Source organism: Cytobacillus firmus, from assembly GCF_023715565.1.
GTDB classification, from domain to species: domain Bacteria; phylum Bacillota; class Bacilli; order Bacillales; family Cytobacillaceae; genus Cytobacillus; species Cytobacillus firmus_C.
In genome coordinates this window covers 1-56739 of record NZ_JAMBOJ010000017.1, presented here as the reverse complement: position 1 = coordinate 56739, position 56739 = coordinate 1, and the positions used below count along the sequence as shown (strand labels likewise).

At 40.6% G+C, this 56739-nt stretch carries 64 protein-coding genes, 1 tRNA gene and 1 riboswitch (1 of these 66 only partly in view); of the genes, 51 read left to right on the top strand and 14 right to left on the bottom strand.

Annotated elements, in window-relative coordinates; all coding sequences use genetic code 11:
- The 9 genes from M3205_RS08975 to M3205_RS08935 all read left to right on the top strand — a co-directional run.
- A protein-coding gene (locus M3205_RS08975) for a (Fe-S)-binding protein (protein WP_251169577.1) crosses the window boundary here: on the top strand, positions 1-181 show its 3' portion. The gene continues 536 nt to the left of window position 1, outside the view; 181 of the gene's 717 nt are visible here — the last part of the coding sequence; the start codon falls outside the window, past its left edge; its stop codon occupies positions 179-181.
- Positions 182-219: 38 nt separating this feature from the next.
- Positions 220-1650 carry a LutB/LldF family L-lactate oxidation iron-sulfur protein gene (locus tag M3205_RS08970; RefSeq protein ID WP_251169576.1) on the top strand — a complete coding sequence of 477 codons (1431 nt, stop codon included), beginning with the start codon at positions 220-222 and terminating at the stop codon, positions 1648-1650.
- The gene (locus M3205_RS08965) at positions 1647-2366 is read left to right on the top strand and encodes a LutC/YkgG family protein (protein WP_251169575.1); all 720 of its coding nucleotides are present in this window, start codon (positions 1647-1649) and stop codon (positions 2364-2366) included. The genes M3205_RS08970 and M3205_RS08965 overlap by 4 nt, the downstream gene beginning before the upstream one ends.
- Before the next feature lie 818 nt (positions 2367-3184).
- Complete coding sequence (locus tag M3205_RS08960; RefSeq protein ID WP_251169574.1) at positions 3185-3961, top strand: class I SAM-dependent methyltransferase; 777 nt, start codon at positions 3185-3187, stop codon at positions 3959-3961.
- Between the two features lie 1090 nt (positions 3962-5051).
- Complete coding sequence (locus tag M3205_RS08955) at positions 5052-5651, top strand: hypothetical protein (protein WP_251169573.1); 600 nt, start codon at positions 5052-5054, stop codon at positions 5649-5651.
- Positions 5652-5739: 88 nt separating this feature from the next.
- Positions 5740-5970 carry a helix-turn-helix transcriptional regulator gene (locus M3205_RS08950; RefSeq protein ID WP_251169572.1) on the top strand — a complete coding sequence of 77 codons (231 nt, stop codon included), beginning with the start codon at positions 5740-5742 and terminating at the stop codon, positions 5968-5970.
- 158 nt (positions 5971-6128) lie between these two features.
- Positions 6129-6317, top strand: coding sequence for a hypothetical protein (locus M3205_RS08945; protein WP_251169571.1), 189 nt, complete (start codon positions 6129-6131; stop codon positions 6315-6317).
- On the top strand, positions 6314-7438 hold the full coding sequence (locus M3205_RS08940) for an FtsK/SpoIIIE domain-containing protein (RefSeq protein ID WP_251169570.1): 1125 nt from the start codon (positions 6314-6316) through the stop codon (positions 7436-7438). The genes M3205_RS08945 and M3205_RS08940 overlap by 4 nt, the downstream gene beginning before the upstream one ends.
- On the top strand, positions 7428-8069 hold the full coding sequence (locus tag M3205_RS08935; RefSeq protein WP_251169569.1) for a hypothetical protein: 642 nt from the start codon (positions 7428-7430) through the stop codon (positions 8067-8069). The genes M3205_RS08940 and M3205_RS08935 overlap by 11 nt, the downstream gene beginning before the upstream one ends.
- 15 nt (positions 8070-8084) lie before the next feature.
- Here the strand turns inward: M3205_RS08935 and M3205_RS08930 are convergent, their stop codons facing one another.
- On the bottom strand, positions 8085-8303 hold the full coding sequence (locus M3205_RS08930) for a helix-turn-helix domain-containing protein (protein ID WP_251169568.1): 219 nt from the start codon (positions 8301-8303) through the stop codon (positions 8085-8087).
- Positions 8304-8442: 139 nt separating this feature from the next.
- On the opposite strand from M3205_RS08930, the gene M3205_RS08925 reads away from it, so the two are divergent.
- The 13 genes from M3205_RS08925 (at position 8443) to M3205_RS08865 (ending at position 14719) form a co-directional block, all read left to right on the top strand.
- Complete coding sequence (locus M3205_RS08925; protein ID WP_251169567.1) at positions 8443-8691, top strand: hypothetical protein; 249 nt, start codon at positions 8443-8445, stop codon at positions 8689-8691.
- A 160-nt stretch (positions 8692-8851) separates the two neighbouring features.
- Positions 8852-9208, top strand: coding sequence for a hypothetical protein (locus tag M3205_RS08920; protein ID WP_251169566.1), 357 nt, complete (start codon positions 8852-8854; stop codon positions 9206-9208).
- A 542-nt stretch (positions 9209-9750) separates the two neighbouring features.
- A complete protein-coding gene (locus M3205_RS08915) occupies positions 9751-10131 on the top strand; it encodes a hypothetical protein (RefSeq protein ID WP_251169565.1) in 381 nt (126 codons plus the stop codon).
- A 205-nt stretch (positions 10132-10336) separates the two neighbouring features.
- On the top strand, positions 10337-11116 hold the full coding sequence (locus M3205_RS08910; protein WP_251169564.1) for a hypothetical protein: 780 nt from the start codon (positions 10337-10339) through the stop codon (positions 11114-11116).
- A 72-nt stretch (positions 11117-11188) separates the two neighbouring features.
- Positions 11189-11416, top strand: coding sequence for a helix-turn-helix transcriptional regulator (locus M3205_RS08905; protein ID WP_251169563.1), 228 nt, complete (start codon positions 11189-11191; stop codon positions 11414-11416).
- Positions 11417-11686: 270 nt separating this feature from the next.
- Complete coding sequence (locus M3205_RS08900) at positions 11687-12028, top strand: hypothetical protein (protein ID WP_251169562.1); 342 nt, start codon at positions 11687-11689, stop codon at positions 12026-12028.
- Between the two features lie 106 nt (positions 12029-12134).
- Positions 12135-12371 (top strand): hypothetical protein, encoded by a 237-nt coding sequence (locus tag M3205_RS08895; protein ID WP_251169561.1) that lies wholly within the window; start codon positions 12135-12137, stop codon positions 12369-12371.
- Positions 12349-12924, top strand: coding sequence for a hypothetical protein (locus tag M3205_RS08890; protein WP_251169560.1), 576 nt, complete (start codon positions 12349-12351; stop codon positions 12922-12924). Before M3205_RS08895 ends, M3205_RS08890 begins: the two co-directional genes overlap by 23 nt.
- Entirely contained in the window at positions 12921-13124 is a 204-nt protein-coding gene (locus tag M3205_RS08885; protein ID WP_251169559.1) for a hypothetical protein, read from the top strand. Before M3205_RS08890 ends, M3205_RS08885 begins: the two co-directional genes overlap by 4 nt.
- A complete protein-coding gene (locus M3205_RS08880; protein WP_251169558.1) occupies positions 13124-13801 on the top strand; it encodes a hypothetical protein in 678 nt (225 codons plus the stop codon). Before M3205_RS08885 ends, M3205_RS08880 begins: the two co-directional genes overlap by 1 nt.
- Positions 13801-13989 (top strand): hypothetical protein, encoded by a 189-nt coding sequence (locus M3205_RS08875; protein WP_251169557.1) that lies wholly within the window; start codon positions 13801-13803, stop codon positions 13987-13989. Before M3205_RS08880 ends, M3205_RS08875 begins: the two co-directional genes overlap by 1 nt.
- 51 nt (positions 13990-14040) lie before the next feature.
- Positions 14041-14361 carry a hypothetical protein gene (locus M3205_RS08870; RefSeq protein ID WP_251169556.1) on the top strand — a complete coding sequence of 107 codons (321 nt, stop codon included), beginning with the start codon at positions 14041-14043 and terminating at the stop codon, positions 14359-14361.
- 58 nt (positions 14362-14419) lie between these two features.
- Positions 14420-14719, top strand: a complete 300-nt coding sequence (locus M3205_RS08865) for a hypothetical protein (protein WP_251169555.1) — start codon at positions 14420-14422, stop codon at positions 14717-14719.
- Between the two features lie 353 nt (positions 14720-15072).
- Here the strand turns inward: M3205_RS08865 and M3205_RS08860 are convergent, their stop codons facing one another.
- The 4 genes from M3205_RS08860 to M3205_RS08845 form a co-directional block, all read right to left on the bottom strand.
- On the bottom strand, positions 15073-15717 hold the full coding sequence (locus M3205_RS08860) for a hypothetical protein (protein WP_251169554.1): 645 nt from the start codon (positions 15715-15717) through the stop codon (positions 15073-15075).
- Between the two features lie 412 nt (positions 15718-16129).
- A complete protein-coding gene (locus M3205_RS08855; protein WP_251169553.1) occupies positions 16130-17167 on the bottom strand; it encodes a tyrosine-type recombinase/integrase in 1038 nt (345 codons plus the stop codon).
- A gap of 145 nt (positions 17168-17312) precedes the next feature.
- Positions 17313-17386: transfer RNA gene (locus tag M3205_RS08850), tRNA-Arg, on the bottom strand.
- A 268-nt stretch (positions 17387-17654) separates the two neighbouring features.
- On the bottom strand, positions 17655-18695 hold the full coding sequence (locus M3205_RS08845; protein ID WP_251169552.1) for an acyltransferase family protein: 1041 nt from the start codon (positions 18693-18695) through the stop codon (positions 17655-17657).
- A 495-nt stretch (positions 18696-19190) separates the two neighbouring features.
- Here M3205_RS08845 and M3205_RS08840 point away from each other — a divergent pair, with 495 nt between their 5' ends.
- The 4 genes from M3205_RS08840 to M3205_RS08825 all read left to right on the top strand — a co-directional run bounded on the left by M3205_RS08840 (position 19191) and on the right by M3205_RS08825 (position 24182).
- Complete coding sequence (locus tag M3205_RS08840) at positions 19191-20993, top strand: methyl-accepting chemotaxis protein (RefSeq protein WP_251169551.1); 1803 nt, start codon at positions 19191-19193, stop codon at positions 20991-20993.
- A gap of 164 nt (positions 20994-21157) precedes the next feature.
- Positions 21158-22969 carry a PAS domain-containing sensor histidine kinase gene (locus M3205_RS08835; protein ID WP_251169595.1) on the top strand — a complete coding sequence of 604 codons (1812 nt, stop codon included), beginning with the start codon at positions 21158-21160 and terminating at the stop codon, positions 22967-22969.
- A 16-nt stretch (positions 22970-22985) separates the two neighbouring features.
- Complete coding sequence (locus tag M3205_RS08830; RefSeq protein ID WP_251169550.1) at positions 22986-23486, top strand: methylated-DNA--[protein]-cysteine S-methyltransferase; 501 nt, start codon at positions 22986-22988, stop codon at positions 23484-23486.
- Between the two features lie 114 nt (positions 23487-23600).
- Entirely contained in the window at positions 23601-24182 is a 582-nt protein-coding gene (locus tag M3205_RS08825) for a DUF2087 domain-containing protein (RefSeq protein ID WP_251169549.1), read from the top strand.
- A 33-nt stretch (positions 24183-24215) separates the two neighbouring features.
- On the opposite strand, the gene M3205_RS08820 is transcribed toward M3205_RS08825, so the two are convergent.
- Positions 24216-25001, bottom strand: coding sequence for a carbon-nitrogen family hydrolase (locus M3205_RS08820; RefSeq protein WP_251169548.1), 786 nt, complete (start codon positions 24999-25001; stop codon positions 24216-24218).
- 143 nt (positions 25002-25144) lie between these two features.
- On the opposite strand from M3205_RS08820, the gene M3205_RS08815 reads away from it, so the two are divergent.
- The 10 genes from M3205_RS08815 to M3205_RS08770 all read left to right on the top strand — a co-directional run bounded on the left by M3205_RS08815 (position 25145) and on the right by M3205_RS08770 (position 33880).
- Positions 25145-26317 carry a pyridoxal phosphate-dependent aminotransferase gene (locus M3205_RS08815; RefSeq protein ID WP_285886223.1) on the top strand — a complete coding sequence of 391 codons (1173 nt, stop codon included), beginning with the start codon at positions 25145-25147 and terminating at the stop codon, positions 26315-26317.
- Between the two features lie 88 nt (positions 26318-26405).
- Positions 26406-26509: riboswitch (SAM riboswitch) on the top strand.
- Between the two features lie 84 nt (positions 26510-26593).
- Positions 26594-27826, top strand: coding sequence for a 2,3-diketo-5-methylthiopentyl-1-phosphate enolase (locus M3205_RS08810; protein ID WP_251169547.1), 1233 nt, complete (start codon positions 26594-26596; stop codon positions 27824-27826).
- Positions 27819-28481, top strand: a complete 663-nt coding sequence (locus M3205_RS08805) for a 2-hydroxy-3-keto-5-methylthiopentenyl-1-phosphate phosphatase (RefSeq protein WP_251169546.1) — start codon at positions 27819-27821, stop codon at positions 28479-28481. Before M3205_RS08810 ends, M3205_RS08805 begins: the two co-directional genes overlap by 8 nt.
- On the top strand, positions 28478-29113 hold the full coding sequence (locus M3205_RS08800) for a methylthioribulose 1-phosphate dehydratase (protein ID WP_251169545.1): 636 nt from the start codon (positions 28478-28480) through the stop codon (positions 29111-29113). Before M3205_RS08805 ends, M3205_RS08800 begins: the two co-directional genes overlap by 4 nt.
- 54 nt (positions 29114-29167) lie before the next feature.
- Complete coding sequence (locus M3205_RS08795) at positions 29168-29701, top strand: 1,2-dihydroxy-3-keto-5-methylthiopentene dioxygenase (protein WP_251169544.1); 534 nt, start codon at positions 29168-29170, stop codon at positions 29699-29701.
- Between the two features lie 298 nt (positions 29702-29999).
- Entirely contained in the window at positions 30000-30233 is a 234-nt protein-coding gene (locus tag M3205_RS08790; RefSeq protein ID WP_251169543.1) for an aspartyl-phosphate phosphatase Spo0E family protein, read from the top strand.
- Positions 30234-30443: 210 nt separating this feature from the next.
- Positions 30444-31271, top strand: coding sequence for an electron transfer flavoprotein subunit beta/FixA family protein (locus tag M3205_RS08785; RefSeq protein WP_251169542.1), 828 nt, complete (start codon positions 30444-30446; stop codon positions 31269-31271).
- Positions 31272-31282: 11 nt separating this feature from the next.
- Positions 31283-32308: an electron transfer flavoprotein subunit alpha/FixB family protein gene (locus M3205_RS08780; RefSeq protein WP_251169541.1), complete on the top strand. Its 1026-nt coding sequence runs from the start codon at positions 31283-31285 to the stop codon at positions 32306-32308.
- Entirely contained in the window at positions 32301-33596 is a 1296-nt protein-coding gene (locus tag M3205_RS08775) for an FAD-dependent oxidoreductase (protein ID WP_251169540.1), read from the top strand. The genes M3205_RS08780 and M3205_RS08775 overlap by 8 nt, the downstream gene beginning before the upstream one ends.
- Entirely contained in the window at positions 33596-33880 is a 285-nt protein-coding gene (locus M3205_RS08770) for a ferredoxin family protein (RefSeq protein ID WP_019381639.1), read from the top strand. The genes M3205_RS08775 and M3205_RS08770 overlap by 1 nt, the downstream gene beginning before the upstream one ends.
- A gap of 422 nt (positions 33881-34302) precedes the next feature.
- Here the strand turns inward: M3205_RS08770 and M3205_RS08765 are convergent, their stop codons facing one another.
- Positions 34303-34623, bottom strand: a complete 321-nt coding sequence (locus M3205_RS08765; RefSeq protein ID WP_251169539.1) for a hypothetical protein — start codon at positions 34621-34623, stop codon at positions 34303-34305.
- A 299-nt stretch (positions 34624-34922) separates the two neighbouring features.
- Between M3205_RS08765 and M3205_RS08760 the strand changes: the two genes are divergently transcribed.
- Positions 34923-35348, top strand: a complete 426-nt coding sequence (locus tag M3205_RS08760; protein ID WP_251169593.1) for a hemerythrin domain-containing protein — start codon at positions 34923-34925, stop codon at positions 35346-35348.
- A 362-nt stretch (positions 35349-35710) separates the two neighbouring features.
- Here the strand turns inward: M3205_RS08760 and M3205_RS08755 are convergent, their stop codons facing one another.
- Complete coding sequence (locus M3205_RS08755) at positions 35711-36946, bottom strand: MFS transporter (protein WP_251169538.1); 1236 nt, start codon at positions 36944-36946, stop codon at positions 35711-35713.
- A gap of 146 nt (positions 36947-37092) precedes the next feature.
- Here M3205_RS08755 and M3205_RS08750 point away from each other — a divergent pair, with 146 nt between their 5' ends.
- Positions 37093-38088, top strand: coding sequence for a phosphotransferase enzyme family protein (locus M3205_RS08750; RefSeq protein ID WP_251169537.1), 996 nt, complete (start codon positions 37093-37095; stop codon positions 38086-38088).
- A 38-nt stretch (positions 38089-38126) separates the two neighbouring features.
- On the opposite strand, the gene M3205_RS08745 is transcribed toward M3205_RS08750, so the two are convergent.
- On the bottom strand, positions 38127-39626 hold the full coding sequence (locus tag M3205_RS08745; protein ID WP_251169536.1) for a PAS domain-containing sensor histidine kinase: 1500 nt from the start codon (positions 39624-39626) through the stop codon (positions 38127-38129).
- A gap of 130 nt (positions 39627-39756) precedes the next feature.
- Here M3205_RS08745 and M3205_RS08740 point away from each other — a divergent pair, with 130 nt between their 5' ends.
- The 3 genes from M3205_RS08740 (at position 39757) to M3205_RS08730 (ending at position 43725) form a co-directional block, all read left to right on the top strand.
- Positions 39757-41340, top strand: coding sequence for a bifunctional metallophosphatase/5'-nucleotidase (locus M3205_RS08740; RefSeq protein WP_251169535.1), 1584 nt, complete (start codon positions 39757-39759; stop codon positions 41338-41340).
- A gap of 100 nt (positions 41341-41440) precedes the next feature.
- Positions 41441-41896: a MarR family winged helix-turn-helix transcriptional regulator gene (locus tag M3205_RS08735; RefSeq protein ID WP_251169534.1), complete on the top strand. Its 456-nt coding sequence runs from the start codon at positions 41441-41443 to the stop codon at positions 41894-41896.
- A gap of 134 nt (positions 41897-42030) precedes the next feature.
- A complete protein-coding gene (locus M3205_RS08730; protein ID WP_251169533.1) occupies positions 42031-43725 on the top strand; it encodes a M3 family oligoendopeptidase in 1695 nt (564 codons plus the stop codon).
- 46 nt (positions 43726-43771) lie between these two features.
- Here the strand turns inward: M3205_RS08730 and M3205_RS08725 are convergent, their stop codons facing one another.
- Positions 43772-45925: an ATP-dependent Clp protease ATP-binding subunit gene (locus M3205_RS08725; protein WP_251169532.1), complete on the bottom strand. Its 2154-nt coding sequence runs from the start codon at positions 45923-45925 to the stop codon at positions 43772-43774.
- A gap of 197 nt (positions 45926-46122) precedes the next feature.
- Here M3205_RS08725 and M3205_RS08720 point away from each other — a divergent pair, with 197 nt between their 5' ends.
- The gene (locus M3205_RS08720) at positions 46123-47187 is read left to right on the top strand and encodes a YkvI family membrane protein (RefSeq protein WP_251169531.1); all 1065 of its coding nucleotides are present in this window, start codon (positions 46123-46125) and stop codon (positions 47185-47187) included.
- A gap of 38 nt (positions 47188-47225) precedes the next feature.
- Here M3205_RS08720 and M3205_RS08715 read toward each other — a convergent pair whose 3' ends face one another.
- Positions 47226-47909 (bottom strand): hypothetical protein, encoded by a 684-nt coding sequence (locus M3205_RS08715; RefSeq protein WP_251169592.1) that lies wholly within the window; start codon positions 47907-47909, stop codon positions 47226-47228.
- A gap of 193 nt (positions 47910-48102) precedes the next feature.
- Positions 48103-48714 carry a CPBP family intramembrane glutamic endopeptidase gene (locus tag M3205_RS08710; protein WP_251169530.1) on the bottom strand — a complete coding sequence of 204 codons (612 nt, stop codon included), beginning with the start codon at positions 48712-48714 and terminating at the stop codon, positions 48103-48105.
- 151 nt (positions 48715-48865) lie between these two features.
- On the opposite strand from M3205_RS08710, the gene M3205_RS08705 reads away from it, so the two are divergent.
- A complete protein-coding gene (locus M3205_RS08705; protein WP_019381647.1) occupies positions 48866-48976 on the top strand; it encodes a DUF6254 family protein in 111 nt (36 codons plus the stop codon).
- Between the two features lie 204 nt (positions 48977-49180).
- Here the strand turns inward: M3205_RS08705 and M3205_RS08700 are convergent, their stop codons facing one another.
- On the bottom strand, positions 49181-49369 hold the full coding sequence (locus M3205_RS08700; RefSeq protein ID WP_009331029.1) for a YkvS family protein: 189 nt from the start codon (positions 49367-49369) through the stop codon (positions 49181-49183).
- Between the two features lie 274 nt (positions 49370-49643).
- Between M3205_RS08700 and M3205_RS08695 the strand changes: the two genes are divergently transcribed.
- The 8 genes from M3205_RS08695 to M3205_RS08660 all read left to right on the top strand — a co-directional run bounded on the left by M3205_RS08695 (position 49644) and on the right by M3205_RS08660 (position 56492).
- Positions 49644-49838, top strand: a complete 195-nt coding sequence (locus M3205_RS08695) for a hypothetical protein (RefSeq protein WP_251169529.1) — start codon at positions 49644-49646, stop codon at positions 49836-49838.
- A 437-nt stretch (positions 49839-50275) separates the two neighbouring features.
- A complete protein-coding gene (locus M3205_RS08690) occupies positions 50276-51019 on the top strand; it encodes an SDR family NAD(P)-dependent oxidoreductase (protein WP_251169528.1) in 744 nt (247 codons plus the stop codon).
- A 494-nt stretch (positions 51020-51513) separates the two neighbouring features.
- The gene (locus M3205_RS08685) at positions 51514-51804 is read left to right on the top strand and encodes a hypothetical protein (protein WP_251169527.1); all 291 of its coding nucleotides are present in this window, start codon (positions 51514-51516) and stop codon (positions 51802-51804) included.
- Between the two features lie 443 nt (positions 51805-52247).
- On the top strand, positions 52248-52514 hold the full coding sequence (locus M3205_RS08680) for a phosphocarrier protein HPr (RefSeq protein ID WP_251169526.1): 267 nt from the start codon (positions 52248-52250) through the stop codon (positions 52512-52514).
- Positions 52514-54229 carry a phosphoenolpyruvate--protein phosphotransferase gene (ptsP, locus tag M3205_RS08675; protein ID WP_251169525.1) on the top strand — a complete coding sequence of 572 codons (1716 nt, stop codon included), beginning with the start codon at positions 52514-52516 and terminating at the stop codon, positions 54227-54229. Before M3205_RS08680 ends, ptsP begins: the two co-directional genes overlap by 1 nt.
- 495 nt (positions 54230-54724) lie before the next feature.
- Positions 54725-55186, top strand: coding sequence for a hypothetical protein (locus M3205_RS08670; protein WP_251169524.1), 462 nt, complete (start codon positions 54725-54727; stop codon positions 55184-55186).
- A 173-nt stretch (positions 55187-55359) separates the two neighbouring features.
- A complete protein-coding gene (locus M3205_RS08665) occupies positions 55360-56238 on the top strand; it encodes an NAD(P)-dependent oxidoreductase (protein ID WP_251169523.1) in 879 nt (292 codons plus the stop codon).
- A 74-nt stretch (positions 56239-56312) separates the two neighbouring features.
- Positions 56313-56492, top strand: a complete 180-nt coding sequence (locus tag M3205_RS08660) for a hypothetical protein (protein WP_061793969.1) — start codon at positions 56313-56315, stop codon at positions 56490-56492.
- A 96-nt stretch (positions 56493-56588) separates the two neighbouring features.
- Here the strand turns inward: M3205_RS08660 and M3205_RS25905 are convergent.
- On the bottom strand, positions 56589-56739 hold a 151-nt coding region (locus M3205_RS25905), incomplete at its 5' end, for an IS3 family transposase (protein ID WP_396105442.1).

The window sequence follows — 56739 nt, the reverse complement described above, 5'->3', positions numbered from 1 at the left end:
GAAAATGGCTCAAATATCGGAACAGATGGTAGATGAAAAGGTTGGACATATAGAGGAGACTGAAGCAGAAATTCTTATTGGAGCTGATGCGGGGTGTCTGATGAATATTGGAGGCAGGATTGGAAGGCAGGGAAAACCTATAAGGGTTATGCATATTGCTGAAGTGTTGAATTGCCGCTGAGAAATTAATGGACATGCTTTGTTACAGGAGGAATAGTTATGGCTATGAAAATAGGAACAAACGACTTTAAAGATCGTGTAGATTCCGGAATAAACAATTCCTTTATGAGAGGTGCAGTGTCGGGTGCACAGGAAAGGCTTCAGACCAGAAGGCTTGATGCAGCCGCAGAACTTGGGAATTGGGAAGATTGGCGTTCGCTATCAGAAGAAATTCGCCAGCATGTACTTGAGAATCTTGATTTTTACTTATACCAACTCAGCGAAAATGTAAGTAAAAGGGGAGGGCACGTTTACTTTGCTGAAACTGCGGAAGAAGCCTCTGCCTATATACGGGAAGTAGTTGAAAAGAAGAATGCAAGAAAAGTGGTTAAATCAAAATCAATGGTAACGGAAGAGATCCACTTAAATGCTGTATTGGAAGAGGCCGGATGCCAGGTCATTGAAACAGATTTGGGAGAGTACATTCTTCAGGTGGATGACCATGACCCCCCATCACATATAGTGGCACCTGCCCTTCATAAGAATAAAGAGCAGATTCGGGATGTATTTGCAGAAAAACTAAGCTATCAGAATACAGAAAAGCCGGAAGAGCTTGCATGGCATGCGAGAGAAATGCTTCGACACGAATACTTAACCGCCGATGTTGGCATTACGGGCTGCAATTTCGCTGTTGCGGAAACCGGTTCAATCACATTAGTGACGAATGAAGGAAATGCAGATCTTGTCACAGCCTTGCCTAAGACTCAAATTACGGTAATGGGCATGGAAAGGCTGGTCCCAACTTACGAGGAAATGGAAGTGCTGGTCAGCATGCTGACCAGGAGCGCGGTTGGGCAAAAGCTAACGAGTTATATTACTGTTTTGACTGGTCCCAAAGAAGAACTTGATGTTGATGGACCAGAGGAATTCCACCTCGTCATTGTGGACAATGGGCGCTCATCGATATTAGGAGGGGAGTTTCAATCCATTCTGCAATGTATCCGCTGCGCTGCTTGTGTGAATGTTTGTCCCGTATACAGGCATGTTGGAGGCCATTCCTACGGATCAATTTACTCAGGCCCTATCGGAGCCGTTCTGTCACCACTTTTAGGCGGCTATGATGATTATAAGGAATTACCTTATGCATCAACCCTTTGCGGGGCCTGTACAGAAGCTTGTCCAGTCAAAATCCCTCTTCATGAGCTGCTTCACAAACATCGGCAGATAATTGTCGAAAAAGAAGGAAGGGCTCCCATATCGGAAAAGATGACCATGAAGGCTTTTGGACTGGGGGCAGCTTCACCTTCCCTTTATAAACTGGGTTCTAAGCTGGCACCGGCAGCCATGAATCCATTTACAGCAGGCGACAAAATTACGAAGGGACCCGGGCCTTTAAAAGCATGGACAGAAATCAGGGATTTTCCGGCTCCTAATAAAGAAAGATTTCGCGATTGGTTCAAAAACCGACCAAAAGGAGGCGGACAGCAGTGAACGGAACTATTCAGAATCGGGACGCTTTTTTAAATAAAATTGCAGGCAGGCTGGGCAGGGAGAAGAGAGTTTCCGGAGTGGAAAGGCCAAAATGGAGCTATAATCCACAGGATTCCATCTTTAAAGAAGCAAATGCAGAGGAACTTCTTGAAGCTTTAAAAACACAGTGCACGAAAATACACACTGATCTCCTGGTAACAAAAGCCGCCAATTTGCAGCAAACTCTTAAAGCGATTGTAGCCCAGTACGGAGGCGGTCCAGTTGTGACCTGGAAGGATGACCGTTATAGACAGTTTGGACTTACGCAGCTATTTGAGGAAATTTGGCCAAAAGAGAACGTGGAAATATATGAGTGGGATCATTCTGCTGGAGGAAGTAATATTGATTACGCAGAACGAGCTAACATCGGCATCACCATCAGTGAAATTACTCTGGCTGAATCCGGAACAGCAGTCCTGTTCAGCAGCAGAGATCATGGGCGGTCAGTCAGCTTTCTGCCTGCTGCTTCCATTATTCTTATTCCGAAAAGCACCCTGGTTCCACGCATGACACAGGCTGCAAGAATCATCAGGGAAAGAGTAAGCAAAGGGGAGCTGGCTCCCTCATGCATTAATTTCATAACCGGTCCAAGCAATTCAGCAGATATAGAGATGAACCTCGTAGTTGGCGTGCATGGACCTGTAAAAGCTGCGTATATTGTTATTGATGATTTATAATGCGTGAGACGCTGATATCAAAGGAACGAGATAAAACGCCAACCATTTTGTTGGCGTTTTTTGTAGTCCCAGGCGAGTGTAGAACTCAGAGCTTTGAGCCCAGGAGGAGTATTGCTTAAGCAGCTTTGGGGAATATGGGTTTGAAGGATGAGTTTCATCCTTGGTATTGAGATAGATACGAAAAAAATCTATCCCCCTTCTCAAATTGGATAAGGGCCATAAAAATTAGATGAAAAACTGTACGAGTATAGCCCTGTACAGCTTTTCCGCATTTTCAGAGTATAGTATTAACACAAGTTTGGAGAAGTCTTATTTAGACCAAGAAAGTGACGGGGGAAAGCTGCTTACCTGTTTTTCTCCCGGCTTTAAGATTTATTATCATCCGCTGTTCGTTTTGCCATTATCATTACCTAGTAGTCATAGATTGCAAATAAAGCCGTTAAAATGATAATTGCCGTAAAACTGTTTTCACGCGGAACTGAAAAATAATTAATGAGGAGAGCTAAACCAAAGAATAACCAGCCAATGTAATGCCATTTATAATATGAAATATCAATCTCCCCAGGTGATCATTTTATTAAGCTGGTGTGGATATAATTACATTCTACCAATTAGACGATTGAAATTTCAAAAGGTGTCACCTAAATATTTATTCTTCTTTTCGTAACTCACATAAAGTGGAGATTTATTAACCACCATAGCTGTTAATTATCATAAGCTGAACTTATAGAAAATTATAAAATTTTTAAAATTTTCTTATGACATTAAGTGAAATACAATAGGAATAGAAAATATTCCAAACAAAAGAGGGATGACCGGTGGGAATTGATTTTCATAATGAAAAAAATAGCAGAACTTATACAACCAGGAGCGCAGATCATTCATGGATTAGAGCTATAAAGGAGCTTGTGCCAATCAGCAATATTTCAATGGCATTGGATATAGGCTGTGGCGGAGGTATTTATTCCAAGGCTCTATCCGATATGGGGGTGCAATCTGTTACTGGCATCGATTTTTCCGAAACAATACTTGAAGGTGCTAGAGAAAACTGTACAGAGTATAAAAACATATCCTTTAAAAAAGGGAACGCTTTGCAGACGGGCTTAGAAAGTAACAAATATGATTTTCTTCTTGAAAGAGCACTGATTCATCATATAGATGATTTACAGCAATGCTTTAACGAGGCATTTAGATTATTAAAGGATGATGGATACTATATTGTACAGGACCGTACACCTGAAGATTGTTTATTAAAAGGAAATGAAAGTCATATTAGAGGGTATATATTTGAGCTGTTTCCAAAGTTAATAACAAAAGAAATTAACCGCAGATACGGAAGCCAAATAGTTATGGATACTCTTAAACAAGCAGGGTTCAGGAAAATTGAAGAAGTTAAATTGTGGGAAACCAGAAAAGTATATGATTGCAAAGATCAATTGCTTAATGACTTAAACAGCAGAACAGGCAGGAGTATTTTACATGATTTAGACGATAAAGAATTAACATTATTGATAAAATTTATAGATGAATCAATTTCAATTGATTATAACATAGTGGAAAAAGATAGATGGACGATTTGGAAAGCAGTGAGATAGTTGGATAGTATTACTTATGTGTAATGAATAAGGAAGATAACGATCGATAAGCTGAAAACTAGAGTTGGTTTTTTCAGAAGAAACATAAATAAAAAGCGCGAAACCTGTGATATTAATGGGTTTCGCGCTTTTCTTTTGTAGCGTCCCAGGCGAGATTCGAACTCACGACCTACAGCTTAGGAGGCTGTCCGATTTGCCTTAACGTTAATGTCATCGCATTGTCATGCGGTTATTGATCGTATATATGACCGACAGTGTCAACGTCTGTCCTACGGTGTCGATTTACTGTACCTACATACGCTATATTGCCGAAAAGTCAGCGGATTGTCAAGCGGTTACAATAGCTTACATTTTCGGATAATTATGGCGTAAAATAGCTTCCGAATATTTCCGATATTACCAGCCTCGCAGGGGTAGCGCGTGGCCTTCCGAACGCTTTGAGAACGGTGGTTTACCGGTTAATTACGATAGATTGCAGCGTTAGATTGCGTAATGTACCGGAAATCTATCAACAAACGCGTGCCGTACGTGCGACCCTTGCCAACCTCAGGGGGTTCGATACGGAAATATAGGCGGTATTTTATGCAGGATTAACCGTTCAGTCCAGCGAACACAATCGCGCTAGATCAACGTTTAGGCGTTGTGCATACGATTTGTATGTACGATAAGCTGCCGGAAGTAGTATGAATCGCATAACGGCACGCTTTCGACCTAGTTTACAGGTTACATAACGTGGATTACAAGTAGTCGTATTTTGTCGAAGTAGAATACGCTATACATCGTTATGCAGCCGGAAATAAGACCGATATTTAGGCCGGGGGGCACCTCCGAGCGAGAATCCCTCGCCTGGCATCCGAAATTTTCTTACGAAATTTTCAAACTCGGGTGGTTCCCGCAATAGGGGGGCGTAGGTCAAATCGGAGATGTTCGCCCAGGCGCATTTAAAGTCCGGATATCAAAAAATCACTTTGACGCTGCCCTGACGCAACCTAACGAAATGGCAAACGCTGGAAAATATTTATCCATAATTTGAAACTTTTGTGTTACTATTGACGTAGAGGGATATAATCTTATTTAGGGGGAGATACATATGAAAAAGTTATTAGTATTAATTGCGGTTTTATCTGCGTTAGTATTATCGGCATGCTCTGAAGACGTTGCGAAACAGGAGCTTGAGAAGAATGACGATAACAAGGCGGAAGCGAAAGTCAGCGACGATAAAAAGTCGGAGGGCAGTAAAGACGAAGAGAAATCGGAAGAGATTTGGACGTATTATGATAACGCAACCTGGTCCGATGATTACAACGGCTTGAAAATGGAAATTCAAAAGGCTGTCGTAACCGATAAAGCTCCAACACCTGAAGACGAGAATGCAAAAGCCTCAGCAGTTGGCGTTAAATTTAAAATGGAAAATACAACGGATGGAAAGTTTACATTTTATCCCGATCAAGCAAAACTTGTGACTAGCACCGGGGAACAGATTGATATGCCTGACATGTGGGTTTCAGACAGCATCGGCGGAGAAATTGATAAGGGTGTGATTAAAGAAGGTAATATAATTTGGTACCTGGAACGCGGTCATGCGGAACAAATCGAATGGATTAAGTTAGAGTTTAGCGGGCATCAAGGTCCGGAAGATGATTTTGAGTCTGAGTTAAAAGAGTATGAAATTGAGTTGAAATTAGAATAGAATCAAAGTAGAGTCTCGGTTAACGCCGGGGCTTTTTTTTAAAGGGTTTCCCGCCTGTTTGCCGAATAAATAGGCGAGGTGAATCGAAATGACTGTACGCAATAGGCTAAAGGAATACCGCCACGACAACCGCATGAACCAGACGGAGTTTGCCGCCTTTCTCGGCATAAGCCACGATCAATATAATCGCTATGAGCGCAACAAACGGCAGCCAACGCTTGAGATTGCGCTAAAGATAAGCGACAAGCTGGGCCGTCCAGTTAACGATATATTTTACGTAGAGGACAAGCTGTGTGCTACTCCGGCAGAAAATATGTAGGTACAGGCAACTTTACCGCAGTAATGACATAGGTTATAGCGTAAGTTGCATTACAGCAGTTTAGGCGCCAAAAACGCCGATGTAATGCGAAAATAAAAATCTGTTAAGGAAGGAGCGAAGCGTAAGCGGAGCGACTGACTTAAAAGGAGGATTTTAAAATGTTATTTACACCTACGTTATTACTGGCCGGAGGAGCTACGATAGTCTTGGCCGCATTAGACAAGACGCTGGAAGGCTACGGATTCGGGGCGCTTGGCACAATATTGCGGATAGCCCTGCCGATAGCCGCCTTTGCTGTCGGAATTTACTTCATTGAAACTAACGCAATTATCGGGTGGCTCCGATGAGTTGGCGCGAGTCCTGGGCGAAGCTAAAAGCCCGTAAGCAACTAATTAACGCATTTAAGTCCGGTGGCCTTTATCTAGGCGAAATAGAACGCCCTATCTATCCTAAAATACATTCCACTATTATTTCCGCAGAATCTACCGCAATTACTTTTACTCTCCCTAACGGACTTGATCCGAAGCTCCTAACGAAAAATTTCTATGTATTCCAGCAGTACTTTGGCCGCACGATTGAATTAGACGGCGATTATAAACGCTTTACGCTAAAGATATTTAACGCAACCATGCAGAAAGAGCTCCCGTATAATTTTGCAGAAATAGCGCCAGCCATTGCGCCTTATCAGCTCGGCATTATTTGCGGCAAGGACCGGAACGGCCAATATCATGCGTTTGACATACTGAAGCAGCCGCATATTCTTATTGCAGGCGAAACGGGGAGCGGCAAGTCTACGCAATTACGTTCCATCCTTACTACGCTAATAAAGTCGAAAAAGCCGAGCGAGTTGCAGTTGTATCTTGACGACTGTAAAAAATCGGAGTTTCATATTTTCCGCAAAGTCGAGCATGTGCAATGCGTTTTAAGTAGCGCCAGGGACATCGGAGATATGTTGCGGCATATAAAGAAGGAATTAGACGAGCGGAGCGACTTAACGGAAATATTCGAGGTAAGCCATGTCGATGAATTGCCGGCTGAGCATAGGCGGCCGTATATCATTGTTTGCGTGGACGAATTCGTGATGCTAAGAAAAGATTTATTTATCATGGACATGTTAACGGAAATTTTTGCGATAGGCCGGACGCTTGGAGTCTTTGCGATTCTTTCCATGCAGCGTCCGAACGCCAAGGTACTCGATACGACTATTCGCGCAAATTTGACCGTTAGCATGGGCTTTAAATTACGGGATAAAATGGAGGCACGTATCGTCAATACGCCCGGTGCTGATGAGATAGAGGAGAGCGGTCGTTTCAAGATGAACAGCGACAGGCTTTACGATTTCCAAGCGCCTTTTTTAAAGATTAATGAGGCGAAGCGGCTGCTCGATCCGTTCTATGTCGCTAAGGAAGCAAAGAAGGTCGAGCCGGAGACGATAACAGAGGAGGATGTGTTTAACGATGCTCACTAAGCGAGACAAGGCGATAATAAGCGATCTTAATAGATTCCGCGTTATGGACCGGAATAGCGTGGCGGAGCTCCATTTCGCAAACTTAAAGAATCCCATTACGGCCGCAAACACGGTGCTCCTCCGGTTATTGCGTGAAGGTCATATCCAGCGAACTACCGCAACTATTCCGTATTGCTATTACGGTCCGGAGCTTACAATCAAAAAGAACAGCGCTAAGATAGGCCACTGGCTTGCGATTCTTGACGTATATAAGGAGATGCGGAAGCAGGGACCGGTCGAAACGTTCCAGGTCGAGCCAAAGTACGGAAGCAAGGGCGTAGCTGAGCCGGACATATACGCCGTATTCCGCAAAACGCCTTTCTTTATCGAGGTGCAAAAGACGCTCTACTCCGAAAAGCAAATGGCGGATAAAATGAATCGCTATGTAGACCTTTGCCGGTCCGGTGTCATTCCGAAGCCATTTCCGCATGTATTAATCGTAAGTGAGCAGCGTTATGCAATAGACGGCTATTATCCGTTTAAAGTGTTCCAGGCGCAGACATTTTCGCAGTTTATGGAGTCGCTGAAGCCTAAGCAAGCGCCGCAGCCGGTTAAACCTCCGGAAAGTGGTATTAAAATACGTGTGCAATAAAAAAAGGCGCCTAGCTTATTGCTGGGCGTCTGTTAGTTCTAATAATTCGGATATGTCGTTAATATTTAGCGCTTCGGCTATCTTCTGCAAATGCTCCTTATTAATGGATGTTCGCTGGTTGTTATATAATTCGCTAATAGATGCAGCCCTTAAACCTGTCATTTCCGCAAGCTGTTTCTGTGTAAGATCTTTATTCTTTAAAACCTCGTCAAGTTTAACTCTTATCTTCTTCATTTACATCACGCTCCATATTAGATGTCTTTATTATAAATCATACGGTAAAATTTCGCAATTACGGAATTTTATGGTTGATATTACGAAATAACGGAATTATACTAAGGTTATAAATTACGAAATAAGGAGAGTGTATCACATGAGACAAGTAACTGTAAATTATGAATTCCAAGGCGAAGTTGGCGGCGATTATTCGGATAGAGGAGTATTCTACGCTGATCGCGGCCTGGTATTACGATGCGATCCATACGGTGAGGTTGCTATCTATCGCGCTAAACCTGCCGAGGGCGCTGACATTGTAGTCGTTTCGGAAGGTGCTGACGACTTGCTGAGCGATAATCCGGACCTGTTTATCGAGCTTGTAATGTCCGGAGGTGCTACGAAATGAGAAAAGACCCTGGCAATGGCGGATTCTTTAAAGTTTAAATAATTCAGGCGCGGCAACGCCTTATATAACGGTCTACGGCAATAGGCAAGATACTCACTCCTCGGTACCGCGGCAACGGGTAGGCATGCCGAGTTAATATTCGGAAAAGGGGAGAACGGAAATGATTACTAATATTGCGGAAGAATGTTTTTATAGATTGCAAGAATTACATGCTTATGTAAAGGAGTCGCACGAAACTTTAAATCGGTTCCAGAGCCTTTTAGATAAGCAGTTGGCACAATGCTACCACGATATCGAGCGCAGTGGGGAGTTCGATGTAGCGGAGGGACATAATTACGCTCAGAAGTTGAAAGAAATCCTGACTAACCGCCGTCTTGTAAAAGATGAACTTGCGCGTCTTTCTCCAGTTCATAACTTCTTACGCGATGAGGTAGATAAAACATCCGAGCAGTATCAGCGAGCCGTGAGAAGGTCGTATGAACTGCGTCAGGAATTGAATGTGACCGGTGACCGGTGACCTGGAACGGGTTTTTGTCGCATTTGGAATGACTAACAAAGGCTGCTAACGCAGTCTTTTTTTTGTTGTCCGAAAATGGAAGTTAGCGCGTCATATTTCATATGGGGGTGTCCGAAAATAAAGACTCATGCGGCATACTTCATAGAAGCCTGCGCGACTTTTCTTATTACCGGGACACTGCAATTATAGAGGTGTGGTAGTTTCGGTTTCCGAAATAAGTGCGCGACTTTGGCTGCTAACCGCTATTTATATATATAAGGTATTTTTTTTTCTGCGCGACTTTGTCTTCTAAAACGTCATAAGAATAAAGGGGTATTTTTCCGCGGCAATCTGTCGCGTTCACATAAAACAAAAATTAACGGAGGGGATTATTTATGAAGTACACGCAGGATCAATTGACGAAACATTTTGGCGATGAAAGAGGCTTTTCGCGTATCTCTAACACACTAACCCGGCTCTATACCCAGCTAGATGGCTTTGATGCAACCACGGTCGGCCTATACGCTTATTAGCGTTCATGGCGTAATACTTCTGACGAGCAAATGAAGGGCATCGTTTGGCATTCGCGTGAATATTTGTATGCACAGTCCGGACTCGGTCGGAAATCCTTTAATGCAAGAATCGAAGTTCTAAAGAAATACGGCCTGGTTGACGTGGTCAAGTCGCCAATGGTGCCGAATAAGGATTACTTTGTTATTCATGACCCACTCAGCCGCGACGAGTTTATTGCGAAATACCCTGACGAAGTTGAAAAGTTTTTTGAGAAAGCAGAAGCGATTGAGGCGAAAATTGCTGCTGACAGAGAAAAAAGGCAACAGATAGCACGCGAAAAATTAGCAGAAGAGATACAGCTCAGCCATTTAAGGCGGAGTGTCCAAAACGGTACTAACCATAGTGTGGACAAAACGGACATTCCTATGTGACCAAAAGGAACGTAGAGTAAGCAACTAAGATAAGTAAGCAACTTCTTATGTAAGCAATTAAAACATTGTGCCTAAACAAAAGCGTGTTTAGTCACTGCGATTAATTACGTGTATATATATTTTTCGCATGTATTTCTTCTAAAGAAGAGTAAAAAAGACAAGCCGACTGTTCCTTTTGGACAGTCGAATAAATGGAGGTAATGAAATGTATCTGACGAAGGAAGAACAAGAAAGCATATACTGGACGCATCAGTTTTTAAAATCGAATAAAGAAGCGCCGTTCTCAGTCCGCAAGTTATTGGCCGTTTACTTTCTCGAAGAGTGGAAGGAGAAGGTCGATATTTTCCGTCCGATCATGCGCCACCCTGTCACGCGGAAGAAAAGCGCAAGGTTTGTCTGCATTAGCGATATTATAACCGATTACCTGCTGGATGTTGACCAGGTCGCTGAACGCTCGGAGGAATATCCGATTGAGAACCCGGACAGGCAAGCGCGCCGAGAGAATGCGCAAAGGAGCAGCGAATTGTCGCTCGTGATGGACAGCGGAAGGCAGGATGATGATTCTTACCGGACGCCTCCGTATTCTATCGAGGAAAGGGCGCTGAATGGCCGTGATCCTATTGCGGATATATTTTTCGCAGAATGTACGGCAGAATCGCTCGAGGAACTTACCGCCTTGTTGCAGGAGGTCAAAGTCAACGAGGATTATTACGTCAATAAATATGCCGATGAATCGCCTTGGAACGCTGAGCTGCCGGATAAGAAGCGCACAATTAAGGAAGTCCGTAAGGCCATACGAGAAATTGAGATAAATAGAGTGCGCGAATGTAAAGAATGTGGCGGGGCATTTTACGCTCATGACAGGCGTCGGCATATCTGCGACATGCAGAGATATCCGGGGAGTAAAGAGTCTGCTTGCGAAGTAAAAAATCATAGAAAAAGAGCGAAAAAGCCTAATTTAGCGCAGGAAAAAGCCATTAAATAGTAGATGATAGAGCACAGGCGCGCGGTGCTTTATCTTTTTTTGAACTTTATGTAAGGAAAGGGGAGAAGACAAATGAATGCAAATAGTTTTAAAGGATTGAGATTGAAAAAGGGCATGACACAAAAAGAATATGCCGATTTACTTGGGGTTTCTGAATCGACAATCGCAGCAATAGAAACAGGTAGACGCCCAATTTCCGACCTTGTTCGTGCGCGTTTGGCCCAAAAGATAGAACTCGATGAGGATTCAATTTATTTTTTAGAGTCATTCGAAAAAGTTAAACGAATTTACCCATCTTAACAATAGCATAATTGAAAGTTGGTGTCAACGTGTATGAGGAGTTTAAATCATATGATGAGTTTTTAGGACAAATAGTGGCGTTCATTGTTGCTTGCACCTATTGGAAAATGTACGAGAAGCTAAGCCCTGAGTCGCAAGAGAAGTACGTAGAGAAACTTACGTTTTTGAGTTGCGTTGAGTTCAGCCCTAAACGCAACTATAACATCTCAAAAGATACGATCCGAGAAATAGTCCGGAACGTTCTCGAAGTGAATAGGAGGCTGGGCGAAGATGGATAAGCCGATTAAAGCGAAAGATTGCAGCAACCTTGCAAAGGAATATAACGACGAATCAAATTTGTGCCTGCTGCGGGATGCTCACTGCCATTTACTCGTAAAGCATGAACGGTATTGCTTCGATAAAAAAGACCTAGCTTGCAGTTATCTAAGTGAGTTAAACGCCAGCAAGCAGGAAGCCCGAGGTTCATCTAAGCGCTACAACGGATGCCGCGAGATATTTAAAACGAATAATTTAAGGTTGCGTTATTGCTCCGATACATGCCGCAGAATCGCTCGTAGGAAGTCCGAAAATGAAAGCAGGGCCTACGGTAGAGCGAGACGCAACAGTTTATAGAATTCGAGCCAGTCATATCAAGGCTTAAAAGAGCCAAAAGTGCCGGTCAGGTACTATCTATCTACTACCTTAAAATTTGAAACTAACTGTCAAAGGAGCGATAGGAATGCCAGGTGAAAAAGCATTTTCATATTCGATTAAAAGAGTCGGAAATCGGCCGCAGGAAGTAATGGTCTTAATAGACGGAGAATCGCCGCGTCAATTCCTCTTTGGTCCGCATGTTTCAGAGAAGTATATCGCATTTCAGTTACCGCGTTTAATAATGGATTCAAAGTTTAAAAGGAAGGTGTCATCAAATGGTGTTCGCAGACAGGCAAGGAATGATCAAAAAGTTGCTGGGTGATAAAAATTTCGAAATGATTGCTGAGATTTATGACGGTGACCGCCAGCTAATTGCTGGGCTGTTTCAGAAAAAGGAGGTCAGCATAATGTCGAAATTCGAAAATCTTCGAAGTAAGCACGAGAACTTGAGAAGGAAAAAGGTTAGCGGAGGCCATGGCTGGTCAAAGCGGATGATGAAGAAGCTTGAAATGCTCAAGGAGGCAGGGGCGGATGAGGAAGTACAGAATCGCGATTTTCAGAAGGGAAGCATTGGAGTCGAACGCCTAGCCGGTGAAGAGGTTGACTTTATAGGCTCGTATCATTTGCGAGTGGAAGAGTTTTCAAGGCGGGCTACCGTACGCTTCGTTTTAGATAAAGTTTGCGCCCAACTTAGCGACGGAGAAAAGGCGTTCCTTAAGATTGCAGACTATACTCTGCTTTCTAAAACAAGCTGGTTCTCGCATTATAAAAACCTACAAATCGAAATATGCGGAAAACGGAAACTTAAAGGTGCGAATCTATTAGCGCTGGATGCAATTTCAAGGCAGGAACATGTCGAGGAGGAAATGAAATGAAAAACCAAGTACACGAACTTATGGAAATGATGGAAGAAATGGCAAGAGTAAAGTCGGAGGTATTCGCTATCAAACTAACTGACGCCCTGGTTCTTGCCGGAGTAGAAAAAGACACCGTGCAACTTATGGAAAGAATTGCGCGCAACGATAACGATGCCATTGTAACACTAGCGGAAGCATTTAAAGGAGGAAACGTATAATGGAAATCTATCTAACTAAGGACCACCGAGAAAATAAAGCCGGCCATATTTACCGTTACGACGACAAAGACGCAAACAAATTACTCGAGGAAGGAGCCGGCGTCAGGGTGGATTTTCCCACTGTTCAAAGTTATGCGCAAAATATTGACCGCCTTGTCGCCGAATATAAGCAGAAACGCCGAGAAATTGCGGAATCAGAACGCTACAACGATAACGAATCGGAAAGGAAATTCCAACTTGCGGAATTAAAGAAGAATCTCGACGACTCCGTAAAGGCTGCTAAGGAAAATTACGCTGTTGAAATTGAAGTCCTTTATCGCCAGCATGCGGCTGAAGCATTTAATTTTAACTTCGATGAGAGCGCCAATAAATTCGTTGATTCCGTTAAGACTCAGTTTGCTATTGCCGGCGATAAGAACGCCCTGGCCGACATGTTATCCGCGAGATTAAAGAGCGCTACTACTGAAGAAAAGGCTGCGTTATCTCTTGCGCTTAATGACATAAAGGCGAACATACCGGCCGACAAGCTACCGCAAATTGAAAAGTCGCTTAAAGGAGCGGCGCCAGGCTCGGAGGCTATGCTGAAATGCGCGATTTTAAACGAGCTAAAGGCGAATCGTAATCCGGCAATTGCTTACGATCAGCTTCTAATTGTATCGCAAAGGAGCGGTAAGTAATGAGCGACTTCGAGAAGAAGGTGCAAGAACGGCTGAACAAGCCCAAAGGCGTCGATCCGTCGATGGGTAACGGTGCCAAACGATTGCCAGGCTACCAAGACCTCGGCAAGTTAGGGCGTCAGGCTTACGAGAGAGTTAAGGGGAAAACGGTAAACGATAGAGTAAAAAACATAATGGTTAAATTGTGAGCCGTGACAGGTTCGCTTTTTTAATAAAAACAAAAACAGGGGGAATTATCAATGAACACTTCTATCCAAATCAAAAAGGCATCTTATCCAAAATCAGACTTCCGCGCAGCAGGAACGGGCTTTACTTCCGTTATCCAGCACGAGGGCTACGATCAAACGATGCATACAGGTCTTCACCGCGACGGCACGCTTGCAGAGGAAATCGACAACGCTATGAAACGTTTAATCTCGAGCATGGTTCACGCTGAACAAAGCGGAGCAGCAGTAACGATTACCTTACCGGCTGGCTATACGTTATCGGCGGCATTAAAACAGCATTACGCAGATAAGTACGTGATTGAACCGGAAATCGCTTCGGTTACATTCGCTTAATCAATCCTGGCGGGCTACGGCTCGGCTGCTCGTAAGGGCGGTCGGGCTGATTTACCGCATGCTGCCTTACGTTCATTATAAGACGAATTCCCTTTGCGACAATCCTTTCGAACAGGACCCGATGAAGATTCGCTGGTTTAATCGTCGGGAACTGGCGGACGCGATTGGCGTAGATCCGGCGACGCTCGGGCGCAGGCTTTCGAAAATGACGTTTGGTGGCGAGTTTGTGATCGCCAGGATTAAGTTTAATAGTACCGTAGAAAAGTATACGTTCAATCCTAGCGTTGTATATAGGCGCGACGGCAAGCCGGACGATACGCTTCAGGCGATGTTTGCCGTGAAGTATCAAGGTCGGTAACTTCGAAAAGGTCTTCGACTTTCACGTCGAGGGCCTTGGCTATTGCGAAAACATGGGCGTCAACATGGCGGAAAAAAGGAGCGCAAAAAATAGCGCTCCGTCATGTTAAGTAATTTTAAAATAAATAGTTTAGTATTAAATTTTAATAGAGTGTACTTTTTTGTTTATAAGAGATTGCTTAAGATAACAACAAATATTCCTATCCCGGCGAACAAAGATACCACAAATTGTGTTTTTGGGAATTTTTTATTTTCTTTTTTCATTTTCTTGAAGGTAAAACCAAGAACAAGCACGAGTATTAAACCTAATATTGAGTTAATCATCACCCAATCCAAAATCCCAACTCCTTTCTGTTATTGAGGTTCCACGTTGAAGAATCCAACATAAGTTATTCCCATATAGACTCCACTTCCATAATTGTTAGCTGCAACACGTGCTGACATTAATGCAGCATACGAAGCAATGACACCTCCAGCAACACCTACTCCAGGAAACCAGATGGCCGCCACTATTCCTGCTCCTGTATAACCAGCAGCAACAGATGCCATGTCTGCAGAAAACCTATTTGCCTCACAGTCATTCATGTAACGGGATACACCCCACCAGTGATGAGCTATATCAGTACTCTTCCCTGGGCAGGAGGCAGCCATTACAGAGAAGTCACCAGATCCTTCTGCAACCACAGGCTCTAACTCAACAATTTCCAGATTACTCTTTGCTTTTAGTTTACCATTTTCAATCTCTTTGTTTAAGTCAGATAAATAATCTTCTTGCATTTTAACCAATTCTTGATCGTGGCCATCTTTTTTCGCTGAACTTGAGTCAAATTTAAACAAGCCATTCTTAACAGATATGTAAGACTCCAACGCCATAACATCTTCGAATGTGTACTCGCTAGTCTGTTTCTCCTCATCCAAACTACTTGCTTGAGTTGGAGCATACAACAGTGTTGGTAAAATTAACAATACTGCCATGAACGCTACTAAAAACTTTTTCAATTTCCTCTCTCCAATACTATTAATATATTTGTCTTACATTTCCAATTATAGATTTTTACCATAAGATTGTAAAGAAAGAAAGAAAGTAGGGCGTCTTTTTTACGTTCAGCCACCGCAGGGCAAATCCGTGTATAAAATACTATACACCTAAAAAGTGGCTTCGTCCTTACAACGCCAAGGGCTGACGGCGCTTTGACGCTAAGATTATTTCTTACTTTGTAAGAGAACGGACTGATAACGAGTGTGACCTTATTTGGACTAATTGGCGAAAAGTGTGACCTTATTTGGATTGTGGATAAGTGGGTTGGCGCTTAGAGCCGCAAGGGATACGCAGTATATATTATTATAGAAGAAACGCGGATATTATTGCGGTGGAGTTAATCGAATAAAAGCGCCCCGAAGGACGCTTAGATTAAAGTCGTATTCCATTCCGCTTCATGATTCGGCGTACAGGCGAGAATTTATTGTGTTGCTGGCGTATATGTTCGCTATCCATCTGCACATACTTTCGAGTAGTTTGAATTTCCGCATGATCGAGAATGCGCTGAAGCGTAAATAAGTCACCGCCATTTAATATATAATTTCTCGCAAAAGTATGCCGGAACATGTGCGGATGAAGGCGGTCGATATTTATTTTGCGTTTTAATCGATTCAGCCTGCGCCTGAAAGCATCGTCAGTAAAATCGTCTCCGAACGCATTCATAAATAGTTGCGAATCATCTCCGAAGTACTGCTCAGTCTCATCCGCAAGTTGTCGTAACCGTTTCGCAACCTCACGGCTTAGCGGTATTTCCCGCTGTTTTCTATTTTTCGCAATCTGTGACGGCACATAGAGCGTTAGCTGCCGGAAATCGATTTGCTCAGTCGTTAGGGAAAGCGCCTCACCTATTCGGAGGCCAGTATCGAGCAATAACAGGATTAACGTTTTATCACGCCACTGTGCGAACTGCTTATCGTCATAACTATTAAGAATCCGGTCGACCTCTTCGTCAGTCAGTCCGGGCACCTCTTGGCGTTCATCATCGCGCACCTGCGTAATATTCTCCATTGGATTAAACGCAATAATTCCCTCGTTAAATAAGAAGCGAAACATCGTCCGCAATGTCCTAATGCGAATATTAATCGTATTTACAGAAAGTTTTTTATATGTGCGTTTCCGCTGGGTATCTTCCGCATAAGGCGTTCTTTCCGTCCGTAAGTAATTTATGTAATTACGGATCGTATCTGCGTTAATGTCGTTAACATAAACGATATCAGCCGGCAGCCATTCGCTAAGGTAACGTATAACTGAACGATAGTTATTTATGGTTCCGGGCCGCACTCCTTCCGCCTCTTTTGCCCTTACGAATATTTCCAGCGCCTCTTCAATCGGTGTATTTCGGTCAACCTTAGACTTTAGGACTTGAGCGGAGGCTTTAGCGCCTCTTTCTCCGATATATTTACGTTTCATATGTTCCGTAAGTTAGTGTCACCGTATTGTCCTACGTTCACTATTTCGAGGTCCTATATACAACGAAAAAACGCCATGTCACCGTATTGTCACCGGTTTATTGACCGGCAAACAAATGCGATAACATAGCGTTTTACGCTACGGACGTCCCAGGCGAGATTCGAACTCACGACCTACAGCTTAGGAGGCTGTCGCTCTATCCAGCTGAGCTACTGAGACATGATGAGAATAATTAATTTGTTTGCAATACATATATATGATTGGTATATCCTGTTTCTTCCTCTGAAAGCATATACAAGGAGCAAATGCGTCGAAACAAAGCTACAGAGATGTATTTCAGTGAAGTTTACGCTTAGCTGAGCTACTGAGACATGATGAGAATAATTAAATTGTTAACACAGTTACTTATTATAATCCCTTCATCAGCATTGGTCAATGGTTATGCCTAAAGTAAAAACCGGCCATTAATACATGGCCGGTTTCTGATCTAACTAGTAAGCTTTTTACGATAAAATCTCGCATATGCTCTTGATCTATCTTTCAGCTTCTTTAGCTGTGAAGTTTTTAGTTCAATGATAGGCTGTGCAAATGAAGTAATCAATTTGCTTGATAGAAGCAAGGTCAGCAGCAGCGATATTCCCGCAAGCAGCAGGAAGTTTTCAGGTTTAGTGAAAAAGTCCTGAACCTCACTTACTCTGAATAACCTGACAAAGAACCCATGGAGCAGATAAACATAAAGTGTGTTTTTTCCTAAATTAGTAAAGAAATATTGTTTACGTGGCACAAAAGCAAAGAAGCTAAATACCATAATTAAGCTCAGGATATAAAAGCCGAGTCTCGTAAAGACTGCCCCAATGGATGCTGCTCCCATTTCAGTATAGGGCTTCGATCCAAGCAGCCATTTGTAATCCACTTCAGGGTATAGGTAAAAGCCGATAAAGACCACAGCAAAAATAGCAAATGCACTAATCCTGAACTTTGGCTGGAATAAAGCATATAAATGCTCTTTCTTTAAATAGTATCCCAATAAAAATAAAGGGAAGAACACAAACGTCCTTGATAAACTTAAATAGTTTGAAATCCAATCAGCATATCCGACAGCAAGCCCTAAGATAAAAGCAGCTGTCAGGGAGTACACCGCCTTATACTTTGCGAAGAATAAAAGCATGATATTCCAGCAGAACATGCTGATCAGGAACCATAATGACCAATGCGGATTAAATGGATCAAGTTCAAAGGTGCCTTTATTATATAAAAAGTAATAAAAAACGGAGTAAATAACCTGGAAAATGATATACGGCAGTATTAGCTTTTTGGCAATTTTCTTTATATAGCCTTTTTTATAAAAGCCTTTTGCAAAAAAACCGGATACCAATATAAACGCCGGCATATGGAACGTATAAATCACTTTATATACTGTATAAATAGTCTCATTATCTTCAATAAAAGAGCGGAGTAAATGCCCGAAAACGACAAAGAAAATCAGGATAAACTTAGCATTGTCGAAGTAAAAGTCACGTTGTTTCATATGTCCTCCTCTATTAAAGACCCCCAAAAAAATACTCTTTCTGTCTTTACCCACTGTAACATGAAGCAAACTTCATTTCTCGTGTAAATAGGAGGTTCTATTTACAGAAAAAGTAAATTAAGAAAATTCTAATAAGACTGTAACATAATAATTCAAAATCTGTTTTATAAAAATAACAGCCAAGAAACCTATATATTATAAGGGTGAAAAACCTTTTTACATACCTGTTTCAAATTTTTTGAACTGTTAGTCATTTTTGTTTCAGATAAAAGGTACCAGTCCGTTTAGTCTGCCAAGCTTTAAAAAGCTATGCTCCACAAGAAAGAAATCATGAAGGAAAATCCAAAAGAAGTGCCAGATTAAACTTAATTGGAAAAATAATCTTTAAATGTCTTTTTTGTTCTATTATAATGAATTGAAAGAATAGTAAAAAAGAATTAGAACCAAACTAGTTCGATTGTTTGCATCCGGCTAAATCATAAAGGGGGAAGGAATTTGAAAGGTGTAAGGAAATTCAAATCAGGAAAGAAGGAACAAAAAGCCTCATCCAAGTCTAAAGGGCTTGGTATAGGAAAGTTTTTTAATAAAATGGCGGGTACAAGCTGGTGGAAGAACCTGAAGCTTGGTCAGAAATATGGGGTCGTACTTTTTGGGACCATTGGTCTATTCACCTTTTCAACTGTCCTTACTTTTATTCTGCTTACAGTGGCCAGTTCAAAACTGGAGATTGTTAGGGATTCAGGAGAAAAAGCCATTAAAATTACTGAATCAGCGGCCACATTCCACCATAAAGGGAGCACGATTGGAAACTTTATCATTGACTCCAATCCAAAACATTTAAATGCATTTGACCAGCTGACAGAGGAATTTAATAAATTAAAGAAGGAAATTTCTCCGGATCTGAGCAATACAAAAGCAAAAGACCTTTTTAAGCAAATTGATGAAAATGATCAACAAATCACCAGTTTATTCCATGAGGTCATTGAGCCAAAAGTGAAACTTCAGCATGAAAGAGAATATAGGCTTGGGAAATTGCAGGCAGATAATGTGATTTCTGAAACGGTTGAAAAATTGAATACCCTTAGCAGCATGATGAAAGAGGATCAGCAAAAAGCTGTATCTTCTGCAAAATCCAGTCTTATCCTAACTTTGATAGCACTTGGCATTTCAATCATCGTTTCAGCTGTCCTTGGAATCGCAAGTATTGTATTTATAGGACGTATTATTTCAAAAAAATTAACTTCGATTGTACAGTTCTCAAATGAAATAGCAGAAGGAAACCTTAATGTGAGTTCAGTGGAATATGAGGGTAATGATGAAGTAGCACAGCTTAGCAGAGCCATGAATTTCATGAAAGTAAAATTGCAGACAATGATTCAGGAAATTAATGCAGTTTCCGGATATGTTACTGAAAGAAGCGGAGAATTGAATATTGCCGCAAATGAAGTGAAAGCAGCCAGTCAGCAGGTTGCTTCAACCATGCAGGAGCTTTCAGGAGGAGCTGAGGATCAGGCTGGCTCTGCAACACGTTTATCTTTATTAATGGACGAGTACCTGGAAAAAGTAAAAGAAGCCGCATACAGCGGTAATGAAATCAAGAGTGCTTCTACAGAGGTGTTATCGCTTACTGAGGATGGAAACAAACTTATGAAAAAATCCCAGGAACAAATGGGATTAATTAATCAGATTATGAAGTCGTCTGTGGACAAGGTTAATGGGCTTGATGACCAGACCAAACAAATCTCAAGGCTGGTTAAAGTTATAAAGGAAATTGCTGACCAGACCAATCTTCTCGCGTTAAACGCAGCAATTGAAGCTGCCAGAGCCGGTGAGCACGGAAGGGGTTTTGCAGTTGTGGCAGATGAGGTGAGAAAGCTGGCTGAGCAGGTATCCTATTCAGTATCAGATATCACCAGGATTGTAGGAGGTATACAAACAGAGTCAAACAGTGTAGCCGTGTCACTTCAAACAGGCTATGTTCAAGTTGAAAAAGGGACTGAGCAAATACAACTGACTGGACAAACATTCCAAAGAATTTATGAGGCAATTAACTCAATGTCTGCAAATGTCAGCGATATTTCCAGCAGTCTCGAGCAGGTATCAATTAACTCTTCACATATGAACCAGTCTATTGGCAATATTGCTGCAGTATCCGAGGAATCTGCTGCAGGCATCGAACAAACCAGTGCATCAATGGCTCAGACTAACCATTCAATGGAGGAAATTTCAGATAATGCACTGTCTCTGTCGGAATTGGCAGAACAATTAAATGAAATGATTGCAAAATTCAAACTGTAAAATCCAGGCATACTCGTGATAGGGTATGCCTCTTCATTCTGCCCAAAGCACTTATAAAAAAATAATTTAAGTCAGTTTTCCCTGAGATTTAAAGGTTTTGGTCTAATCTTGTAGAAATAAATAATTAATTGCAAATCCCAATAGGAGGAAATAGAGTGGTCATTATGAAGGAAATCAGGAAACTCTATGCCAGAATTGAGACATTAGAAAAGGAAAATAATATATTGACTAATGACAATTCATATGGATATGATTTATTCTCTCACTCAAAAGATGGTATTTTATTTTTTGACAGCGAGGAGACAATAGTTGATGTCAATCCATCATTAGCTGAAAGTATAAAGATGGATAAAGAGCAACTGATAGGCAGGAGCCTGTATGAAATCGTGCCGAAAAACAAGCATTTCAAGCTAGAAAAGCAAAAGGAGCTATTAAAGAAGAATAATAGTGTCAGGGGCATCCTTCCAGTATATAGCGGCACAAGTATTATTGAGTTTGATTTTACTACCAGCACTCTTAATGAGAGCAGTCTTTATATGTGTATATTAAGAGACGTCACGAGTAAGCGGCTCCTTGAACGGAAAGTGAAAAAGAATGAAGAGCTGTATGCGGACCTGTTTGTAGAAGCTCTGGATGGCATCATTTTTTGGGGCGATAATGGCGAAATCATCGATGCTAATGAGGCTGCTTGCCGGATTTTTGAATGTACACATGGTGAACTGCTCAAAAGACAGGTAAAAGATTTCGTCTATGAAAAATCGGAAAGATACAGAAACATTGTTAAAGACATGTTCATAAAAGGCTCAATAAGGGATGAGCTTGTTTTTCTTATGCCTAACGGCCAGTTCAAATCTTTGGAATTTACAGTGAAATTGAACTCAGTTGAAGGCTACCACATGACAATCTTCAGAAATGTCAGTGAGCGTCATGCCATGGAAAAAAGTTTAAGGGAAAGCGAACAAAAATTTCGCATGATTTTTGAAGGGGCTCTTGAAGGTATTCTTCTCTGGGACGATCATTTTCAAATCGTCGATATTAATCAATCAGGCCAGAGAATGCTGCAGATGACAAAAGAGGATCTTATCGGTTTATCACTGCATAGTATTTTGAATGACTGCAATATAACTGATGAAGAATTAAAAGAACAAATAAGAAACATACACTCAGAGGGTCAATCAGACGGGAATCTTTCCATTACTTTAAAAACAGGCAGAAAGAAATTTTTTGAGTTTTCCAACAAGCTGAATATATTTTCTAATATTAGTATGACGACATTTAAAGATATTACTGAAAAGCTGGAAATGGAAGAACAGCTTCGGAAATCAGACACCTTGAATGTCATTGGAGAATTGGCAGCAGGGATAGCACACGAGATCAGAAACCCCATGACGGCTCTTAAAGGCTTTATTCAGCTTCTGGAGGGAAGTGTTAAAGAAGATCATACGATGTATTTCAATGTGATCACCACTGAGCTCAACAGGATAGATTCAATTATTAATGAATTTCTTATCCTTGCTAAGCCTCAAGCTGTCAAATTTGTAGAAAAAGACATTTCACAAATTATGAAAGAAACAGTCGATCTCCTTAGTGCACAGGCAGTACTTCACAATGTTCAATTCAGAACTTATTATGAACAGAACCTGCCCAGGGTTTTCTGTGAATCCAATCAAATGAAAAAAGTTTTTATCAATATAATAAAAAATGCAATTGAAGTCATGCATAAAGGCGGATATATTACAGTATCCATTCAAAAAGAATCGGACCAAAAAGTTCACATTTCCATAGGGGATCAAGGAACTGGAATTCCTGCACACAAAATAAAAAAGCTTGGTGAGCCTTTTTATACTACAAAGGAAAGAGGTACTGGACTTGGCTTAATGGTTACATATAAAATTATTGAAGAACACAACGGAACAATTGAAGTGGAAAGTAAATTGGGTGAAGGAACTGTTTTTCACATCTATTTGCCCACATAATAAAGGCGGGAATCGAATGAGAGGAAGAGTTTATTCTAAGGTAATAACACCGGCCGGTGACATATACATCGTAGCAGAAAATGGAACCCTTCTGGCTTTATACATGGGGGAAGCTGATTTTTTGGAAGGGGAAGATGTCTTATCATTGCAATTTAACCCCTCTGACTCTTTGTTAAAAATGTGTGCTCTCCAGCTTGAGGAATACTTTAACGGACATAGAAAGGAATTTGACCTCCCAATTGACTTTAATGGAACTGAATTTCAAAAAGCAGTATGGAAAGAGCTTTGCCTTATCCCATTTGGCGAGACAAGGAGCTATCACGACATTGCTGTAAAAATAGGGAAAGACAAAGCTGTGCGGGCCATCGGACAGGCAAATAAGGTCAATCGCCTTCCAATCATTATTCCTTGCCATCGTGTGATCGGCAAGAATAAATCACTAACCGGGTATGCAGGCAGCAGGACAGAAATTAAAGAAATATTATTATCCCTTGAAGGGGCCAATTATGCTAAATAGTTATCAAATCACCATTTTAAGGTGATTTTTTTTGATTTTTCCAATTCTGTTGACGAAATGAATCACATTCGATTAATATCTAATTAGATGATAATCGAAATGAGGTGCGTAATTATGCAATTAAATCGCTTAGTGGCTTTTTATAAGACTATGGGAGACCCAACCAGAATCCGGATTGTTTTTCTCCTTGCCAAAGGGCCGCTGCATGGACAAGCGATAGCCGGAAAGCTTGGCTTAACCCCGCCTACCATTACACATCACCTAAATAAACTGCGGGAAATAAACCTCGTATATCAAAGAAGAGATAAAAATACTGTTTATTTTTATTTGAATGAATCTGTACTGAAACACCAGTCCGGTGTACTTGCAAAATTGGCAGATAAAGAGGAGGTTAAAAAAATGGAGGAACAAAATTCCGAAAATCAGAAGGTTATTGAAAATTTCTTTACCAGGGATGGAAAGCTGAAGAATATTCCAGCCCAGAGAAAGAAGAAACTGATGGTTTTTGAGCATTTAATTAAAGGCTTGAAAATGGGAAAAAAATATGAAGAAAAAGAGCTTAACGAATATATAAAACAGTATCATGAAGACTACGCTACTATACGCAGGGAATTTATAATCAACCACTATATGTACCGTGAAAATGGCATTTACGAGTTGAACCCCCCTGAAATGTGGGCGAAAATAGAAGGGTGAGCAGGGGCCCTGGCAGGGCCCTCTGCAAAGTCCTTATCGGTAATAATCCGGTTTGCGGTCATCAAAAATCGGAATTAAGCTGCGGACTTCCTTCACTTTATCCAGGTCAATTTCACTATGAAGAATTTCTTCATTTTCAGAGCCTTCAGCAAGTACATCACCCCAAGGGTCTATAATCATCGAATGGCCAGCAAAGACATTAGCAGGATCAGTGCCGGAACGGTTGCAGGCAATGACATAGCATTGATTTTCAATGGCACGTGCAATCAAAAGCGCACGCCAATGTGCAAGCCGTGCCAATGGCCATTGGGCGACTACAAATAAAGCTTCTGCCCCCTCTGCTGTATGGCTCCGCACCCACTCAGGAAAACGAATATCATAACAGATCATTCCTGCAAATTTCCTATTGTCCAGAGAAAATTCTCCTCTGGCTGACCCTCCTTTCAAATAGAGATGCTCATTCATAAGCTTAAATAAGTGCAGCTTGCTGTATTCATGTATAAGGTCTCCGTTGTTATCTACAATCAGCAGCGTATTGTAAATGCCCTCAGCTGTTTTCTTTGCAACAGAACCGCCAATCAGATGGACCTGGTTTTTTTGTGCAGTCTCTTTCAAAAAAGCCAGAGCTAAGGCTCCATCCTGGTCCGCAATTTCATCCAATCTGGTCAAATCATAGCCTGTCGTCCAAAGTTCCGGAAGAACCAAAACGTCCGGATTAGACTTAAGCGCTTTAAGAATCATGGCTTCAGCTGCTTTAAAATTCTTTTCAGGTTTTCCAAAAGCAATATCCATTTGTAAACAGGCAACCTTTAATTTCATTTAACTCCCCCGCAATCATCTTTTGCTTATGTTATGATTAATCCGATAGATAGAAATTTTCTAAATTTTACTTTACAACATATCATTTAAGTTATATCATTTGTGACTATATTTTCAATCATTTTTTTAAGCAGGTGATCAATTTGATTAATTATCCGCAATCAGAACTATTAAAAAGTCTGCCAAAACAGTTTTTTGCCTCATTGACAGCTAAGGTGGGGAAAAAGCTTGAACAGGGTCATGATGTCATCAATCTGGGACAGGGAAATCCTGATCTGCCTACCCCTGAGCATATTGTCAAGCGTCTTAAAAGTGCAGCCGAAAACCCTCAAAACCATAAATATTCTCCTTTTCAGGGTTATCCTTATTTAAAAAAGGCAGCAGCTGACTTTTATAAAAAGGAATATGATGTGGATTTGGATCCGGATACTGAAATAGCCATCCTTTTTGGAGGCAAAGCAGGGCTTGTTGAAATTCCACAATGCCTTTTAAATCCCGGGGACAGTGTATTGGTTCCGGATCCAGGATATCCTGATTATTGGTCAGGGGTTGCGCTTGCTAAAGCACAAATGGTAACAATGCCTCTGAGAGAGGAAAATAACTTCTTGCCTGTATACAGTGAATTGACAGCTGAAGAGCTTCATTCAGCCAAGTTGATGTTTCTTAATTATCCAAATAACCCTACTGGAGCAGTGGCAAACATTGAGTTTTTTCAAGAAACAGTTGAAATAAGCCGAAGCCATGGCATATGCGTGGTACATGACTTTGCATATGGCGGAATTGGATTTGACGGAAAGGGACCTGTAAGCTTTCTTCAGGCAGAAGGGGCAAAAGAGGTTGGAATAGAAATTTATACTCTTTCAAAGACCTTTAATATGGCAGGCTGGAGAGTAGGGTTTGCAGCAGGAAATGCAAGCGTTATTGCAGCACTGAACCTGATGCAGGATCACCTTTACGTCAGCTTGTTTGGAGCTGTTCAGGAAGCTGCGGCAGCTGCTCTGTCAGGCTCCCAGGATTGTGTGAAAGAGTTGAATTCAATTTACGAATCCAGACGAAATACTTTCATTTCCGGTCTCAGGGAAATTGGGTGGGATGTACAAGCTCCTAAGGGCTCTTTTTTTGCATGGCTTAAGGTCCCGGAATCATTTACTTCTGAAGAGTTTTCTGAGTATCTCCTGGAAAAAGCGCATATTGCAGTTGCGCCCGGCAATGGGTTCGGCCAGTTTGGCGAAGGATTTGTGAGAGCTGGTTTGCTAACATCTGAAGAAAGACTTAAAGAAGCGGTAAGAAGAATACAAAAATTAGATCTATTTTAATTTATTTAAAAAATTAAATTGACAAAAGAATTAAGCACTGTCATAATTCTAATTAAATTTCTAAATTAACTGAATAATCGATTTCGTTTTCTTATTAAGAGCAGGTGGAGGGACTAGCCCTATGAAGCCCGGCAACCGACTTAAACTTAAGCACGGTGCTAAATCTTGCAGCTTATAGCTGAAAGATAAGAAGATGTTAGAATGCCATACTAACCTCTTCTTATTTGAAGAGGTTTTTATATTTCCTATTTTTTGATAGTGAAAGGAAGAAGATTTATGAGCGAAATTATTGCAGAGTACCTAATACATGATGAAAAACATAATCCGGAGAAAAAAGCGGAGGAGATTGCTTTAGGTTTAACGGTGGGATCATGGACCCATTTGCCGGAGCTGGAAAAACAGCAGCTGGAGAAGCATAAAGGCAGGGTCGTTTCTGTTGAAATCTTTACAAAAGATGCTAAAAGTAAGGAAACAGCAGCAATTATTAAGATTGCCTACCCTGCTGTAAATTTTAGTCCGGATTTACCGGCAATATTAACAACAGTCTTTGGGAAACTGTCACTGGACGGAAAGATTAAACTTTTGGATTTGCATTTTTCCAATGAACTGAAAAAATTTTTCCCCGGACCTCGATTTGGGATTGAAGGGCTGAGGGGAAAATTGAATGTATATGACAGGCCTCTTCTGATGAGCATCTTCAAAGGTGTGCTCGGCAAAGATATGGATTTTCTGACTTCACAGCTGCGGGAACAGGCCATGGGCGGTATAGATCTTGTGAAAGACGATGAAATTTTATTTGAAAACAGCCTTACACCATTAGAAGCGCGGATAAAAGAAGGAAAAAAGGTGTTAAGTCAGGTTTATGAGGAAATGGGCCATCGTACCTTATATGCTGTGAATTTAACAGGAAGATCGTTTGAATTAAGAGATAAGGCAAGAAAGGCATCCAGCCTTGGGGCTGATCTTCTTCTTTTTAATGTATTCTCTTATGGACTCGATGTATTGCAGTCTTTGAGGGAAGATGATGAGATTGAACTGCCTATCATGGCGCATCCTGCAATCAGCGGAGCTCTTGCAGCTTCAAGTGTTTATGGAATCTCCTATCCTTTGCTTTTAGGTAAACTGCTCAGGTATGCAGGAGCTGACTTGTCTCTTTTCCCATCACCTTATGGTTCAGTTGCCCTTGAAAAAACACAGGCTCTATCAATCGCAGATAGTCTAACTGAAAATGGCTTTTGCAAAAGATCTTTTCCGGTACCCTCAGCCGGCATCCATCCGGGTTTAGTGCCATTGCTATTCGATGACTTTGGAATAGACAGTGTCATTAACGCCGGAGGCGGCGTGCACGGCCACCCGGATGGAGCAAGAGGAGGCGGTTTGGCATTCCGTCAGGCGATTGATTTAACTTTAAAGGGAGCTTCTTTAGCCGATGCTCCATCAGACTTCCCTGAATTAAAAAGATCGATTGATTTGTGGGGATACAAAGAGGCGGCTGTAAAGAATGGGTGATATAGCGGTTTTTTGCGATTTTGATGGAACTATTACCGAAAAAGATAACATCATCAATATTATGAAGCATTTTGCACCTTCTCAGTGGGAGGGGATAAAAAATCAAGTCCTGCAGCAGGAAATTTCTATTAAAGAGGGAGTAGGAAAGATGTTCTCCCTTCTCCCAAGTAATCTGAAAAGTGAGATTACTGATTTCATCTTAAAAAATGCAAAGGTAAGAGAGGGATTCCAGCCGTTTGTCGATTATCTGGCAGAAAAAGATATACCTCTTTATATAGTAAGCGGCGGAATAGACTTTTTTGTAGCTCCAGTTTTAGATAAGTATGGACCCTTTGAAGCAGTGTTCTGCAATGGTTCAGATTTTAACGAAGACACAATAAAAATCTTATGGCCCCATTGCTGTGATGAAAAGTGCCAAAATAATTGCGGCTGCTGCAAGCCTTCCATTATGAGGAAGTTCGGGGCTGAGGACACATTGAAAGTGGTAATTGGAGATTCAATAACTGACCTTGAGGCTGCAAAACAGGCGGACTTTGTCATAGCAAGAGACCTGCTCTTGGAAAAAAGTAAAGAATTGAACCTTAAGCATGACACCTTTGAAACATTCTATGATTGCATTAAGGTTTTAAAAAAGTTAAATGAGGTGAGTGTATGAGGAGATTTGAGGAAAAATGGAATGAGCTTGCAGATATTAAAGACGAGCTTGCAGCAAGGGACTGGTTTATGGGAACGAGCGGGAATCTGGCCATTAAGGTCAGCTCAAGCCCGCTTCAATTCCTCGTAACTGCCAGCGGTAAGGATAAGAGGAAACGGACAGCAGAAGACTTTCTGCTGGTGGATGAATTTGGCCGGCCGGTGGGCGAAACTCATTTAAAGCCATCCGCTGAAACACTTCTGCATACGGAAATATACAGAAGAACAAAAGCTGAATGCAGTCTTCATGTACATACTATCGATAATAATGTCATCTCAGAAATTTATGGTGACCAGGAGGCTGTAACATTTCAGGGACAAGAGCTCATTAAAGCATTTGATAAATGGGAGGAAGATGCTGTCCTCAGAATTCCGATTATTCCGAATCATGCGCACATTCCGGCGCTGGCAAAGTGTTTTTCTTCCCATGTACATGAAACTTCAGGTGCAATTTTAATTAGAAACCACGGAATTACAGTATGGGGCAAAACCTCTTTTGAGGCTAAAAAGATCCTGGAGGCTTCAGAATTTCTGTTCCGATATCAGCTAAAGATATTGGAACATCGAGCCAAACAGTTATCAAAGGTAGTTTAATCGAAAAGCTCATAATAATGCAGAAAGAAAATTTAGTAGAGAGGGTTGATCAGTTTGGCATATATCGTATTTCAAAATTCAAGAAAAGAAATCAGGGATCAGGAAGAAGTTGCATCTTTTCTGGAAAAGCAGGAGGTTATCTATGAACAATGGGCAATAGATAAATTGCCTGACAGCCTCCAGGAAAAATACTTACTTTCAGATGATGAGAAACAAGAAATCCTGGATACGTTTGCTGCAGAAATTAAGGATATTTCTGAAAGAAGAGGATACAGGGCACAGGATGTCATTTCCCTTTCAAAGAATACGGCGAATTTGGAAGAGCTTCTTCAAAATTTCCAGCGGGAACACCACCATACAGACGATGAGGTGAGGTTTATTGTCAGCGGCCACGGGGTTTTTATTATACAAGGAATAGATGGGGAATTCTTTGAGGTATTCTTGAATCCCGGCGATTTAATATCAGTACCTGAAAACATTCGTCATTATTTCACTCTGCAGGATGACAGAAAGGTAGTAGCCATCCGGATCTTTGTATCTGCAGAAGGATGGGTGCCAATTTATGAAGAAGAGGAAGTTCATCAATAATCCGTTGACCCATTGCTACGGCATTGGGTATTTTTATTTTCCAACAATAATAATTGGGTTTTTTTTACACCCTTTGATCTTGCGAATTTTTTCATATACTGTTGGTTCCAGTTATTTTGTTTAGCAGAAGGTGTCGAAAACTATTAGTGCTCCTGTGAGATTAATGTCGATTAAAATTAATTGGGAAAAAGATTGTCTAATATTGCGAATCTATTTACATTTATAGAAATTCTTGTGATAATGCTTCAAGTAGACACATTTATATCGGATAAAAGGGATAGGATTAGGAGGAAGAAAGTTGCGCAATAAAAGAATACAGCTGCTGACTGAAATCCAGCAAAAAAGGGAAAAAATGATAGAAACGGCCAGGAAAAACGGAATGGCGAGCCAGGAAACGGTTCGATGCAGCCAGGAACTCGATCAATTGATTTTTGAATATCAATGCTTCATTAAACGGGAGAAGGAACAAAGGAAAAGTATGAGAGTTTCATTCAGGCAAATGATTCTATCATGGAAGAAAGCAGTTGTATAAATTGAGCATATATAAGTAGGGAATAAAAAGAATCCGTGAAGGGTTCTTTTTTTTTGCAGTCTGCCGCAATTCTAGTAATAAACATATTAATTCATTAAAGAAGTACTATGCCTCTTTAGAGAATCATATATCGTAATACAAAGCTTTTTTTATTACTTAAAGTACTCAATAATCATACAAGCTTTAAGTTAAGAGGAGGGAAAGTAAAAAATGCACATAGTTGTGTGTGTCAAGCAAGTGCCTGATACTAAAATCATTAAAATCAATCCCAAAACCAATACCCTTGACCGGCGCAGTGCTCCTGCAATTTTGAATCCTTATGATGCTCATGCAGTGCAGGAGGCTGTGAAAATTAAAAAGGTGTTGGGAAAAGGTACCATATCAGTCTTATCCATGGGACCTCCACAGGCTGTGGCAGTTATTAAAAAAAGTATCGAAATTGGGGCGGACCGCGGATTATTAATTTCCGACCGTGCATTTGCCGGTGCCGACACATTGGCAACAAGCTATGCTCTGTCTAAAGCCTTAGAACGTATTTCAAAAGATATGCCTGTGGATTTGGTTATATGCGGAAAGCATGCTATTGATGGAGATACCGGCCAGGTTGGACCAGGAATAGCAAGGCGGCTGGATATTCCGCCTGTCACGAATGTGATTGAAGTATCTGAAGTTAATGAAAGTGAAAAAAGAATTCTGATCAAAAGGAAAATTACGAACGGATATGAATTGATTCAAGCTCAAATCCCTTGCCTGCTGACCGTTGAAAAAGAGATTAATAGCATAGAATATTCCCCCATGCCTAATATGATAAAAGCTGCCAGATATGAACCGGTAATCTGGTCTGTTAATGATCTTGAAGGTGTGGACCGGACACAGCTGGGGTTGAAGGGGTCACCTACGATAGTGGGTAAAATGTTTACCCCTCCAAAGCCGGAAGGCGGAAAAAGACTTGAAGGGAATGCGGACGAACAAATTCAGCAGCTGATGGAGCTTCTCAATGATAAAAAAGAGCTATTGCAGCCAAATAGTAATAAATAGGGGGGATTTACATGATGGATGAGTACCGGGGAGTATGGGTATTCATAGAACAAAATGAAGGGAAAATTGAAGGGGTTTCCCTTGAATTGCTCGGCGCAGGCAGGAAGCTTGCAGACAAACTGGAGGTGCCTCTTTCCGGTGTGCTCCTTGGGTATGAAATAAAGTCTTTAACCCGGGAGATCATCTCATATGGTGCAGATCAGGTTTATGTAATCGACCATGAAGTAATGAAGGATTACCGGACTGAATCTTATATGAAGGCGGTTATCCAACTTGCAGAAAAATATAAACCTGAAATATTTCTCTATGGGGCCACGTCCAATGGCAAAGATTTAGCCAGTGCAGTTGCCACAGACCTCAGCACTGGATTGACTGCTGATACTACCATGCTGGATGTCGAAGTGGAAAAGAGGCTGCTTGAAGCAAGCCGCCCGGCATTTGGAGGAAATATTATGGCAACCATCCTTTGCAAGAAACACCGTCCGCAAATGGCTACTGTCCGTCCTAAGGTTATGAAGGCAATGGATCCGGATCCTGATAGACATGGTGAGGTTATAGAAGAAGCGATTACCTTAAAAGAAGATGACATGCGCACGAAGGTGATTAAAATTGTGAAGGATGTCACAAAAAAAGTGAATTTAGCTGAAGCCCATGTTGTCGTTGCAGGCGGAAAAGGAATGGGTGATATTCAAAACTTCCAGATGATCCACGAACTGGCTGACACCATTGGAGCGACTGTAGGGGGTACAAGGGATGTGGTGGAGGCTGGATGGCTGCCCCATGAACAGCAGGTGGGGCAGACAGGAGAAACCATTACACCAAAGATCTATTTTGCTATTGGGATTTCAGGGGCGATTCAGCATGTTGTAGGCATGAAAAATTCAGAGTTTATTATTGCGATTAACAAGGATCCACAAGCCCCTATATTCGATGTAGCAACATACGGTATCGTGGGTGATGCACTTGAAATTGTTCCGAAGCTGATTAAAGAATTCAAGGAAGCAAGGGAAAGAGGGGGTGAAATGAGCTATGTCTGAAAAATTTGATGTCATTGTGGTCGGTGCTGGTCCTGCAGGAACTTCCTGTGCTTATACCTGCGCTAAAAACGGCCTGAAAGTCCTGCAAATTGAAAGAGGAGAATATCCGGGCAGCAAAAATGTAATGGGCGGTGTGTTATACCGTAAGCAAATGGAGGAAATCATTCCGGAGTTTTGGAAAGAGGCACCGCTTGAGCGGCCAGTCATAGAGCAGCGATTTTGGATGATGGATAAAGAATCGGCAGTGAGTTTTGGCTATAAAGGTCTTGAGTGGGGGAAGGAACCATATAATAATTTTACAGTGCTGCGGGCGCCATTTGATCAATGGTTTGCAAAGAAAGGGGTTGAGCAGGGCGTTCTATTAATAAATGAGACGGTGGTGCTTGAGTGTCTGACTGAAAATGGAAAAGTAGTTGGTGTAAGAACAGACCGACCGGATGGAGATATATATGCTGATGTAGTGGTTTTAGCAGATGGTGTGAATTCATTGCTGGCAAAACAGCTTGGCTACCATAAAGAATTCCGCCCTGATGAAGTAGCGCTGACAGTAATGGAAGTCATTAATCTTTCTAAAGACAAAATTAATGACCGCTTCAACCTGGAAGACAACCAGGGATGTACGATTGAAATTTTCGGGGACTCAACGAAAGGCAATCTCGGTACAGCTTTCATATACACCAATAAAGATAGTATCAATATTGGTGTAGGAACAACACTCTCAAGCATGATCAAGGCAAAGCTTAAACCTTATGACCTGCTGGATTATTTAAAAACACATCCTATGGTAAGACCTTTAATAGAAGGGGGAGAATCCGCTGAATATCTGGCTCATTTGATTCCTGAAGGAGGGTATCATTCGGTGCCGAAAGTGGCCGGTAATGGTGTCCTTCTTGCAGGTGATGCGGCACAGCTTGTTAATGCCATTCACCGCGAAGGTTCCAATATGGCCATGGCATCCGGAACGATGGCTGCAGAAACAATAATTGCTGCCAAGGAACGGGGTGATTTTAGCGAAACGAGCTTGAATCAGTACAGGGAAAAGCTCTATCAAAGCTTTATTATTAAGGACCTGGAAAAATATAAAGATGCAGCTCACACGTTTGAGCAATACCCGCAGTATTTCAAGGAATATGTTCCGATGCTGAACAGGGCAGCGAACAAATTCTTTACAGTTGATGGAACTCCGAAGAAAGATAAGCAAAAAGAAATTATGAAGAGCTTCACCAGTGAACGCGGGACATTTCGTTTGCTTCAAGATATGTACAGGGCATGGAAGGCGGTGAAATAATGTCAACCAAAACGATAGAAGAAAAGCAATATCTAGTTCGTTTTAAGGCAGATACAAAATCACATCTTACCGTATTGGATCATGATATCTGTATGACAAAGTGTCCCGATAAAATATGCACCATTTTCTGCCCGGCAGAGGTCTACAAGTGGGAAGGTTTAAGAATGCAGGTCGGTTACGAAGGATGTCATGAGTGCGGCAGCTGCAGGATAGGATGCCCGTATCAGAATATTAAATGGGAATATCCGAAAGGAGGTCATGGAATAGTATTCAGACTTGCATAAATCACCCGTCAGGATCATACAAAAACCGGCCATTAAATGGGCCGGTTTTGAAAAGGGGGAATGAAAAGGGTTTTATCTTTCGGCAAATGTATATTATAAATTTAAAATATTAAGAATCTATTAACAAGGTATATATAAACTATGAATTCTATAAGGGTTTTCTAATATAACGCGTTAATGCATTTAAGTAATAGTGCTTTAGTAACTTAATTTTTCAGACGGAGTTTGTTAAACTGAATGTGGTCGAACTATTATAGTTGACCCCCTATAATCTGGAGAGCTTAGATTGTCTAGGCTCTTTTTTTATTGCATTACGAATGTTTTATTAATGGATTTCGTTAGGAGTAGATTTTACCTATATGTATGTTATTTCACATGCGAGGGTAAAAAAAGATGGAGCGAAGGAGAAATAATTTTTGGGGCTAGCTGATTTTTTCTGTTCTATTTAAAAAACTGAATTGTGAATCTTTGATATTGGCTTCAATTTCTCTGGCATGTTCAAATGCTTTGTGGATGCATTCATGAAGAGATGAAGAATATAGTACTTCATTCCATGAAAAGCTACCTTCCGAATCTGATGGATAAATGGTTACTTTCCAGCAATAAAACTCTTTTTCCTGTTCTTTAAGCTGTCCTTCCAGAGCGATCAGCCAGTGGGTTTGACCTGTGGAAGAGAATGTCTCTTCTGAATTAGCCGGAATAAGGCATTTTTGATAAAATTCATAAAAAGTTGGCAGTTGCATATTAATCCCTCCTAACAATTTACAGGGTTTTACTACGCCGATATAAAGATAACTTACCTTTATTATATGGCAAAAAATGAGAAGATTGCATATAATTATTTAAATTTTTAGAAAATTTTCAGGAACACATAAAGTGACGGGCATCACAACAAATAATCCTGCCATTTCTTATACTGAATCTATATTAGATAGGAGGGGTTAAGGATGGAAGGCTGTATGAGCTCCATGATGGGAAATGGTCCAATCAATCTTAGCAAAGGACTGAAACAGCTGAAAGAGGAGCCCCCCCTCTTTTGGCAATGCTTGAAGAGCTTCTTCAGATCACTATTAAAATGGAGGAATCTTCGGACAGAGCTCTTTTTAAAGAGTTGACTGAACATGTACAGAATTTCTGCAGTAAGCTTGATCCGCATTCAGAAAGGGAGGAAGGTGTGCTTTTCCGGATGATGGAACAATACCTGGGTAAAGGGGCAGGCCCTATCGCTGTTATGGAGTATGAGCATGACCAGGCTAAAAGCTGTATTAAAGCCTTCTTAAGAGCTGCGGAAAGAGCAGAGCACTTAACTGAAACAGAAATGGCCGAACACTCCGGACTGATTAAAAAGGCATACTATACTCTGACACAGCACTTTTCTAAAGAAGAAAACGTCCTATTTCCTATGGCAGAAAATCTTCTTACTGAAGACGAGAAAGAAGAGCTATATTTTAAAATTCAGCAATTTTAAAGAGGAGGGAGCACCTCCTCTTTTTTATGTCTAGCTTCAGCGTCTACTCCCTCGAGGTCACAAGCCTGTTTAGTTGCGGCTCCTAGGGCCGAAAGACTAGTCAAGCCCTTCCAGAAGAAAGAAAACCTTCTTAAAAGGCTCTTCTTAAGCTTGTCGTCCCTGAGCAGTCGCCTCCACCTTTCGGACAACGCTCCCACAAAAAGGCAAAGAACGCCTTTCCGGGAGGCTCGCCTTGTACTTGAGGCCTACAGGACAAGGAAGGCTTGACGGCATAAACATCGCACTATCGAAAGCAACAGCTTTTAAGAGGACGTGGCGTCTTTAGTTTGCTTTCCTTAGGTGGACAAGGCGCTTATACTTTCTTAGTTATTCCATTCAGAAACCCTTTCATCCGGGGGAAGCAATAAAGTCAGCAATCCCAAAACGGGAAGAAACCCTGTAAATATTATCATATTGGCCAGTCCAATAGTGTCGGCCAGATAGCCCAAAGCAACGGATCCTATTGCCCCCATGCCAAATGCGAGCCCTACTGTAAGTCCAGCCATAGTGCCGATTTTCCCGGGAACGAGTTCCTGTGCGTATACAACAGTCACAGAAAAGCTTGACATAAGTATAAATCCACCCGCCACAAGCATGATAAATGCAATAGCTGAAGGCACGAAAGGAATCATGAGGGAAAGGGGAACAGTGAGGATCATTGATAGAAAAATAATCTGTTTCTTTCCAAAACGATCTGCGAGCGGCCCGCCAAAAAACGTACCCAGCGCACCTGATACTAAAAATGCAAATAAGAAGAGCTGTGCCTGACTTATAGAGAAAGAATATTTCTCAATAGCATAAAAAGCATAGAAATTTGTCATCCCTGAGATAAACCATGAACGGGCAAAAATCAAAAAAAGAACCAGGAGGAGGGCTCCCCACACCTTCCTGGAAATTCTTTTATTTTGGCGAGTACTTGAACCTTTCCTCGGTTTAGTGGCGGTCAGTTCCTGCTGAAGGCGTCCTGTATACCAGAATGCGATATAAATCAGCAGTCCAACTGCAATTGCCGCAACTACGGAAAACCAGGCAGCCCCTATTTGGCCAAGTGGAACAAGAATGAGGGCTGTAATGATGGGAGCAAGTGCCTGTCCGGTGTTACCGCCAACTTGATAAATCGATTGTGCAAGGCCCCTGCGCTGGCCTGCTGCCATATATGCTACCCTTGAACCTTCAGGATGGAACACAGCCGAACCCAAACCAATGAATAGAACTGAAAGAATGATCCATTTATAATCTGGAGCAAAAGCCAGGCCTAATACACCAAATAAAGTTGAGGTGAGGCCGATTGGCAAGGCAAAAGGGAACGGTTTTTTATCAGTGGTCATCCCAATGACAGGCTGCATGATGGAAGAAACCATATTTAAGGAAAAAGCAATCATTCCAAGCTGTGAGTAGGTAAGCCCCATAGACTTTTCCAAAATTGGAAACATAGCGGGGATAACGGATTGGATGGAATCATTCAATAGGTGGCAAAGGCCGATGATGAATAATATCCGATAGGCTGTTTTCTGCTGCGGATCAGAGTTTGGCACGATTGTAGCAGCTGTAGCACTCATATTGTAAGTCTCCTTCTTTCTGAACGTTTCTTGAAAATAAATATATTGTACCTTATTCACGAGTCTATCAAAATAGATATTTTGAAAATCTTATAAATATTATATAATTTACATTATTTAGAATAAACATGAGAGCAGGGGAGCTAATGGAAAAAGCAGTTGATGCTTTAATGACGGACAACATCTTCCATCATTTCTTAAATATCTTTTCTTTGAATACTGTTAATTATAAAAAGCTGGGTGACTTTGAAAACTATGTCTTTCAAGCATCGAAAGACGGGGAAGAGTTAATTTTGAGAATTACCCATTCGACACATCGAAAGCTGGAGGAGATTTTATCTGAAGTTGATTGGATGAGTTATTTAAGATCAGATGGTGTGAAAGTTCCAAAGGTAATCACTTCAAAAAATGGGAATATGGTTGAAGCCTTGGAAGCCGGTGACGGCTCTGTCTTTTATGCAAGCCTGTTTTCAAAAGCACAGGGAAAACCAATCAGTGTTCTTGCACCGGAATTCAACAATGAGTTATATCATGCATGGGGAAGAGCGGTGGGGAAAATGCATTCAGCCACAAAATCATATTTTCCTTCCCCTGGCATTATACAGCGAATGCAATGGGATGAAGAAGAATTGTTGACCGTTGAAAAATATATACCCAAAGAAGATCAATTAATTGTTAAGAATACGAAGGATTTAATGAATCTGCTTCATGCATTGCCAAAGGATATAACCAACAACTATGGTCTTATTCATACAGATATTCATTCCGGAAACTTCTTTTATGACGGAAAAGATATAGAAGTGTTTGATTTTGATGACTGCTGTTATCATTGGTTTGCGTCTGATATAGCCATACCTCTGTATTATTCAATTTTATATAAGTTTAAAGAGGCGGATCCTGCAGAAGTGAAAATTTTTGGAAAGATATTTCTGGAATCATTTTTGAATGGATATCAGCAAGAGAATGAAATTCCCTGTGACCTGGAAAGACAGCTGCCTTTATTCCTGAGGCTGAGGGATATCACACTGTATTCCGTTCTCCATAAAAAAATCGCACCTGAGGACAGGAATCCTCAGCTATTAGTAATGATGAAGTCGATAAAGGATCGAATTGAGGAAAACTCTCCAATATATTTAAGCTAAAAGGGAAGGTGCCTGATTTTATGCACCTTCCCTTCTTATTAACGGTTTTTGATAGGAAGAAAAACGTCCACATGAGTACCCTTTTTTTCTTCACTTGTAATAAATATTTCACCGCCAAAAGAATGCACAATCCGTCTGCAGACCACAAGCCCAAGACCTGTACCCATTTCTTTTGAAGTATAAAATGGATGAAATATTTTTTCGATATTGTCTTCTGGAATGCCGGAGCCAGTATCCGTGATTTTAAGCTGACATCTGGATTGTATCTTATTTAGCTTTATCGTTAGTTTTCCGCCATCCTGCATTGATTCAAAAGCGTTTTTCGTTAAATTCAGGATCACCTGTTTCATCTGATCTTTCGTGCAATCGACTATTACGGGTTCATCTGAAATAATAGATTCAAATGTGACATTGTGTAAGTTAGCTTCAGAGAGTATTAAAGGTTCTAATTCCTTTATAACACTTCTCAAATCCATAGCATCCATTTTTTGAGCAGTGGGTTTACCCAGAATTAAAAATTCACTGACAATCTCATTAATTCTGTTTATCTCATCATTTATGACAGAAAAATAATACCGGTCATGTGTATTTGTATATTTTTCACTCAATAGCTGTATAAGGCCTTTTATTCCTGTTAAAGGATTCCTGATTTCATGGGCTGTGCTGGCAGCAAGAGAACCTACCAATTCAAGTTTTTGCAATTCATTTTCCTTTTTTTCCTTTGTAGCTTTTTTTTTAAGCCTTAAATATTTTATGAAGAGAAACAGAATATGGATTATTATCGTTAATACCAGGATTTCCCGGAAAGCATCCATAATAATTTTCAGCATGTCTCTTGGCGGAAATTCCACCTTTACACTCCAAGGCAGCCTGTCAATCGGAATGGTAATGCTATTTTGACTGGAAAATGAAGAGTCCCCATTCATATTGATATCCATAATTGTTTTCCTTTTAGAATTAAGAACTGAAAGTCTGGCATCCGGAGTGAGGAGCCTCATAATATTTTGTACGTAATCCACTCTCATATGTGCCACAATAATAGAGATTATATCTCCATCTTCATTCAATACCGGCTTTCCTATCCCAACGACTGTTTGTCCATTTGTAAGTGTTTCTGGAGTATTGGAAATAACAATATCTTTCGTTACCAATACCTCTTTAAAATATTTCTTCGCAGATAAATCTGAGTTTGCTAAAAGTTGATTTGATCCTGTAAGAACCAATCCGCTAGGATCAAGAAGGTAAATCCCTCCATAACGTGGATCCATTTGATTGGCTTTTTGGAGCAGTTGCTCAAGCTTTTCAGAAGGTGTGTCAGCACTTCCAGCAGTCAGCGAAAGCATCTCAAGTGTGGTCACGGTCTCAGAAATAAACTGGTCCCAGCTTCTTTGGTGTATCGAGCCAATCCATTTTGCATCTTGGATTCTTTCCAAGTCATTTTCGTTAACAGAATCCATAAACAAAAAGATGCTGCCGGCTAAAGTAGGTATAATGACTGCGAACAAATAAAGCAGGAAATTTCTTTTTCGATTATTCATGCGGATAACTCCAGATTAATTAGGTTAATTTGTCCTTTGCTTACTGACATTAACAATATTATACCATTATGTGTTAAAAGAGGTTTAATTCTATAAAAGGAATGTTATTTTATATGTAAGGAGGGGTTTGATGAAATCGGAAGCTTTGCTCACCATTTTAACTACAAGTGATGTCCACGGACATGTATATCCATACTTTTATGGAACGGATGAAAGCGCCGAGCATGGTCTAGGCAAGCTTGCAGCGTTAATAAAGAGAGAAAAGGAAAAATCTGATATATCAATTCTTATTGATAATGGTGATTTAATCCAGGGAACTCCTTTAACTTATTATTATTCCAGGTACCTAAAAAATCAAAAAAATCCCATGATACAGATTTTAAATAAACTTGAATATGATGCCGCTGTTATCGGAAATCATGAATTTAACTATGGAAAGAATATCCTTGCAAGAGCGGTCAGTGAGTCCAATTTCCCCTGGCTTTCAGCTAATATCTTATTCAGTTCAACAAAAGAAACTTATTTCGGGCTTCCTTATAAAATAAAAACTTTTGCAAATGGATTGAAAACTGCGGTAATCGGAGTGACGACCCAGTTTATTCCAAATTGGGAGAAAAGTCAGCATATTGAGCAGCTTTCATTCGAATCTGCGGTGGTCAGCTTGAAAAGATGGGTTTCCTATATCCAGGAGGAAGAAAAGCCTGACTTAATTATCGTCTCCTATCATGGGGGCTTTGAAAAGGATCTAAAAACAGGTGAACTGACGGAAGAACAAACAGGTGAAAATGAAGCCTACAGAATATGTACCGATGTCCCTGGTATTGATGTGCTGATTACCGGACATCAGCACCGTTTTATTGAAGGGGAGCAAGTGAATGGAGTATCTATTATCCAGCCGGGATTTAATGGGCAGGCGCTTGGCAAGGTTACAGTAAAATTCAGAAAAAAACATAATGATTGGCTGATTGATGAAAAAAACTCTGCCTTGATTTATCCAAATGGAATTCTGCCTGATCATGAGATCCTTCAGCTTGCCGGATATTATGAATGTAAAACCCAGAATTGGCTTGATACAGTGATAGGTGAAATTGAGGGAGACATGGTGATTGATGATATTTTCAGAGCGCGCCTTAAGGAGCATCCGCTGGTTGAATTCATCAATAAAGTTCAAATGGAAGCGTCTGGTGCTGATATATCCTGTACTGCGCTGTTTCATGAGGGAGCACCTGGTTTTAAATCTAATGTATCGATGAGAGATATTGTCTCTAATTATATATACCCGAATTCGCTATGTGTCCTAAAGGTTTCAGGAAAGGACATTAAGGATGCCTTAGAGCGGTCAGCATCTTATTTTGAATTGAACAGTGATGGGGATATTATAGTGAATCCTGAATTTTCATATCCGAAGCCACAGCATTATAATTACGATATGTGGGAAGGAATTGAATATAAAATAGATGTTTCCGTCCAAAAGGGCAGCCGGATCACAGAGCTTCTTTATAAAGGACATCCTATCAGGGAGGATGGGGAGTACCATGTAGTAATGAACAATTACCGGGCTGCAGGAGGCGGAGGTTATTATATGTTCAAGGACAAACCCGTGGAGAAGGAAATATTAACCGATATGACTGAATTGATTGCAGACTATTTTTCTGAAAAGGAAAAGGTAATCCCAACATTGAATTGCAATTGGGAGGTTTCAGCCGGCAAATAATCCTGATTCGCTAAATTGACAGCTTTCTTACGGTTTTCTATAATGATTGAGAATTAAATATGTAAACGCTACTCAATAAAAGGAAAAGGGATTGGATAAAATGGGGTCTGAACAAATTGACCAATCGTTGAAATTATTTATCGTCCTGTCCAGGGCATACAGGGCTATAAATGAAAATGTAAATAAACGAATACAAACGTACGGAGTAAATCCAACTGAATTTGCAGTTTTAGAGCTTCTTTATCATAAAGGTGACCAGCCTCTGCAGCAGATCGGCGGGAAAATACTATTAGCCAGCGGAAGCATCACATATGTAGTGGACAAGCTTGAGCAGAAAGGGCTATTAAAAAGGGTCGCATGTCCGACGGACAGAAGAGTTACCTTTGCGCAGATTACAGATGAGGGAAAAGCATTTATTGAAAATATTTTTCCTGATCATGAAAGACATATACATTCGCTTATGAACGAGCTGAATTCAGAAGAAAAAGCCGCAGCCATTGGGCTATTAAAGAAGCTTGGACTATCAATTTCCCATGACAAAAATGGGGAGGATTAATCTAAACAGCCATATTGGCTGTTTTTTTTGTGACAGAATAAGATATGTTTAGGGAAGGAATTATCCAAATATTGTCGAAATAGTTTAGTGGTTTGTTTAAAAATCGATATACATATACACGAGGGGGCAATAATATGAGATTTGAAGACTATACATATGTTCGTCCGAATCTTGAGAAAATAAAGGGGCAATTTGAAGCGGCGCTTGAGAAGTTCGAAGATGCAGCTTCTGCAGAACAGCAGAATCAGGCTATGAAAGAAATTAATGATATTCGCAATGATGTCGGTACCATGTTCAACCTTTGCTATATCCGGCATTCAGTTGATACGAATGATGAATTTTACAAAGCAGAGCAGGATTATATGGATGAGATACAGCCTGAAATAGAAGGGTTTATCACAAAGTATTATCAGGCTTTAGTGAATTCCAAGTTCAGAGCAGAGCTTGAAGAGCGCTGGGGGAATCAGCTGTTTGCACTTGCAGAGGCACAATTGAAGGTGTTCTCGCCGCAGATCGTTCCGCTTTTGCAAAAAGAAAATAAGCTTTCTTCAGAGTATACGAAATTAATTGCTTCTGCCAAGATTGAGTTTGAAGGTGAAGAACGTACACTAGCCCAATTGGAGCCATTTACCGAATCCACAGATCGTGAAATGCGCAAAAAAGCAAGTGAGGCCCGCTTTGGATTCATGGCTGAAAATGAAAATGAACTGGACCGTATTTATGATGAGCTTGTCAGGGTTAGAACAGAAATCGCCCAAAAGCTTGGATACAAAAATTTCGTTGAACTGGCGTACTTCCGCATGTACCGGACAGATTATAACGCGGAAATGGTCAAAAATTTCCGTAAGCAGGTGAAGGAGTTCATCGTTCCAATCGCTACAAGGCTAAAGGAAAGGCAAAGAGAGCGCATTGGCGTCGATAAGCTCAAATTTTATGATGAGGGATTTGAATTTAAAACGGGTAATGCCGTACCAAAAGGAGATCCTGATTGGATTATTGAAAACGGTCAAAAAATGTATAATGAGTTATCCGGTGAAACGAGCGAATTTTTCTCATACATGAGAGAAAATAATCTTATGGACCTGGTAGCCAAAAAGGGAAAAGCAGGGGGCGGCTATTGCACTTACATTGAAAACTATAAATCCCCATTCATTTTCTCTAATTTTAATGGAACTTCAGGAGATATTGATGTTCTTACCCATGAAGCTGGACATGCATTTCAGGTCTTTTCAAGCAGTCATTTTGAAATACCTGAATATAACTGGCCAACCTATGAAGCTGCTGAAATTCATTCAATGAGCATGGAGTTTTTTACATGGCCCTGGATGGAAGGGTTCTTTAAAGAGGATACGGAGAAATATAAGTTTTCACACTTGAGCGGTGGACTTCTTTTCCTGCCGTATGGCGTATCAGTTGATGAATTCCAGCATTGGGTGTATGAAAATCCGGAAGCAACACCGCAGGAAAGAAAACAGGCCTGGAGAGAGATTGAGAAGAAATACTTGCCGCACAAAGATTATGACGGCAATCAGTATTTAGATAACGGTGGATTCTGGCAGAGGCAGGGACATATCTACAATTCTCCATTTTATTATATTGATTATACATTGGCCCAAATCTGTGCATTCCAGTTTTGGAAAAGATTCAGGGAGAATCAGGAAGAGGCTTGGAAGGATTATTTAAAACTATGCCAGCTTGGCGGGAGTAAGCCTTTCACTGAACTTGTCACAGAAGCTGGATTGATTTCTCCTTTTGAAGAGGGATGTGTTGAGTCAGTTATCGGGGAAATTGAGAATTGGCTAAATTCAGTGAATGATAAAGATTTATAAAAAAGCAGAGCCGGAGATTTTATAACTCCGGCTCTTTTTCATCCTATTAGCGCATTGGTTTAATGACAATTAAGTTGTTTTCCAGCTCAGCCTGTAAATGGCTGTTGCCACCATTATCGATGATGAAATCTGCAATTTTGTCTTCCAGCTCATCCTGGATGATTCTTCTTAATGGCCTTGCGCCAAAAGTAGGGTGGTATCCAACTTCTGCTAATTTTTCCTTAACCTCTTGGCTAATAGTTAATTCAAGTTCCTGATCTTTTAAGGTTTCCTGCAACTCATTGAGCATTAAGTTAACAATTTTTAGCAAATGCTCTTTTTCCAGTGCTTTAAATTCAATAATGCTATCAAATCGGTTCAAAAATTCCGGCTTAAAGAAGCTGCCAAGAGAGTCCAGAATATTGGAATCTTTGACGGCATCTGCTGCACCAAATCCAACATGGACTTCTTTTTGCCCAACTCCTGCGTTGCTTGTCATAATAATGACTGTATCCTTAAAGCTGACAGTGCGTCCCTGACTATCTGTCAGGCGTCCATCTTCCAGTATTTGAAGGAACATGTGCTGTACATCTGGATGTGCTTTCTCTATCTCATCAAGCAAAATAATGCTGTAAGGATTTCTGCGCACTTTCTCGGTCAGCTGCCCTGCTTCTTCATGACCTACATATCCAGGAGGAGAGCCGATAATTTTAGACACACTGTGCTTTTCCATATACTCACTCATATCAAGCCTGATCATACTGTCTTTTGAGCCGAACAACTCCTCCGCAAGTGTTTTGGTTAATTCAGTCTTCCCGACACCTGTTGGTCCGACAAATAGGAAAGATCCAATTGGGCGGTGCTTGGATTTAAGTCCTGCACGGCTTCTGCGGATAGCTTTTGCCACTTTTTGAACGGCTTCCCGTTGTCCAATTACTTTTTGTGCAAGATTTCTCTCTAGGTTTTGCATTTTTTTCTGCTCATTTTCAGCTAATTTGCCTACAGGAATCCCTGTTTTCTTCTCAATAATCTCCTGAATAAGGCTAGTTTCAATAACTGGCCTTTCAGCCTTATTTTCTCCGTTTAATGCCTGCTGGAGTTTTAGTTCCTCTTCACGAAGTTTTGCAGCTTCTTCATAATTCTCTTCTTTTAAGACAATTTCTTTCTGCCTGCTGATTTCTTTCAGCTGGTTTTCAATATCTGCTGCCGGTAAATATCCTGACTGAAGGTTCATTTTCGAACCTGCTTCATCCATTAGATCAATAGCTTTGTCAGGAAGGAACCTATCCTGAATATAGCGGCTAGACAGCTCCACACACGATCTTATGGCATCTTCTGTAAAAGAAACATCATGATAGTCTTCATATTTTTGTTTCAGCCCAATTAAGATGTCAACTGCTTCATCAGCAGTCGGCTCATTTACTTGTACGGGCTGGAATCTGCGCTCGAGAGCCGGATCCTTTTCAATCTGGCGGTATTCTTTCAATGTGGTGGCTCCGACTACTTGCAGCTCACCCCGTGCAAGAGCAGGTTTTAGTACATTGCCGGCATCCATCGATCCTTCAGCTGATCCTGCTCCGACAAGCAAATGGATTTCATCAATAAAAAGAATAATATTCTTCCGGGTTTGAAGCTCTGAGATCAACTGCTTCATGCGTTCTTCGAATTGGCCGCGAATGCCTGTATTTGCAACCAGGGATGCCACGTCAAGCAGATAGACTTCTTTATTTTGAAGTTTCTTTGGTGCCCGCCCCTCGGCAATATTAACCGCCAGCCCTTCGGCAATAGCTGTTTTACCCACTCCAGGTTCTCCTATTAAGACAGGATTATTTTTACTTCTTCTATTTAATATTTCTGTCACCCGGTTTATTTCTTCGTCCCGGCCGATGACCGGGTCAATTAAACCAGCTTTTGCAAGCTGTGTAAGATTTCGTCCGAATTGATCGATAAATCCGCCGTTGCGCTGATTCTGGCCAGGCACTTCTTTTTGAGGAGGGAAGTTTTCATTTCCTTGAGAAGATGACATCTTTTTAAGGAAATCCTCTAAAGGCATTTGGCCAAATCCTGAAAATCCGCTCAAATCAGGCCCAAAGGAAGTAAGGCTTTTTTGCTTTTCAGTTTGATAACAGCTTTGGCAAAGGTTAAGGCTTCGTTCATTTCCATTAACTTTTAATCTTAATTTCACGTTTGCTTCTTTTAATTGACATTTTTGACAAAGCATTTTGCATACCTCCATTAATAGATTTGGTCTGACTTTGACTATATTTGACCTTATGTATTCAGTATAATTTGACCTTATTTGACTTTCAAGTAGTTTGTTTTGGTATTTTTACCCTTTTTGAAGTTTGTCTTTAAAAGCAAAAAGCTCGTCTTTGTTTGTACCAGCCTACATATATTGGAAAGGAAGGAGGAGATTGAGTGAAGACGAATTGGGGGGCAGCTTTCCAGATCGCTGCCGTATATGTGGGAACCGTGGTAGGCGCGGGCTTTGCCACTGGCAGGGAGATTGTAGAGTTTTTTTCCCGATTTGGTTTTATCGGTTTAATTGGGATACTGATGAGCGGTTATATCTTTATTTTTCTCGGATCAAAGTTAATGAGAATCTCTGCAAAGATAAAAGCAGCATCCTACCAGGAATTAAATGAATACCTATTTGGAAAATTTTTTGGTTCTGCCATTAATTTACTAATGCTGTTTATGCTCCTTGGCGTATGCGCAGTGATGCTATCAGGTGCAGGGGCTGTGTTTGAGGAACAGATTGGCATCAGCAAGACTGCAGGTTTGCTCATAACGATAGTGTTAACGATTATTACAATGATAGTGGGCATTCGGGGATTATTTGCTGTTAATACATTTGTGGTTCCAATGATGATAGTATTTAGTTTTATCTTATTGTTTATAAGCATGAAACTTCCTAATTTTGAAGAACAGGTTCTGTTTATCCCATATGCTGAAGATGGATGGAAAGCGGTTGTGGCTCCGTTTTCTTATACAGCCCTGAATTTAACATTGGCGCAGGCAGTCCTGGTGCCTGTGGCTTCTGAAATAAATGATGAACGGACAATTAAATGGGGAGGATATCTTGGGGGAGCCGCATTGACTCTTATTCTTCTTTCCAGCCATTTAACACTGATGATGCTGCCTAATCTGGAAGTGTATGATATCCCGATGGCCGCCATTGTAAAGACATTGGCACCGTCGTTCTATTGGATTTTTGTGTTTGTCATTTATGGGGAGATCTTCACATCTGTTATTGGGAATGTGTTTGGTATTGAGAGACAGGTGAGAAAGCACTTTTCCATACCAAGTATTATTATTGTAGGCTTTATCTTTGTCGTTTGTTACTTTATCAGTTTAATCAATTATGGGACATTGCTATCATACTTATATCCGGTCTTTGGATATGTAAGTCTAACTTTTATTATTCTTCTGTGGATGAAGCCGTTTGATGATGGAAGTAAGGGGAAAAAAAATGAAAAATGAAAAGAGATCCTTTTTACATGGATCTCTTTCGATTCATATTATTCTTGCGGCTTCTCAGTCATAATGGTTTTCGCCATCTGCAGGAAAGCATCTTCATGGTCAGCATCTTCTTTATTGAAAAGGGTGAGCTTCAAAGAAAGGTCATCATTTTTCACAAGATAGGCAGAAACCTTCTCACCGTTTCCTTCGGTTTTCATCACAGAAGCATTTTTGTAAAAGTCATCTGAAGGAGCTTTGGATGTTTGTACGTTTTCGCTGACAGCTTCAAGCTGTGCTTTAGTGTTTTCTTCGATCATTTCCCAATCTGCATCTTTCGGAAGGAGTTCAATCCGCATGAATATCTGATCATTTTCCGAGAGGTACAAAACATCCTTATTTGGTTCCTCGGCCGTTAACTCATACTCCGGCAAAACATACATTGAATAACTTTGATTATCACTATGCTTCAGGAAGGCTGTGTCTTCCTTCGCTTCACCCTCAACTGAATATGTCATATTCTGCTCAAGGATTCTTATTACACTATTTCCTTCACCGTCTGTGCCATCTTCTGATGATTCTTCCTCTTCATTTTGCTCTTGTCCATCCTGTCCTTCCGAACCTGTTTCTTCTTCATTTGGCCCAGTTCCTGCTCCATTGTCAGGATCACCCTGAGCTGTTCCGCACCCTGCCAGGATAGCAGCAATAACTCCCAAAATTAACATAAATTTCGACAAAGTTTTCATCACGTTTCATCCTCCCGTTGTGTGTCAGCGCCTTTGCAAAATTAGACGTATTTGAAAATAAAGAGTTACATATAAATTCCTATTTATTTGTACATTACCATTTATGTAAAACATCGACAAGACTCGACGAAAATTTAAAAAAGACAATCCGCTAAGAATTGTCTGATCATCACTGCAGTTAATAGAAGTACATCTAATTAAAGGGGAGCAGAACGAATAATAACAAGTCAAAAATCAGATGGGAGACGATTACTAAGGGAATGCTTCTTTTCCAGGCATATAGCCATCCCCAGAAGAGACCTGCGATTAATGCTGCAAAAGCGAGCATCCAGTATCCTGAATAAAAATGGACAGAAGTATAGAGGAGAGAAGATAAAATGATGCTTACCTTAACAGTCGTATGTTTCATTAATCTTTTTTGAACGAACCCTCTCCAAAACACCTCTTCTCCAGGAACTATTATTAATATAAGCACAATATAGTGCCAAATAAACGAAGGTGAAAACCGGCCGTATAATTGTTCAACCTGTTTAACTAAGGGGAGGCTGAGCATATCAAATAAACTGTATCCCATCCAAAACAGTCCGTATAGAAGAAAGCCTGAAAGAGTTCCATAGGTAATGAAAGTCCCAAAAGAAGCCTTGTCTTCCACTTCTTCCATTATGATGGAATAACTGATTAGCAGCAGTAAAGAAGCAGAAAAGATATACCAGAAAATTGATTTATCTTGAAATGTAAAATACATAAGCAGATGTGCGAGTACCAGCCCGCCAACAAAACGGACATCTGCAGCAATATTTTTCAATTAATTTAACTCCTTTCAAACAAAAAAATAACCAAACACTATTCTAACAAAAAACAAACATAAAAAGTAAGGAAAAGATTTCTTTGGTAACGCTAAGATAAAATAGTGCAGAAATGCGAATCATAAGCCCATATGAAGGGAGGTATGTAAAATGACGAAATCAAAAAGAGAAAAAGAGCGTGCATGGACAGTAAGAAAGCAGGATCAACATCCTCATGGGAAAGTGAAATCCTTAAAAGAGCTGTCAGGGGAGAAAGAATAAAGTGAAGCTTCAATCAGCGGGGCTCTTACTGACCCGTTAGACATCGATAAAGTTCCGGCCTCCTAAGCAGGAGGCCATAACTGGAGAGTAAATAATGTGGAGACGCAAATGGGTGGTGGTTTGGATCAGACAAAGAGCAAAAACAAAAAGCAGCAATAAGAGCTGCTTTTTGGGCGAAAGAATACGCTTTCATTTTTTGTTCTTTTATACTGCTGATTCTCTGACAACCTTATAATTTTTATGATTGACAACTGTTCTCTGATCTAATTCGAGATCACGGTAGTTATCCATGTACGTTAAATCTACAATAACTGAATTCTCATTTACTTTTTCTACAATGCCCTGTAGTCCGTCACGAAACTCAATAATATTGCCAACCTCTGCTTTCTTCAAAAAGCATCTCTCCTTTTGTCCATTTCTTTTGCTGGTAGTAACAGTTTGCACTATATTTTGAAATGCGTAAAGAATTTTGCAATTCGGTGTTGCCAAGGTAAAATATTACATTCTTAAGGTTGGTAATATTATACCAGATAAAATTCTTTTGCACATTAAAAATATTTAATATTCAGAAAAAATATCGATATGCAAATATACTATTAGATGCTTCAAAATTGGCAGCACTTTATTTATGATAAAGAAAGAATGTAATAAAAGGGAGTTCTGGATAATGAATCATGAACAAATTCAAGAAGTGCTTGAACAATTAAAAAATGGAACCATTTCTGAATATCATGTGTCAAAAGAAGATTTTCTTCATTTTCGCAGTGTCATCGTAAAAAGGGAGGATTTTAAGCATTTTCGCGGAATCGCACAGAGAGGCGGACATGTTATATATCATTATTTAGATTCACCCAGAAGCTGAAAAAAGCTATGAAGCTGCAAATAAATAGCAATAGCAAAGACACTTGATCATATCAGGTGTCTTTGCTATTGCTATGCAGTGTAATTGAATGGCTCTTTTCGTATAAATTGTTGTTTTTCGCTTATCAATGTTGTCCGTTGATTGCAGTGAGAGGATGCTCAGCGAACCACAGGGCGGGCGGTGAGCCTCCTCGACGCTACGCGTCTGTGGGGTCTCACCTGTCCCGCTACTCCCGTAGGACGTTGAATAAGCTACCTTGAGTAAACACCGCACGAAGAGAATGCGAATGCATTTTCGAGGATCTCGCACCTTCCACTACAATCAACTCAGTAAATATAATATAAATAGCAACAAACTTTGCGAAAACAGCCAATTGAATAGAAGGCAAAGAAAACTGGGTATAAAAGCAATAGAAAATTTCGAAGGGATGTGCAAATATGAACGATTTTAAAGGAAAAACAGTCATTGTTACGGGTGCAGCCAGCGGAATAGGCAAGAGTATTGCCCAGTCATTCGCAAAGAAAGAGGCCAATATTGTTATCGCAGACATTGATGAATTGAATGGGAAACAGCTAGAACAACATATGAATCAAACGGGCATGAATAGCCTGTTCATTAAAACAGATGTTAAGAAAGAAACTGAAATAAAGGAACTAATCACAAAATCATTTGAGGCATTTGGTGCTATTGATATCCTGATAAATAATGCAGGCATATCCAAGTTTCATTCGTTCTTTGATTTAAGTGTGGAAATGTGGGAGGAAGTAATCAATACGAATCTTCGAAGTGTATTCCTGTGCAGCAGGGAGGCTGCCAAATTGATGAAACAAGGTTCCTGTATTATCAACCTTTCATCAACAAGAGCGGTAATGTCAGAAAGCGGGACAGAAGCATACTCAGCTTCAAAAGGTGGTATTGCGGCCATTACCCACGCGATGGCCAGTACCCTCGCTGAAAAGGGGATCAGGGTCAATTGCATAAGCCCCAGGTGGATTGAAACAGGCGATTATGAAAGTCTCAGAGAGGTTGACCATAAACAGCATTTTTCCGGCAGAGTCGGAAAACCTGACGATATTGCTAGGACCTGTCTATTTTTAGCCCATGCGGATAATGACTTTATAACAGGTGAAAATATTACAGTGGATGGAGGCATGACAAGGAAAATGATTTACGAAGAATGATTAACATTTATTGTAAAAAAACTATGATGATGGTGAAAAAGTTAGGGTAGGGAACAAGTCCTCTGTCTGGTAACAAAAAATAATACTTTTCTTCCCGGTACTGCTGTTTGAGCCGCTATTACGGCTGCCGGTATTTAAATTTTCGTTTGGAACATACTGAAAAACGTAAAGGTACAATAGCCACTTTAACGCATGGATTTTTAAATCTGTGCGTTTTTATGTTTAGGCTGTTTTCGCAACGTTTGTGATTAAGGGGATAAGCTAGAGGGTATACGGAAAATGGAAAAAGAGCCGCATATGACAACAGATTTGCTATTCACCATTAGAGAATTAAGAGTTAACAATGGCCTTTTATCTTATGAGAACTTTTTTAATCAGGATGGCCCAAATTTCCCCAAAAGGTAAATGCTAGTGTTTTATTGCAGAGTTTACGGCATTACAGTTTTCTGGCCCGCATATAATTGAAAAATTAATCAAAAAGGCGGGATAAACAGATGAACCTTGATAAAGAAAAAGCATACAGAGTAAAAAGCTTATCTCAGGATATCCTTGAGCACCTAATGGAAGACAATACATCTTATCGTCATGATGACTTGAAATATGTAATAGAAATGTTGGCCCGATCAGTCTCAGATCTTGTTACACTCTATACGGATCGGGAAGGTGATCATGAAACCGCTCTAAAGGGGACCATTTCAAAAATGAGAATAGGCTACAACATACTTCAATACAAAGAAACATCCAAACTGGTTAGAAAACAAGATAAGTATCATGAAATGCCATAGATTTAAAGGAACGATATAACTCAAATGATAAGTAGAAATCCTTGGCAAATGTAAGCGTTTTACCGAAAAAAATGTGAACAAACGTTAAAAATTGAGGGTTTTTCATTGTCTAAATGAATGTGAAATGCTATTCTTTTGTCTGAGATGTAAGTTGTCCGAAGACTTAATTACAGCCCGGTAATATTACCTGATTCTATGGAAGTGTCCGACAAGCAGAGGAGTTTCGAAAAGAAGTGATTGCACTATTTCTCTGCCTTTTTGGACAACTATATACATGAATAATACGGCATTGGAAAAAATAAAACAGCATATAGGACGGAATATAACGGTTTCATCCTGCTGCTGGTTTTGCTAAAAAAATCCAGTTCCCGTTATTAAGTTCGTGAGGCAACGCCTTGCACATCTTAATTCATATTCAATAATACGAAGGAGATTGATCCCTTATGGTACAAAAACAATTTAAAGTAACTGCAGAAACAGGAATTCACGCTCGTCCAGCTACAATGCTTGTACAAGCTGCAAGCAAATTTGATTCAGAAATTCACCTTGAATATAAAGAAAAGAAAGTTAACCTGAAATCAATCATGGGCGTTATGTCTTTAGGTGTTGGACAAGGTGCCGATATTACAATTTTTGCTGAAGGCAGTGATGAACAGGATGCTCTTAACAGCCTTGAAGAAACATTGAAAAAAGAAGGATTGGCTGAATAATGAGCTTTTTAAATGGTATTGCGGCGTCAAGCGGTATTGCTATTGCAAAGGCTTACCGTTTGGTTGAGCCGGATCTCTCTTTTGATAAAGTGACAGTCGAAAATGCTGAACAGGAAGTGGAACGCTTTCAATCAGCCTTAGCTGAATCTAAAGGTGAATTGGAAGTTATTCGCGATAATGCCCATAAAGAGCTGGGTGCAGATAAAGCAGCTATTTTTGATGCTCATCTTCTAGTATTGAGTGATCCGGAATTAATCTCGCCAATTGAAGATAAAATCAAAACAGAAAATGTAAATGCTGAATCTGCTTTAAAAGACACTGCGGATATGTTCATTACTATGTTTGAACAAATGGACAATGAATACATGAAAGAGCGTGCAGCGGATATCCGTGACGTAACGAAACGTGTACTTTCACATTTGCTCGGAGTACAAGTAGTGAATCCTAGCATGATTGCAGAAGAAGTTATCATCATCGCTGAAGACTTGACACCATCCGATACTGCTCAGCTAAATCGCCAGTTCGTTAAAGGATTTACAACTGACATTGGCGGAAGAACATCTCACTCGGCCATTATGGCCCGTTCCATGGAAATTCCAGCAGTAGTTGGAACAAAGGATTCTACAAAGCAAATTAATAATGGCGACATGGTTATCGTGGATGGATTAAAAGGTTTGGTACATATTAATCCGACCCCGGAGGCTATCGCTGAATACAAAGAAGAGCACCGGAAATTCGAGGAGCAAAAAGCTGAGTGGGCCAAGCTTGTCAATGAGAAATCAGTGACAGCTGATGGCCATCATGTTGAATTGGCTGCCAATATTGGGACTCCTAAAGACTTGAAGGGTGTAGTTGAAAATGGCGGAGAAGGCGTTGGCCTTTACCGTACGGAATTTCTATATATGGGAAGAGATCAGCTTCCAACAGAAGATGAGCAGTTTGAATCATACAAAGCTGTACTCGAAGGAATGAGCGGAAAATCGGTTGTAGTCCGTACACTGGATATCGGCGGGGATAAGGAGCTTCCTTATCTTAATCTTCCAAAGGAAATGAACCCATTCCTAGGCTTCCGTGCTATTCGCCTATGTCTGGAAGAACAGGATATGTTCAGGACGCAATTGAGGGCTTTATTAAGAGCAAGTTCCTATGGAAACCTGAAAATCATGTTCCCTATGATTGCAACTCTTGATGAATTCCGTCAGGGTAAAGCAATCCTTGAAGAAGAAAAACAGAAGCTAGTTAGCGAGGGCATACAAGTTGCCGATAACATTGAAATTGGAATTATGGTTGAAATTCCTTCAACTGCTGTTATGGCTGAGCAATTCGCTAAGGAAGTCGATTTCTTCAGTGTAGGAACAAATGATTTAATCCAGTACACTATGGCTGCAGACCGCATGAATGAGCGTGTTTCTTATCTTTACCAGCCGTATAATCCTGCGATTCTGCGTTTAGTTAAAATGGTAATTGACGCAGCGCATAAAGAAGGAAAATGGGCTGGCATGTGCGGTGAAATGGCCGGGGACGAAACGGCAATTCCGTTGCTGCTGGGATTAGGTCTTGACGAGTTCTCGATGAGCGCTACTTCAATACTTAAAGCCCGTTCTCAAATCAGCCGTCTGAACAAAAAAGACATGGAAGCCCTGGCTGAAAAAGCTCTTCATATGAATACAGCTGAAGAAGTAGTCCAAGCTGTAAAAGACACTGCTAAACTGTAATCAAAATGTAACATTCTATAAGTTTTAAATATAATCACCCGGGTAAATTAGAAGTAAGCACTTAGGTCAGACTTAATTAAGCTGATCATTCTCATTTTCCCCCCTTTTTAAACCGGCCTTTAAAGGCCGGTTTATTTTTTTCTTTATGGTTCTCAGTCTTAAGGATGACAGAAATCACATCTTATGGTTGTTATCCAAAATCAGAAACTCTCCTATAATTAACCTACAATAACAAAAGGAGAGATGGAACATGGTTACCATAATAATCAGCTTTCTCTTTCATGATCGATATAGGTGCATTAAAGAAAGACAGCAGAACGACTTATATGAGAAACAAAGTGCATTTTTAAGCCGCGTTTTACACTGAAGAAGCCTAATAACGGCTTCTTTCATTTATGCTCATTTCTGTTATTTCCAGGATTTCTAATTAAGTTATACAATTGGGGTTTATTGGCAGTCAGTAATGGAAAAGTTAATGAAAAGGAGGAATTCTTAATGAAGAAAAGATTCATTAACCTGATGTTCGCCGTACTATTGGCATTGCTACTGTCAGGCTGCATGCAGGGTACACAGGATTCAATCGTCAATAGTCATGCTGAGGCCCTGCTGACTAAAAACAATGAGCTTCAGTTCCGGTTTAAAATTAATGATAAAATTCTTTCGGAGGAAGAATTATACAAAGTAAAGGTTTCCATACATAATGAAAAACTGGCTGCTGCCCTGGGGACTGATGAGTTTATTTATGGGGAGGATACTATTATTGATGGGGAATATATAGAAGTCAATAATGAAAAGGGGAACTATATTTTTATGAATCCCATTCCTCTTACACAGGATCTGCACGTTTTCGATATAGAAAAAATGATTGTGAATGAAGATGCAGTTTCCGTCGAAATAATAAATGAGGATGAAGTAGTAGCGAGAGCATTCTTAAACAACTTTTCCTCTCAGCTTTAAAGAGTGTTTTATATTATTCTGATTTGGGTATTATAAATTACTCGCATAAAATTGGGGATGGACCAGGTATTTACCTGGTCTTTTGTCGTTTGGAGATCCTAATATTTTTATTCATACAAAAGTAATGGTAGAATTAATATAAAAAATTCAGAAATTTCAAAGGAGAGGGTACCATGATTTCACCTGAAAACACAGTTATCGGGTTTGTAGGAACAGGGGTTATGGGCAAGAGCATGGCGGGACACTTGTTGAAAGCCGGCTATCCATTAGTAGTGTATACAAGAACAAAAGAGAAAGCTTTTGAACTGATAGAGCATGGCGCAGAGTGGGCTGAAACACCTTCAGCAGTTGCAAAGAAAGCAGATGTTATTATTACCATTGTTGGTTATCCCGCAGATGTTGAGGAAGTGTATCTCGGGGAAAAAGGCATTATCACAAATGGCAGAAGCAATACATATGTAATTGACATGACCACTTCGACTCCAACATTGGCTAAAAGAATATATGAAGAGGCAGGCAAGTTAGGCATACATGCATTAGACGCGCCGGTTTCCGGAGGAGATGTAGGTGCAAGAGATGCCCGTCTTTCAATTATGGCAGGAGGAGACAGGGAGGCATTTCTGGCCGTAGAACCGATCCTCAATCTTCTCGGAACAAATATCGTTTATCAAGGAAAAGCAGGATCCGGACAGCATACGAAAATGTGTAATCAAATTGCGATTGCATCAAATATGATCGGGGTATGTGAAGCAGTCGTTTATGCAGAAAAAGCAGGTTTGGACCCGAAAACAGTTCTTCAAAGCATATCATCTGGTGCAGCGGGCAGCTGGTCCTTATCTAATCTGGCACCCAGAATGATTGAGGGAAACTTTGAACCGGGCTTTTACATTAAACATTTTATTAAGGACATGAATATTGCTTTAGATGAAGCAGAAGCAATGGGCATGATGACACCAGGGCTCTCCCTAGCAAAGAAAATGTATGCTGAGCTCGCTGAAAAGGGAGAAGAAAACAGCGGTACACAGGCATTATATAAATATTGGGAAGATTAATAAGTCTCTTTTTATGAATAAACCCTCTTTTTTCACTTCAAACTAATAATGAAAGTGAAAAGGGGGTTAGACAGGTGGCAAAAAGAAACAAGAAAAATGATCCGCAGCAGAAGAATAAAAAAGGCTTCGATTCTGCTGTCATTGATTCAGAATTCTCTCATGAATTTGGAAGTGCTGATACAAATAAAATACACAAGGATAAAGCCAAAAAGGAAAAAGCACCAAAAAATAACGGGAAATATAAAGGTCAGTAAAAAAAAGGCAGGCTGGAGCTTGCCTTTTTTAAATAAAAAAGCGCCAGTCCCTGAAATTTGAACTGTGCCCCGATTTACGGACAGTTTAAAAAGCGCCTATGCGGCTAGTAAATGGCCCCAGTATTGCACCGGGGTCATTTTATTTAAGCCCCATTGATAACGATGCTGGTTATATTCCTCGATCACTCGATCCACTTCTTTTCTAACATCTCCTAAATTATCTAATGATTTATACTCTGCTAAATCC

What these genes read in the sequence shown, in the direction of transcription:
- M3205_RS08970 (WP_251169576.1), top strand. Translation starts at nt 220, where the DNA reads ATGGCTATGAAAATAGGAACAAACGACTTTAAAGATCGTGTAGATTCC.
- M3205_RS08955 (WP_251169573.1), top strand. Translation starts at nt 5,052, where the DNA reads ATGAAAAAGTTATTAGTATTAATTGCGGTTTTATCTGCGTTAGTATTA.
- M3205_RS08950 (WP_251169572.1), top strand. Translation starts at nt 5,740, where the DNA reads ATGACTGTACGCAATAGGCTAAAGGAATACCGCCACGACAACCGCATG.
- M3205_RS08945 (WP_251169571.1), top strand. Translation starts at nt 6,129, where the DNA reads ATGTTATTTACACCTACGTTATTACTGGCCGGAGGAGCTACGATAGTC.
- M3205_RS08940 (WP_251169570.1), top strand. Translation starts at nt 6,314, where the DNA reads ATGAGTTGGCGCGAGTCCTGGGCGAAGCTAAAAGCCCGTAAGCAACTA.
- M3205_RS08935 (WP_251169569.1), top strand. Translation starts at nt 7,428, where the DNA reads ATGCTCACTAAGCGAGACAAGGCGATAATAAGCGATCTTAATAGATTC.
- M3205_RS08930 (WP_251169568.1), bottom strand. Translation starts at nt 8,303, where the DNA reads ATGAAGAAGATAAGAGTTAAACTTGACGAGGTTTTAAAGAATAAAGAT.
- M3205_RS08925 (WP_251169567.1), top strand. Translation starts at nt 8,443, where the DNA reads ATGAGACAAGTAACTGTAAATTATGAATTCCAAGGCGAAGTTGGCGGC.
- M3205_RS08920 (WP_251169566.1), top strand. Translation starts at nt 8,852, where the DNA reads ATGATTACTAATATTGCGGAAGAATGTTTTTATAGATTGCAAGAATTA.
- M3205_RS08915 (WP_251169565.1), top strand. Translation starts at nt 9,751, where the DNA reads ATGAAGGGCATCGTTTGGCATTCGCGTGAATATTTGTATGCACAGTCC.
- M3205_RS08910 (WP_251169564.1), top strand. Translation starts at nt 10,337, where the DNA reads ATGTATCTGACGAAGGAAGAACAAGAAAGCATATACTGGACGCATCAG.
- M3205_RS08905 (WP_251169563.1), top strand. Translation starts at nt 11,189, where the DNA reads ATGAATGCAAATAGTTTTAAAGGATTGAGATTGAAAAAGGGCATGACA.
- M3205_RS08900 (WP_251169562.1), top strand. Translation starts at nt 11,687, where the DNA reads ATGGATAAGCCGATTAAAGCGAAAGATTGCAGCAACCTTGCAAAGGAA.
- M3205_RS08895 (WP_251169561.1), top strand. Translation starts at nt 12,135, where the DNA reads ATGCCAGGTGAAAAAGCATTTTCATATTCGATTAAAAGAGTCGGAAAT.
- M3205_RS08890 (WP_251169560.1), top strand. Translation starts at nt 12,349, where the DNA reads ATGATCAAAAAGTTGCTGGGTGATAAAAATTTCGAAATGATTGCTGAG.
- M3205_RS08885 (WP_251169559.1), top strand. Translation starts at nt 12,921, where the DNA reads ATGAAAAACCAAGTACACGAACTTATGGAAATGATGGAAGAAATGGCA.
- M3205_RS08880 (WP_251169558.1), top strand. Translation starts at nt 13,124, where the DNA reads ATGGAAATCTATCTAACTAAGGACCACCGAGAAAATAAAGCCGGCCAT.
- M3205_RS08875 (WP_251169557.1), top strand. Translation starts at nt 13,801, where the DNA reads ATGAGCGACTTCGAGAAGAAGGTGCAAGAACGGCTGAACAAGCCCAAA.
- M3205_RS08870 (WP_251169556.1), top strand. Translation starts at nt 14,041, where the DNA reads ATGAACACTTCTATCCAAATCAAAAAGGCATCTTATCCAAAATCAGAC.
- M3205_RS08865 (WP_251169555.1), top strand. Translation starts at nt 14,420, where the DNA reads ATGCTGCCTTACGTTCATTATAAGACGAATTCCCTTTGCGACAATCCT.
- M3205_RS08855 (WP_251169553.1), bottom strand. Translation starts at nt 17,167, where the DNA reads ATGAAACGTAAATATATCGGAGAAAGAGGCGCTAAAGCCTCCGCTCAA.
- M3205_RS08845 (WP_251169552.1), bottom strand. Translation starts at nt 18,695, where the DNA reads ATGAAACAACGTGACTTTTACTTCGACAATGCTAAGTTTATCCTGATT.
- M3205_RS08835 (WP_251169595.1), top strand. Translation starts at nt 21,158, where the DNA reads ATGAAGGAAATCAGGAAACTCTATGCCAGAATTGAGACATTAGAAAAG.
- M3205_RS08830 (WP_251169550.1), top strand. Translation starts at nt 22,986, where the DNA reads ATGAGAGGAAGAGTTTATTCTAAGGTAATAACACCGGCCGGTGACATA.
- M3205_RS08825 (WP_251169549.1), top strand. Translation starts at nt 23,601, where the DNA reads ATGCAATTAAATCGCTTAGTGGCTTTTTATAAGACTATGGGAGACCCA.
- M3205_RS08820 (WP_251169548.1), bottom strand. Translation starts at nt 25,001, where the DNA reads ATGAAATTAAAGGTTGCCTGTTTACAAATGGATATTGCTTTTGGAAAA.
- M3205_RS08810 (WP_251169547.1), top strand. Translation starts at nt 26,594, where the DNA reads ATGAGCGAAATTATTGCAGAGTACCTAATACATGATGAAAAACATAAT.
- M3205_RS08805 (WP_251169546.1), top strand. Translation starts at nt 27,819, where the DNA reads ATGGGTGATATAGCGGTTTTTTGCGATTTTGATGGAACTATTACCGAA.
- M3205_RS08800 (WP_251169545.1), top strand. Translation starts at nt 28,478, where the DNA reads ATGAGGAGATTTGAGGAAAAATGGAATGAGCTTGCAGATATTAAAGAC.
- M3205_RS08785 (WP_251169542.1), top strand. Translation starts at nt 30,444, where the DNA reads ATGCACATAGTTGTGTGTGTCAAGCAAGTGCCTGATACTAAAATCATT.
- M3205_RS08780 (WP_251169541.1), top strand. Translation starts at nt 31,283, where the DNA reads ATGATGGATGAGTACCGGGGAGTATGGGTATTCATAGAACAAAATGAA.
- M3205_RS08775 (WP_251169540.1), top strand. Translation starts at nt 32,301, where the DNA reads ATGTCTGAAAAATTTGATGTCATTGTGGTCGGTGCTGGTCCTGCAGGA.
- M3205_RS08770 (WP_019381639.1), top strand. Translation starts at nt 33,596, where the DNA reads ATGTCAACCAAAACGATAGAAGAAAAGCAATATCTAGTTCGTTTTAAG.
- M3205_RS08765 (WP_251169539.1), bottom strand. Translation starts at nt 34,623, where the DNA reads ATGCAACTGCCAACTTTTTATGAATTTTATCAAAAATGCCTTATTCCG.
- M3205_RS08760 (WP_251169593.1), top strand. Translation starts at nt 34,923, where the DNA reads ATGCTTGAAGAGCTTCTTCAGATCACTATTAAAATGGAGGAATCTTCG.
- M3205_RS08755 (WP_251169538.1), bottom strand. Translation starts at nt 36,946, where the DNA reads ATGAGTGCTACAGCTGCTACAATCGTGCCAAACTCTGATCCGCAGCAG.
- M3205_RS08750 (WP_251169537.1), top strand. Translation starts at nt 37,093, where the DNA reads ATGGAAAAAGCAGTTGATGCTTTAATGACGGACAACATCTTCCATCAT.
- M3205_RS08745 (WP_251169536.1), bottom strand. Translation starts at nt 39,626, where the DNA reads ATGAATAATCGAAAAAGAAATTTCCTGCTTTATTTGTTCGCAGTCATT.
- M3205_RS08740 (WP_251169535.1), top strand. Translation starts at nt 39,757, where the DNA reads ATGAAATCGGAAGCTTTGCTCACCATTTTAACTACAAGTGATGTCCAC.
- M3205_RS08735 (WP_251169534.1), top strand. Translation starts at nt 41,441, where the DNA reads ATGGGGTCTGAACAAATTGACCAATCGTTGAAATTATTTATCGTCCTG.
- M3205_RS08730 (WP_251169533.1), top strand. Translation starts at nt 42,031, where the DNA reads ATGAGATTTGAAGACTATACATATGTTCGTCCGAATCTTGAGAAAATA.
- M3205_RS08725 (WP_251169532.1), bottom strand. Translation starts at nt 45,925, where the DNA reads ATGCTTTGTCAAAAATGTCAATTAAAAGAAGCAAACGTGAAATTAAGA.
- M3205_RS08715 (WP_251169592.1), bottom strand. Translation starts at nt 47,909, where the DNA reads ATGAAAACTTTGTCGAAATTTATGTTAATTTTGGGAGTTATTGCTGCT.
- M3205_RS08705 (WP_019381647.1), top strand. Translation starts at nt 48,866, where the DNA reads ATGACGAAATCAAAAAGAGAAAAAGAGCGTGCATGGACAGTAAGAAAG.
- M3205_RS08695 (WP_251169529.1), top strand. Translation starts at nt 49,644, where the DNA reads ATGAATCATGAACAAATTCAAGAAGTGCTTGAACAATTAAAAAATGGA.
- M3205_RS08690 (WP_251169528.1), top strand. Translation starts at nt 50,276, where the DNA reads ATGAACGATTTTAAAGGAAAAACAGTCATTGTTACGGGTGCAGCCAGC.
- M3205_RS08685 (WP_251169527.1), top strand. Translation starts at nt 51,514, where the DNA reads ATGAACCTTGATAAAGAAAAAGCATACAGAGTAAAAAGCTTATCTCAG.
- M3205_RS08680 (WP_251169526.1), top strand. Translation starts at nt 52,248, where the DNA reads ATGGTACAAAAACAATTTAAAGTAACTGCAGAAACAGGAATTCACGCT.
- ptsP (WP_251169525.1), top strand. Translation starts at nt 52,514, where the DNA reads ATGAGCTTTTTAAATGGTATTGCGGCGTCAAGCGGTATTGCTATTGCA.
- M3205_RS08670 (WP_251169524.1), top strand. Translation starts at nt 54,725, where the DNA reads ATGAAGAAAAGATTCATTAACCTGATGTTCGCCGTACTATTGGCATTG.
- M3205_RS08665 (WP_251169523.1), top strand. Translation starts at nt 55,360, where the DNA reads ATGATTTCACCTGAAAACACAGTTATCGGGTTTGTAGGAACAGGGGTT.